Raw genomic sequence first — 57,671 nt, forward strand, 5'->3', positions numbered from 1 at the left:
GGGACGGAAAAGGCTGCAGCGAGAACGAGCGTAGAGATCCATGCGGCCTTGTCTCTTAGGATCAGTTTGAGAAGAAGTCGACAGTACATTTGGAAGCACCTACGTTCCTCAAAGAATCGTTAGATTAAAAGTAACAGACCGGATGAAGATACGTGCGACGGGGGCGAGGCGAATGGCTGAGCGGTATCGATACGCTGGTTCAACGGTATTATATTGACCACATAGATTTTTAACTTGCATTTCTACCCGCCCTTTTCGTAGAGTCGCCGATACGTGCTTAGCGCACCCTCGGCGCGTCCGGCAGGCTTTGCGAAATGGGATCCAGGAGACTTCGGCGCAGCATCATCTTGCGGAATGCTTCTAATGAGCCTCCCATCCTTCAAAAACAGAATCTCATCGCACAGCCTATCGACCGAATCCAAGATGTGGGATGACATGATGATGCACGTACCAGAATCGGCCAGCTTCCTGAGAATCTCGGAATGCAAGTCCACCCTGCTGGGGTCGAGCGCGTTCATGGGCTCATCTAATAGAAGGTACCGCGCGCCCGTCGCATACGCAATCGCCAGGGTAAGCTGCTGCTTCATGCCCTGGCTCAGAGTGCGGATCCTCATCTTCGCGAACTCGCCTATCTGCGTTTGTTCCACTATCTCTTCGATATCGCGAGCATGCGGCCACATATCGCAAACCATCTTGAGGTGATCTTCCGCACGCAATCCGGGATACAGCAGCGTCCCCTCACCAGGTGCATAGAAGATCATAGAACGGACCTCTCTCGCACCCGTACCCTGCACCTCATCCAGAACGATGCTCCCGTCCACGCGAGGACCCGGCAAACCTGCCATCGCACGCAGCAACGTCGTCTTTCCATGCCCGTTCGGAGCGACGAGACCGTAGACCGTACCCGGGGCAAACTCAGCGTTCACCGAATCTACGAGCACCTTCTTTCCATAAGAGATCGTCAGCGTTTGAAGGTCAATCATCGAGATCATCCCCTTTCGATCTTTGGAACACTCAGGCGCACCATCAACGGAGATACGGCGCCCAAGACCACCAGCAGAGCGCCCGATGCGCCGACGACCTCTCCAAAAGGCATCGCGTTCGTCCCTCGCCCAAGGAACCCAATCGTCCCCACCTGGGAAGCGGGATCAAACGAGGCGAATGGAGCCAGCAGCGCGACGCCCATGCCCACGCTTTCAACATGAGCGCTCAACGAACCCAACACCAAGAGAACCGCGCAAACCATTCCGGTGACAACGGGGTTGCGGCTAATCGCTGCTGTCAACGCAGCGACGACGGAAATCACGCCGTATGCCATGACCAGCAACGGAATACTGCACAACACCGCCTCCCCCACCGTGGACGTTGTCGAAGCTCCCGCCCGAATGAGAGCGACGGGATACTCCGATCCACCCGCACCGTTCTTAATCACGGACACAACGACAGCGGGAACCATCGACACCAAAAGCAGCACCAAGCCAAGCAGGAGAGCCAGCGCAACAGCCGTCAGAAAACGCACATGCGCTGTTGCGGGGATCTGGAGAACCAGAAGGGAACGACACTGCAGGTGGGTGCACGCGAGCGATGTGACAACCACGGGCAACAGCAAAAATAAGGAGGGAAGCGCTGCCTGGAGATACGAAAGGAGGATTAATGGGGGCATCTTCGTACTTAACTCGTAAACCTTGGGGTCCGGCAAGCTCGCGATCGACTCAAGCAGAAGGGCGCGCGCCTCCGCACGAGAAGGAGTCTCCGGCTCGATTCCGATCGATTGCAGGAGAGTCGCATCTGCCGCGCCCAGCTCACCTCGAGCGCGCTCGTACGTCGCAAGGCTTCGAAACCCCTCCGCAGGCATAGGCGCGTACACGAAACCCGAAAGAGCATCCCGCATGTCTTCCAGGGCCGCTTTGCCCTCGACGTCCATATTCGCAGCGTTCTGCTCTAGATACCGATCTATTGAACGGAGCTCTCCATCCCTATACCGAACAGCGGAAACGTTATCAGCGTCAGGAAACATCTCGACCAGAGCCGGGGCCAGCATCGTCGTCGACATTGCAATCGCGCATACGGCGAGGGTAGGAGAACGCAGGAGCAGTTTCCCCATCGTTCTTACGTATGCAACGGCGAAGGCACAAGCGCTCGAACGAGTTGCCGTTCTCGATGCAGTGAAGGAACCTCTCTCAAGACAAATCGGGGATATCGGGCACGCGCAGCCGCTCTTTCCAGCAACGCAAAGCAGGCTAATTGCCAGCACCTCGATCCCGATTGCGCATACGAGGGCAATCGCGCCACGCTCGAAGCAAAGTCCAGGCAGATTCACTATCTGCGTTGTCGGGTACGGGCTATAGGCGCCGACGGTCAACTCAGTGTTCGCATACGTAAGGGGATTCAACAGGGCGAACTCACGTAAAGCGATGGATCTTCCGTAATACCCGGGAACCATCGTCACCCCCATCAGGGCACATACGAACACGATTCCAAGCGTAGGGTTATTGGCAATCTTCACGGCAAGGTGAACGACAAGCGAGATGAACGCTGCCACCAAGAATTGCAAGATGGCCGTCTGCGCGAACACCAGCCAAGCCGGTTTGATAACCGGAGTCGCATATTGAATGTAGCCTATCGGATAGAACGGCGAGCCCGGGCCATTCTTCACAAGCGCGGCGATTATCCCTGGAAGATTGATGGCGAGGACGGCAAGCATTGCAAAAACACTCGCCCATACGCTCGATGCAACAAGTCTACCCAGCTCGCCCATCGGTGCCTGGATGATGAGCTTTTCACGTTTGTTAAGACGCGCGGCAAGGAACGAGACGGCAACGGCCGTTGCGACCCATAGCAAGTACTCCTTCGATCCGTCATAATAGGTGTACTCTCCATCCGATATCTGCAGAAACGGAAGTAGGGGAGAGAGCGGTGCCAAGATAAGACGTCCCGCGGCAAGAGGGTACAGAAGCGCGGGCATGCTTGATGAAGAGGTACAGACACCGTCCTCCCCCGCATTCACAAGCGCATCCGCATAGGATGCTGACAATTCCTGCTCAACACGGGTTATTCCCGACTCGAGGTATTCGACCCGTCCGTCGATGCCAGCCGCGCTCCTGAAGACGGGCAGAGCACAAAGAACCATCAACGCAACAACGACAACACAGAGCGACCTGGAGGAGAGAAGCGACCTAAAGATCGCCTTCGAGATTTTGAGCATATTCATCGCCAACCTTAACCTCATCCAGTCGGAACAGAAGGGCCGAACAAAATGCTCGGCCCTTATTACTTGCCGGCAAAGTCAATTTAACATAAACTGTTAAAAAGTAACCTGAGTTTTTTAAATTCTTCGGAGGTTATTATGAGTTCCGACAATCGCACTCCCCGGCTTCATTCCTTCCGCATCGCATGTGCGATAGCCTCTGCGACCCTTTGCGCCACCGCCATCGCACAAGTGGCGTTCTCCTTAAAGCCAGCAATCGAAGTGCTCGACAACCCTGTAATTGCAGACTCCCCCGCGTATCCAGCCCTTGCGATCTCGACATTGATCCCTGCCGTCATCGGTATCGCTACGACCATCCTCAGCGCCGTTCTCGTGTGGACGATCAAGAGCGGAGACCCCTTCAAGAAAGGGTCTGCGACATGCTTGAAGGTGCTCGGCATTCTCTTCGTTGTTCAAGCTGCCACCAGCCTCTACGCCGGCTCACTCAAAACCTCCGTTTCGATGTTTGGCGGCGAGGGGGCCGTCGGCGCCCAAGAGATCGCTTCATCATTCGATTGGACCTCTCTGGTTCTCGGCATCGTCCTGTTCATGCTTTCCCAGCTCTTCTTGTACGCCCGAGAGCTGTACCTCGACTCCGACGAGATTGCGTAAGGAAACGCCATGCCCGTAATTGTTCGCCTCGACAAGATCATGGCCGAGCGAAAGATTTCCTCGAACGAACTTGCCGAAAGGATTGGAACCACGCCCGTGAACCTGTCCCGTATTAAAAAAGGGCATATTCGCGGCATTCGCTTCAACACACTCGAGCAGCTATGCCTCGCCCTTCGTTGCCAACCCGGAGACCTTCTCGAAGTCATGAGCGAAGAGGATGCCCGAAAGGAGTTCGGACTCGATTGGTCCGCCGAGGATTAGAGGGCGGTCGTACTCGCCCTGCACACGGGGATGCGAATCGGCGAGGTCTGCGGCCTTCGGTGGTGCGATGTGGATTTCGAGACGGGCCTGATCTCGATCAGACACTCGGTGGCGTACGCGAAGGGAATGGGTTCGTTCATCAAGGACACCAAGACCCATGACGCCAGGGGTATCCCCATCGACCCGGTCGGCCTACTCCCCTTCCTGAAGGAGACCCACGAGATCGACTGCGGAAAGCTGCGCTTGCGCGGCCTTACCGGGGCGGTCGAGATCGGGGACTGCTACATCCTGTCGGAGCCGGGCGCGACCTTCGCGACGACAAGCTATATCCGCAGGGCGTTCAAGACGTTCTCGGAGACCAACGGCCTCATGGGCACCAACGATGAGCTGATCACGTTCCACGGCCTTCGCCACACGTTCGCAACGCAGTGGATCCGCCAAGGCGGCGATATCAAGGCGCTCCAATCGATCCTCGGCCACAAGGACGCCATGGCGACGCTCAACGTCTACGCCGACATCGAGCCCATCTCCAAAATCCATAACATGCTGCGCGCCACGCCGTGCCTTTGGCGCGGGCACCTCGGGCCGAGGGTCGATCCGGGTCCAATGTTCCAACAGAGGATCCAGGAGTCCATCGAGACGCTCCAGGCGTTCGGCTACGGCATCACCGAGCCGGACGACCGAAATATCGCCATACGCGACGTGAAGACGAACAGTTGGCTCTAGCTCACCGAGTACGCGGCAGTGCTGGGCCCATCCCAACTGAGGTCACGGTGGTCCGATAGGGGCGCCGCCCGCGGCATGCGCCGCGGAGCGGTATCCCCTACCGAAGGGCGGGGATGCCCTCCGCTTCCAGTTCGGAATCAGCCGTCGGAGGCGTTCGGCTGACTGCGGGAACGGCCTGTCCGCTCAATGTGTTCGGCTGAGATCGGAAATCAACCCAACACGAGCCGGACACGCGCCAGACGGCTCTTCCCCGTGCGGCCTTCCCCCTTACGCTCATGTTGCAGGCATGTAACGCCGCAGCGAGCGCGCCTTTTTTGCGCCAGACAGGTACAATGATGAACACTGTACCGTAGCGGAGCGCCCCGCGCGCGCCGCAATCACGCGAAAGGGTTTCCCATGGCCGAGATCTCGTCCTCCCGTATCGTCATCACCGTCCTTGGCAAGAACCGCCCCGGCATCGTCGCCGGCGTCACCCGCGTTCTGGGCGAGGCCAACGTCGACATCCGCGACATCACGCAGTCCATTATCGAGGACATCTTCACCATGACCATGCTGGCCGACACCGCCGAGTCCAAGCTCGACTTTGCCGAGCTGCAGAAGGCCCTGGCCGAGGCCGGCGAGCTTTCGGGCGTCAACGTGTCCATCCAGCGCGAGGACGTCTTTAACTTTATGTACCGCCTGTAGCGAACAGGCTGCGTGGAGACGGCCCAACGTGCGCCCAGGCGCAACGTCACCACATGGCCCGGAGAGGAGCGCACATGGCCTACGACGCCAAGAAAATCTACTACCGCTTCGACGACCACCTGAGCCGTCTGGTCTTGGATTACGAAGCAAGCCGCCAGATTTCGTCTGAGAGCGAAAACCTCTACCACGGCCTGCCGACCGACCCTTATGACGAGGGCCTGTTTGTTGAGCACAATGTCAAGCGCGGCCTGCGCAATGCCGACGGCTCGGGCGTGGTCGCGGGCCTCACTCGCATCTCGGATGTGCACGGCTACAACAAGGTCGACGGAAAGGTCGTGCCCGATCAGGGCAAGCTCACGCTTCGCGGCTACAGCATCGAGGATCTGGTCAACAATGCCCAGGCCGAGAATCGCTACGGCTACGAGGAAGTCGCCTATCTGCTTATCACGGGTTCGCTACCCAACAAGGAAGAGCTCGACGGCTTTTGCGAGCGCCTGGGCGCCTTTAGACATCTGAGCGACGAGTACGTCAAAGAGTTCCCTATGACCACGGTGTCGTCGAGCATCATGAACGTGCTCCAGCGCGCCGTGCTGCTGCTCTACGCCTTCGATGCCGAACCAGACGTGATCACGCCCGAGCACGAAATCGACGTCGCCATTTCCATGCTCGCACGTCTCCCGCGCATCGCCGCCTTCGCACACATGGCCTCGATCGCCAAGCTTCGCGGCTCCGAGGTTCACGTGCCGCACCCCACGCCCGGTCTCTCCACCGCCGAGACCATCCTACAGGTCCTGCGCGGCGGCATGGCATTCACCCGCGATGAGGCGATGCTGCTCGACGTTATGCTCATGCTGCATGCCGAGCACGGCGGCGGCAACAACTCCACCTTCGCCTGCCGCGTGCTGTCCTCTTCGGCAACCGACCCGTATTCCGCTTACGCCGCGGCTATCGGCTCGCTCAAGGGCCCGCGCCACGGCGGTGCCAATGCCAAGGTCGTGTCTATGCACGAGGACATCCGCGCGCATGTCTCCAACTGGGAGGACGAGGACGAGGTTGCAGCCTACCTGGGCAAGATTCTCGACAAGCAGGCCTTCGACGGCACGGGTCTCATCTACGGTATGGGCCACGCCGTCTACACGCTGAGCGACCCGCGTGCCGAGGTGTGCCGCCGTTACGCGCGCTCACTGGCAGCCAAGAAGGACTTGGGCGAAGAGTTCGCACTCATCGAGCGCATCGAGCGCCTGGCACCGCAGGTGATGCGCGACCACGGCATGACCAAGCCCATCTGCGCCAACATCGACCTGTACACAGGCTTTATCTACAAGATGCTCGGCGTGCCCGAAACGCTCTTTACGCCGCTATTCGCCGTCGCCCGCATGGCCGGCTGGTCGGCACACCGCATGGAAGAGCTCTTCTGCGCGCACCGTATCATCCGCCCCGCCTATCGTCCGGTGATCGAGCCGCTGGAGTACAAGCCGCTCGCCGACCGCTAGGACGCGGACCGTTATAGAACTCGAGCGTGGCCAGGGACCCAAGCCCTCGGCCACGCTTTTTATGCCAGTAGAAAGGACCGCATCAAATGATTGTGTTTTCCGATATGGATGGGACGCTGCTGACGAGCGATAAGCAAATGAGCGATGCCACCTGGGCGATGCTCGACGAGCTCGCACATCGTGGCATCGAGTTTGTTCCCTGCACGGGACGTCCACTGTCGGGCATCTTTGAGCCCATTCTCGCCCATCCCGCCGTGCACTACGCGGTCTGTGCCAACGGCGCCAGCGTCTGGCAGCTCGACGAGGATACGCCCACCGACGCCTCGCGCGCCACGTGCATCTTGAGCCGTCCGCTCGACCGTGGCATTGCCCACCGCATCCATCGCATTGCCGCCGGCCACGATGTGACCTTCGATATCTTCGCGGACGGGCAGTGCTTCCTCCCCCGCTCGCTCTACACGCGCCTGGACGAATTCTGCGGCGGCGACCCCCACATCGCGGCTTCGCTCAAGCGCACACGAACACCGATCGACATGAATATCGACAGCAAGATCGACGAGGTCGAGACGCTCGAACGCATCGCCATGTACTGGCACGACCCGGCCGATCGCGACGCCATCGCGGCGGAGCTCGACACGCTCGGAGGCATTGAGGTCACACGTTCGTACGCCATGAATATCGAGGTCATGGGCGAGGGCGCCACCAAGGGAACGGCCCTCACGTGGCTATGCGAGCACTTGGGCGAGCGTCTCGCCGACGCCTGGGCGTTCGGCGACAACATCAACGACATTCCCATGCTGCAGGCAGCAGGCCACGGCACGGCTATGATCAACGCCGAACCCGAGGACCGCGAGGCGGCCGACGCCATCACCGAATACGACAACGACCACGACGGCGTCGCCCGCACCATCATGGCCGCCCTCGCCTAGTCATTGGGGACGTTCTTAAATGGCTAGTCGCTGGTGGCACTCATTTAAGTCTGTCCCCAATGAGTGGTTTCACTTACTTAAGTCTGTCCCCAACTACCGGTCTAGCAGAGGCTCTCCAGCACGCGACGGAGCTCCTGCTGGACGGCGTGGTCGCGATTACAACCCACCACGCGATCGGCCACCGCCTTGAGCGCGGGGCGCGCGTTTCCCATCGCACAGCCCGTACCGACAAAGCGAATGATCTCGTAGTCGTTCATCGAGTCGCCAAACGCCATGACCTCGTCGCGTTCGACGCCATAGTGCTCCATGAGCTGTGCGATGCCCGAGGCCTTCGACACACCGGGCTGCATGGCATCGATCCACGCGTTGCCCGAAGGCGCAAAAGTAAAGAGCTGACCGAGTTCACGCTGCAGTACGTAAGCGCTGTCCATAACGGCACCGTCATCGCAAAAGATACTCGCCTTGATGATATTTACGCTGGGATCGGGCAGCTCCCAAATACGCTCGGCATTGGGAAGGTCCTTATCGACCTCACGCACGAACTTGCACTCGTCATCGAGCAAGAAGGACTTGGTTCGGTCAAAAAGCGCAAGATGCAGATTGGGAAACGTCGCGACGGCTTGGGCGAGCCTTCGAATCGCCAGGTGCGAATACACCTCACGGTCTACCATCTTGCCGTCGGCGAAGACCTGGGCACCGTTAGCGGCGACAAAGTCCATCTTGTCGCGAACGGGCGCAAAGAACTCGCACAGGCGATCGTAGCGACGACCTGACGATGCGGCGAAATGCACGCCATGCTCGCGTAGCGCCAGAATCAGTTCGTAGGTCTCGGGAGGCACCTGGCCGTTTTCGTCAAGCAACGTGCCGTCCATATCGGATGCAATCAGTTTAAACATAGAAAAGCTCCCTTCGGGCTTGTTGGAATCGAACGTGTATCCGATTCCAACGTACCCAAAGGGAGCTCAAATAAGACTCCGCGGGCGTAAACGTTACAAGGACCTGGCAAATAGCTCACACATGCCAGAGGTCTCACGGTCGCGGCGTCAGGCGACACGCCAAAGAGTGTCCCCAACGACTAGTCGTTTAAGAACGTCCCCGATGACTAGTCGGCGTAGGTGAAGGTTGTAACGTCGAACATGCCCTCGGGGCGGATGCGGAGCGTCGGGATCACCGGCAGGGGCAGGAAAATGATGCCCATGATGGGGTCGAGCGGCGGCTCAATACCCATGGCGCGCGCCTTGACCATAAAGTCGTCGTGCTGCGCGGCAACGTCCTCGGCCGTACCCTCGCTCATAAGGCCACCGAGCGCCAGCGGAATGCGCGCCACGACCTCGCCGTTGCGCACCAGCACGTGGCCGCCCTGGCCCACGGCCTCAACGGCAGCCATCATATCCGCCGCATTGTCGCCCACCACGCACACGTTATGCGAATCGTGGCCGATCGTGGAGGCAATGGCACCACCGGTGATGGTGAAACCGCGCACCCAACCGCGACCGATATGCTTGCCGACCAAGCCCAGACCGGCGGGGCCGTCGCCGTCGACACCCTCGACCTGCAACGACACGCCACGGCCATGGCGCTCAATCAGCATAATGCGGCGCAAGTCCTCGTCAGTCTCGGGGCGAATCATGCCCGTGATAGCCATGCCCGGGATCACATCGATAACGGCCTCGCCCGGCTTAAAGGCATAGTCGAACACATCGAGCGAAAGCTTCGGCAGCTTAACGGAGGCACGCAGCTCATCGGCAAGGGCCGCAACCTCGGCCATCTCGGGTGCAATCTCGCCCACAAAGGTGCCGTCCTGCGCCACCAGGGCACCGGCGGCATATACGCGATGCGGAGCCGTGGCAAACGTCAGATCATTGAGCACCAGCAGGTCGGCACGCTTGCCCGGGGCAATCGCACCGCGTAGCTCGTACGGGTCGCGGCAGCCGTGATCCAGGCCAAACGCCTCGGCCGTGGAGAGGGACGCCATAGAGATGGCAACCACGGGGTCAATGCCGGCCTCGATAGCCACACGGCAGGCGTTGTCGATCATACCGGTCGAAAGCGCGTCGGAGGGAGCACGGTCGTCGGTCGCAAAGCAGCAGCGGCGGGCACGGGCGGGGTTTTCCAGCAGCATCGGCGACAAGTTGGCCAGGTCATGGCTGCACGTACCCTCGCGCAGCATCACATACATGCCGCGGGACAGCTTGTCGAGTGCCTCCTCGGGAATCGTCGACTCGTGGTCGGCGATAATGCCCGCCGCGGCATAGGCGTTGAGGTCCTTTCCGGCAACGAGCGGCGCGTGGCCGTCAACCTGCTTGGACGGCGTCTGGTTGGCAGCATCGATGCGAGCACAGGTCTCGGGGTCGCCCATAAAGACGCCCGGCAGGTTCATCATCTCACCCAGACCGAAGACATCGCCCGGATACTCGGCAAAAAACGCCTGCATATCGGCGGCGGTAATGACGGCACCGGCCTGCTCATCGGGCAGCGCGGGCACGCACGAGGGCATCATGTACTTGATGGAAATGGGCGCGCGACGGCCGTCCTCGATCATAAAGCGCAGGCCGTCCAGGCCGGAAACGTTGGCAATCTCGTGGCTGTCGGCAATGGCAGTGGTGGTGCCGCGCGTCGCCGCCATGCGCGCATACTCAGCAGGGCGGATGTTCGAAGATTCGATATGCAAGTGCCCGTCGATAAAACCGGGGGCAAGATAGCGGCCCTGGCAGTCGATGACTTCAGCCGCCTCGTAGGTGCCAGCAGCGTCATCGCGACCGTCGTAGAGCACGCCGACGATTACGCCATCCTTGACGGCAACGCTACCGGGCGCCACGCGCTGGCCATATACGTCGACAATCTGCGCATTGGTAAACAGCGTGTCGACGGGCACGCGACCCTCGGCAGCGTCGATCACAGACCTCATGACCTCAACGGACATACATACTCCTTTAACCGTAGAAAAAAGCTGCGGGGCGGACAGACCTTCACCGCAGCAAACCAATAGCCATTGTATGCCCAAACGATGGGTCAACAATACGCCTCTCCGCTTAACGGCACACGCCGCTTGGCGCAATGGAGACAGGTTGCTTTGCACCAATGACAAGGAGTGTCCCAAAGTGCCAACAACGGCAGCGCCGATATTTTGGCAACGCCAGCGAGCGGGCCGCATTTGAGGCAAGGTGACGCGAAACGAAAGGGCGCTGACCTTCTGGTCGCGCCCTTGAAGTTGAACGTCAGATTGTCCAAATGCGGCCCGCGCAGCGTCGGCCGGTCCGCCGTTCGTTAGAACGGCGGAACTAAATCAACTTGAAGCCCTTGCGCTTGCCCACGGAGAGGGTGTCGCCCAGCTTGAGCGCGCTGGGGTCGATGTTGTAGCTCTTGGGAGCCACGGCCTCGCCATTAATCTTGACGCCGCCGCCGTCGATATCGCGACGGGCCTGGCCGGCGCTGGCCGAAAGTCCCAGATCCTTGAGCAGGCCGGCGAGGTAGATCTGACCCTCGTCGTTGACGGTCAGCTCGACATGCTTCTCGGGGAAGTCGGCGAGCTGGCCTTCCTTGAACACGCGGTCGAACTCGGCCTGAGCCTCGTCGCCGGCACCGGCGCCGTGGTAGGTGTCGCACAGGTCGCGGCCCAGGGCACGCTTGAGCTCATAGGGGTCGGCAGAGCCATCGGCCAAAGCGGCGTCGATCTTGTCGACCTCGGCCGGGGTGAGCGAGCTGGCCAGACGATAGTACTTGCCGATCATCTCGTCGGGGATGGACATGGTCTTGCCGAACATATCCTTGGGGGCGTCGGTCAGGCCGATGTAGTTGCCATAGGACTTGGACATCTTACGAACGCCATCGGTGCCCTCGAGCAGCGGCATGGTGAGCGCGATCTGGGGCTCCATGCCCATCTTCTCCATGAGCTCGCGGCCGGCGAGCAGGTTGAAGAGCTGATCGGTGCCACCCATCTCCACGTCGGCCTTGATCTGCACAGAGTCGAAGGCCTGCATCACGGGATACAGGAACTCATGCAGGGCGATCGGCGTCTGAGACTGGTAGCGCTTGGTAAAGTCGTCGCGCTCAAGGATGCGGGCAACGGTGAACTTGGAGCACACCTGCAGCAGACCGGCCAGATCCATCGACAGAATCCAGTCACCGTTGTGCACGATGGTGGTCTTCTCGGGGTCCAGGATCTTCATGGCCTGGCTCACGTAGGTCTCGGCATTGGCCTCGATCTGCTCCTGCGAAAGCTGCGGGCGGGTGGAGTTCTTGCCCGAGGGGTCGCCGATCAGCGCGGTGCCGTTGCCGATGATAAGGGTGACGTTGTGGCCCAGGTCCTGGAACTGGCGCATCTTGCGCAGCGGCACGGCATGGCCCAGGTGCAGGTCGGGGCTGGTGGGGTCGACGCCGAGCTTGATGTTGAGGGGCTCGCCCTTCTCAAGCTTCTTACGAAGGTCGGCCTCGGGGACGATCTTCGCAGCGCCCGAGGTGATGATACGCATTTGCTCGTCAACAGACAGCATTGGGTATCCTCCTTTTGCTATAGCACCCTCACCGGATACGGCGGTGCTGGAAGTCCATAAACTCTCATATGATAACAAACTGACGCGACGCGGCACCTACGACAGGAAAATCCTCGTCCTGCCGCACGCGTCAACGGCGACCGGCAGACGTGTACCGTCACGCTCGACCAGATAGCGTACCTGCCGACGACGCAAGCAGTCGCGGCAACGGACCTGTCCCGTCGCATCGGTAGCGCAGACGCCCTCGGCGGTCAGCAGGCAGTGCTCGCACACCATAAGCTCGGGACGATCGGCGTCGACCGGACCCCAGACGCCGGGTTCAGCAGCCAGTTCGGCAATACGCTCCGCATCATTGCCGAGCAACTCGGCCGGCAAGTACACCCGCCCCGCACCGAGTTCGCGCAGCCAGGCAAGCGTGGCCCGATTCGCGCAGAACACCGGCGCCGCCACGTCAAACGTCACGCCCAGCTCGCGGGCCATCGCCACTTGTCCCAGATTGCGGCAGACGACGCGCCCGGCACGCTGCATAAGCGCCCGAGTCCGCTCGGCGTCGCCCGCGCGGCACACTTCGTCGAGCACCACCGTTGTATCGGACAGATCTCGCTCATCGCGCGGACCCACATCCATCAGCTCCCAGGCAAAGACCATACGAGCAAAATCCTCGCGCTTTGCCGGCCCCGCCGACCCCGCCAACTCCGTCGACGCACCGCCATCCACCGCAGCGCCCTCAAAGGGCAGCACCTCAACGGCACGCGCAACGGGCGCAATCGCATCCGCCTCGGCCCGCATGCGCTCCAACACCGCCGCCGTCTGATCCAACACGCCGGCGCTGCGAATCAGATAGACCTCGCAGCCCGCGTCCACCTTACGTTTGCAATGCACGACGATGCGCTCCCCCGCAGCGGCATCCACGGGGCAAGGCACCTGTGGCCAGCGCTTGGGCACATCGGGACGCGCGTCGGCACCCGGGTAAAATCGTATTTCGAGCGTATCGCCCGCCGCCACGGCGGCATCAAGCTCAACCGTCACCTCTTCGTGACCCACCGCCACCAAGTGGCCCACGCGCACGCCCTGGTTGATCGCGCGCTCAAAGCTCATGAGCTCGGCACCCGAACGACCCCGCAGGTAAGCATCGGTAAACCCACGGTTAAACGACCTTCCCAGCTCGCGTTCAAGCTCTTCCACGGCACCGGAGTCCCACGCGCCGTCGCACAGCATATCGAGTGCCCGACGCCACACCCTCACCACGTTGAATACGTAATCGGGATTCTTCATGCGTCCCTCGATCTTGAGCGATGCCACGCCGGTGGCAACAAGCTCGGGCAGGTGCGCGATACCCAGATAGTCACGCGGACAAAGCAGGCGGTCTCCCTCGACGGCAACAACACTCTGCCCCGCCTCGTCCACTAGGTCGTACGCCAGACGGCACGGCTGCGTGCAGTCGCCGCGCATCGCCGAGCGCCCACGCCGCAAGGCCGAGAACTCGCACGCCCCCGAATAGCCGATGCAAATCGCACCGTGGCAGAATACCTCGATGGGCACGCCCGTGGCACATAGCGCCGCAATCTCGTCGACCGTCAGCTCGCGTGCCGTCGTCACGCGCTCGACCCCCAGCTCATCGGCGGCAAGCCGCACGGCACCCTCGCTATGAGCGCCCGCCTGCGTGGACAGGTGAATCTCGACCCCGGGAATCGCCGCGCGCAGCGCGCAGGCCAACCCGGCATCGGCGACAATCAGAGCATCGGCGCCCAGCTCCAGTGCATGAGCTCCCAACGCCACCGCGTCGGACAACTCATCGTCAAACACGAACACGTTGAGCGTTACGTACACACGCACGCCATGGGCATGCGCCACGGCGCAGCCGCGCGCAAACTCGTTATCCGTAAAGCCATGGGCGCTCACACGGGCGTTAAAGCCGCCCAACCCCGCATAGATGGCATCGGCACCCGCGGCGATGGCCGCAAGCATCTGGTCGAGTCCGCCCGCCGGCGCCAGCAGCTCGGGCAGCGCCGCACCGGCAGCATCCAATCCAGTCTCGTATTGTCCGCTCGGCCCCATCGTCCGAATCGCCATCGACAAACTCCTTACCAAGGTATGCATTCACTCTGAAAAATGCCGTCTTCCAGCATACACGAGGCCTCGCGCGCCCCGTTTGGTTTATCGTGTAATAACTTATGTCCATCCTGCCCCGACGGCACATCCACCGTCCGGCACGACATACCTGGAGGTCAATATATGGGTCCTCGCCAACGACAGGGACGCAGCCGTTCAAAGACGCATGCTCTGCCCATAATCCTGCTCTCGTTTTTGGGCTTTCTGCTGATTGCGGGCGTGGCATTTGGCATCGGCATGGTCGGCAACGTCAACCGCTGGCTGTCCGATCTGCCCGACTACACCGACGCCAACGCGTATCTGGTGAGCGAGCCCACCGAGATCGTCGACTGCAACGGCAACAAGATCGCGAGCTTCTACACGCAAAACCGCAAGTCTATCACCAAGGACGAGGTCTCCCCCTACGTGCTGCAGGGCACCGTTGACGTCGAGGACGAGCGCTTCTACGAGCACGGCGGTATCGACCTGTGGGGTATCGCGCGTGCTGCGGTGGCAACCCTCGGTGGCGGGCACGAAGGCGCCTCGACTATCACCCAGCAGCTTGTGCGCAACACCATCCTGCAGGAGGAGCAGTTCGACTCGACCATTGAGCGTAAGGTGCGCGAGGCCTACATCGCCATCAAGATGGAGGACATGTACTCCAAAGACGAGATCCTCATGATGTACCTCAACACCATCTATTACGGCCACGGCGCCTACGGCATCGAGGCCGCAGCCGAGACCTATCTGTCCAAGAGCGCCGCCGACCTCACCCTCAGCGAGGCCGCGCTGCTCATCGGCCTTCCCAACTCGCCTTCGCAGTACGACCCCACGGTCAACCCCGATCTGGCACTGTCTCGCCGCAACAAGGTTCTCGACAACATGCTGCGCCTGGGCCACATCACCCAGGAGGAGCACGATGCCGCACAGGCCGAGCCCATCACCCTCAACGTGACCGAAATCTCGGGCAGCGGCGTCGACGTATACTCGCAGCCCTACTTTGTCTCCTACGTCAAGCAGCTACTGGAGCAGGAGTTCTCGACCGACGTGCTCTTTAAGGGCGGCCTGACCGTCAAGACCACCATCGACCCCACGATGCAGCAGGTGGCAGAGAATGCCGTCCGCGAGCAGCTCGACACGCTCTCGCTTGACGGCCTGGACATGGGCATGGTCGTCGTCGACCCCAAGACCGGCTACATCAAGTGCATGGTGGGCGGCTACGACTACAACGCCGACGAGAACCACGTAAACCATGCCACGGCCAAGCGTCCCGTCGGCTCCACCTTTAAGGCCTTTACGCTGGCAACTGCCATCCAAAACGGCATGAACCCCAACGTCACCCTCAACTGCAACTCGCCGCTCAAGGCCAAGGGCACCACAACCGAGGTACAAAACTACGCCAACCAGAGCTATGGCAACATCACGCTCAAGCAGGCGACGGCATACTCCTCCAACACCGGCTACATCCAGGTGGCGGAAGCCGTCGGCAACAGCAAGATCATCTCGCTCGTCAAAAAGCTCGGCATCGACCCCGCCAAGGACAACATCGAGGACGTTCCCGTCATGACCCTCGGCACCGGCTCGATCTCGCCGCTCGAGATGGCCGCCGCCTACGCGACGTTTGCCAACGGCGGCTACTATCGCCAGCCGATCGCCATCACCGAGATTGACTCTCGTACCGGTTCGGTGCTGTACCAGCACACCGACAATCCCTCACAGGTGCTTACCGAGGGCGAGGCCGCCGCGGTCACCGATGTTCTGTCCGGCGTCATGAAGGGCAGCGGTACGGGTGCTGCCGGCGCCCTGAGTGTCAACCAGCCCTATGCCGGCAAGACGGGCACCACCGACAACACCACCAACCTGTGGTTCTGCGGCTATACCCCGCAGCTGGCATGCGCCCTGTGGACCGGCTATTCCGCGGGCGAGATCCCCATCCAAAAGTACGGCACGGACCTGCTGGGAGACAGCACCAACCTGCCTGTCTTTAAGCGGTTTATGAACACCGTTCTGACCGGTACCGAGCGCGAGGAGTTTGCGACCGGAACGGCGCCCACCTACAAGAACAACAGCGTCTGGAAGTTCTACGGCACCAACAACACCAAGAAGTCGGAGAACGACGACAAGGACAAGGACGAAGAGGAAGAGGAAGAGGAAACCACCACAACGACTACCACGACGACCACGACCACCGAGACCACGGGCGGCGACACCACCGGCGGCACCGGTACGACCGGTGGCTCGACGGGCGGCTCCACTGGTGGTTCGACCGGCGGCGATGGCGGCACGCCTACGCCTACGCCCACTCCCGACCCCTCGCCCACGCCTGACGATACGGTCGGCTAAGAAGTACGCGACTAAAGCCAACAAGGCCCCGAGCAGCTTATTGAACTGCTCGGGGCCTTTTAGTTTGAAGCGACCTGGTGGGCGGTCTTTATACCGGCAAACAAAAAGAGGTACCGACCAACGTCGATACCCCTTACAAGCCACTATGTCAGCGCACACAATGCCGAGCGCACGACCCGCACACCTACTTGCGAGAATTGCTCAACTTATTGATCAGCGCCTCGAGACGCTCGCCGTCCTCGGCCGTCTGGGCAATAACCAAAATCGTATCGTTGCCGGCAAGCGAGCCAAGCACATCGGGCAACTCTGCCGCATCAACGGCGGCGGCGATGCCGGAAGCCGTGCCAGGCTGAGCCTTGATCATAACCAGATTATCGGTACGCAGAACGCCCGTTACGAGCTCGGAAACCATACGCTGCAGGTGCAAGTCCTCTGCCAGAACATAGATGCCCTCAGGGAGCTTACGCAGCCCCATGTCGGCAATATCGCGAGAGACAGTCGCCTGCGTGCAATCAAAGCCCATAGCACGGAGCTCATCGACCAGCACGCGCTGCGTGCGGACATCCTTATTGCGCACAATATCTCTAATGGCATCTTGGCGCCCATTGCGTTTTTTAGCCATACAAACCCTCTCTCCAAAAGATGGCGGAGACAATCAATCAGTGATTGAATAGTTTAACGCTATTTGAAGGCTTTTGTGTATAAGAACGCATTTCGAAACAATTCTATGCAAGTTTGTTTCGTAATGAGCCGTTTAGGCGGTTTTTGCGCCCGTCCGGTTAAGAAAAGCTGCCAGATGCGTACACATCACGCAGCGCGCGGGCTTAGCGCTGGCGATCGGCCCAAACAACAGACCGAGCCCCCGATGGTTATCCTTGAGCGCGGCGACCATCTGACGGGTTCGAGGCGCCTCGAGCATATCACGCATGCGGGCGGAACGCTCGATTGACGACACTCCATGCGGGCTCAGACACAAATTCTCGATGCAGGCGACCAGTCCGGCAAAGTAGAACTTTTGGCTTGCCAGCTTGACCCGACCACCGCTATCTGCTTCCGAGAGTGAGTCCGCAAGCTCGTCGAGCGCCCGGGTGTCATCGGATACCTTGGCATACATGGTGGGATCAAAGGCATCTGTAAGCTTAGGCGCCGCCGCGTGGAAACAAGCGTCGCCGCAGCCGGAGACGCGCTGTGCCTGCGAGAGCGCATATGCCATAAACTCAACCGTACGGTGCGCCTTGCCGTGCGACAGGCATGCCTCAAACAGCGGACGGCTATACATCACGCCAGAGGTCTGAACGACTAGGCCGCCTAAAATCAACTGGGGCAGCCCGGCCACCATCGAAGACTTGTCTTCAATAGCAATAGAAGCAGCATCCAAGACGCGCGAATGGCGCTCTCGATGTGCATCATAGCGGTCGAGCGACACCGTAGGGAACACTATGTCTGCCGCAGTATCGCACGCGATATCGACCATCTTGGAAAGGGATTGCGGAGCAAACCACTCATCGGCGTTCATAGCGATGATTTGAGAGCCGCGCGAGGCAGCAAAACCGGCACGAAGACAAGCACCGCGCTTCGCGTCCTCGACGTCAATCAAATCAATATGGATGTCCCTGTCGGCAGCAACTTGAAGCGAATGGCGCACACCGGACGCAGCATCGCGGCAGACAACGACAATCTGCAAATCGTAGAGGTCTTGGTTCTGGATACTCTCGAGCGCACGCATCGCATAGCTGGGCGAACCTTCTACCACAAGGATCACCGAAAGTCGCGGATGCGAGCCACGTCGAACCAAATTATCCGTCCTCTCGACAGCAATGAATCAAACCGTGGTTCATGGTACACCCCGGCAATAAAAGCAATGAGACACCGGTTGCATTGCACGCCAAGAACAGATGTTGCACACGCGCAGCCCACAGATGACAGGTGTCGACGCACGACACGTCGAGCCCTCCCCTAGTCGAGCACGACAAGCTCGGCGGGATCGTAATCCACTGCCATAAACGTAAGGCCGCAGGCAGGAGCCGTGGGGCCCGCAGCGGTACGGTCGCAAGCATCGATAACCTCGCGCATCCACTCGGGTTCACGGCGATGCATGCCAATCTCGACAAGCGTGCCCACGATCGTACGGACCATCGAATGCAGAAACGCATTGCCCTCGATGGTGAACGTCAGGATGTCCTCGCCAAACGCAACCTCATGGCCAAATTCGGCACGCATCACGCAGCGATGCGTGGGCTTGCCAACGGCCGAAGCGACCTTGCAAAAGCTTTTAAAGTCCTGCTCGCCCAGCAGTGCGGGGCAGGCAGCAGACATAGCCTCAACATCCAAGGGATAGCGATGCCACCACACGGCACCGCGGGACAGCACAGGGCGCGCATCTCGATCGGCAATGCGGTATGTATACGTACGGGAACGCGCGTCAAAACGCGCAGAAAAGCCTTTACGGGCCTTGTAGACCTCGTTAATGGCGATATCTTTGGGCAGCAGGGCATCCATAGCCCGCAGCCACCTACGGCGCGTACAAGCGAGCTCAGCGTCCGTTACGGGCACGCTGATGTACTGAGCCACGGCATGCACGCCGGCATCGGTACGCCCCGCGCACGTCAGATCGATCGGGCGGCGAAGCAGCGTCTCGATGGCTCGACGTAGCTCACCCGCAACCGTCGTCTGTCCCGGCTGCTCGGCAAATCCGCTATACGACGAGCCATCATAGGCCACGCGAAATACGAGCGTGGCGTCAAGCTCGGAAATCGAATTGGAATCAGACGGCGCAGTCATGGGCGCTCCCAACAAACAAGCAACGGTATCGCGACAAAAAAAGAGGGGTACGCGAACGTACCCCTCGAATATAGCCTATGCAGACGGAATGTCTACTCAGCGGTCTCCTCAGCAGGAGCCTCCTCGGCAGCGGTCTCCTCGACAGCCTCGACCTTCTTGGGAGCAGCGGCCTTCTTGGGGGCCGGAGCAGCCTTCTTGGCCTTAGGCGTGCAAGGCTCGGTGACGAGCTCCATGATAACGATGGGAGCGTTGTCGCCCTTACGGTTACCGAGCTTCATGATGCGGGTGTAACCGCCGTTGCGGTCCTGCCACATGCCCTGAGCAGCCTTGTCGAAAATCTCGGCAACGAGCTGCTTATCGCCGAGCTTGGCGATAGCCAGACGACGAGAGTGCAGGTCGCCCTTCTTGGCCCAAGTGATGATCGGGTCGACGACCGAACGCAGCGCCTTAGCACGGGTCTCGGTGGTCTTGATGCGGTCGTTCTCGAAGAGGGCCTTAGCAAGGCTCTTCTTCATGGCCTTGGTGTGGCTCGCATCGGTGCCGAGCTTCAGGCCCTTCTTAACGTTGTGACGCATGGTCTAGTTTCTCCTCAAATATGCGAAGCATTAAGCCTTCAGGCTCAGGCCCATGGACTCAAGCTTGTCCTTCACTTCCTCGATCGACTTAACACCGAAGTTACGGATGTTGAGCAGATCGTTCTCCGAGAACTCAACGAGTTGACGGACCGAGTGAATGCTGGCGCGCTTAAGGCAGTTGTAAGAACGGACGGAAAGGTCCAGATCCTCGATCTGCTTGTCCAGCTCGGCGTTGTCGTTGGTGACCTCGGGAGCGAAGATCGAAGCCTCCTCCTCAACCTCGGGGGTCTCGGCAAGGTTCATAAAGGCGGCCATATGCTGATTGATGATATTGGCAGCCTGGACCACGGCGTCGCGCGGGGCGATGGAGCCGTTGGTCTCGATCTCGAGGACAAGGCGGTCGTAGTCGGTGTGCTGACCGACACGGCAAGCCTCAACGAGCTTGGCGCAACGGGAAACCGGCGAGTACAGCGAGTCGACGTGGATCACACCGATGGGATCGTTGTCGCGCTTGTTGGCCTCGCCAGAGACATAGCCGCGGCCATAGCCGATGCGCATGCTCATGGTGAGATGGCCACCCTCGGTGAGCGTAGCGATGTGCTGCTCGGGGTTGACCAGCTCAAACTCGGACGGAATAAAGAAGTCCGCACCGGTGACCTCGCAGGGGCCGTCAACCGAGATGGTGGCGGTCGCCTCGTCGGTCGTGCCGAGAGCCCTGAAGACAAGACCCTTGACATTCAGGACGATGTCGGTGACATCCTCGACCATGTTAGGGATGGTCATGAACTCGTGCTGCGCACCATCGATCTGAATAGCCTCGACGGCGGCACCCTCGAGCGAGGACAGAAGAACGCGACGAAGGGAGTTACCCAGCGTATCGCCGTAACCACGCTCGAGCGGCTCGACGGAGACACGAGCAGACGTCTCGTTGATCTCTTCGACCTGAACCTGAGGCCTAATGAATTCTGACATGTATTACCTCCAGCCTCAGCAGCCCGGATGGACTACTTAGAGTAGAGCTCGACGATGAGCTGCTCGTTGATATCACCGCTGATCTGCTCACGCGTCGGCAGAGCGAGCACGTTACCAGACAGCTTCTCGATATCGACCTCGAGCCAGCCAGGGACCTCAAAGCGCTCGGAGGAAATCAGGGCCTCCTTGATGGGGAGGAGGTCACGGAACTTCTCGCCGACAGCGACGACGTCGCCGGCCTTGACGCGGTAGGACGGGATGTCCACGCGCTTGCCGTTCACGGTGAAGTGACCGTGACGGACGGACTGACGAGCCTCTTTGCGGGTACGGGCGAAGCCAAGACGGAAGACGACGTTGTCGAGGCGAGACTCAAGGATGATCATGAGGTTCTCACCGGTGACGCCGTTCATCTTGCGGGCCTTGTTGAAGTAGCCGTGGAACTGCTTCTCCAGAACGCCATAGATGAACTTGACCTTCTGCTTCTCGCGCAGCTGCATGCCGTACTCAGATTCCTTGCGACGGCGCTTGGGCTGACGGATAGATTCCTTCTTGCTGCTGTAACCGAGCTCAGCGGGATCGATCCCGAGCTGACGGCAGCGCTTAAGAACAGGAGTCCTGTCGATTGCCATATTGATACGATCCTTTCAGTTACACGCGGCGACGCTTCTTGGGGCGGCAGCCGTTGTGCGGAATGGGGGTCTTGTCCTGGATGCTCGAGACCTCGAGGCCAGCAGCCTGGAGGGAGCGGATGGCGGTCTCACGACCGGAGCCGGGGCCCTTGACGAAGACGGAAACCTTCTTCATGCCGTGCTCCATGGCCTGCTTGGCAGCAGCCTCGGCAGCCATCTGGGCAGCGAACGGCGTGGACTTACGGGAGCCCTTGAAGCCCACCTGGCCAGCCGACTTCCAGGAAATGACGTTGCCCTGGGGATCGGTGATCGAAACGATCGTGTTGTTGAACGTAGAACGAATGTGAGCCTGGCCCACGGAAATGTTCTTACGGTCCGCGCGCTTCAGACGGGCAGCGCGAACGTTCTTCTTAGCAGTAGCCATCTATCTAGCGCTCCTTATTTCTTCTTCTTAGCACCGATCTGACGCTTCGGGCCCTTGCGGGTACGAGCGTTAGTGTGGGTGCGCTGGCCGCGGACCGGGAGGCCCTTGCGGTGACGAAGGCCGCGGTTGCAGCCGATGTCCATAAGGCGCTTGACGTTCTGGTTGCGCTCACGGCGGAGGTCGCCCTCAACCATGATCTGGTTCTTATCGATATAATCGCGGATGGCGTTAACCTCATCCTCGGTGAGGTCCTTAACGCGCGTATCCACGTTAACGTTGCACTCGACGCAGATCTTCGTCGCAGTGGTGCGGCCGATGCCGTAAATGTAGGTCAGACCGATCTCAACGCGCTTCTCACGCGGGAGGTCGACACCATTAATACGGGCCAACGTAGTCTCCTCTCTTAACCCTGACGCTGCTTATGACGGGGGTTCTCGCAAATAACGAGGACCTTGCCATGGCGCCTAATGATTTTGCACTTATCGCACATCTTCTTGACCGAAGGACGTACCTTCATCGTTCTTCCTTTCGGTAGCGCTCAAACTACTTCCCTACTATCTACTCGCCCAGCCGCAGGCGTTTAAAACTATGGCTGGTCTTCACACACAATCCGACCGTAGGTTGAGCTAAGCCTGCAGTCGGAAATGGAGTGCGTGTATGCGTGCCGCTATTTGTAGCGATAGGTGATGCGGCCGCGGGTCAGGTCGTACGGGGAAAGCTCCACGACAACCCTGTCACCGGGGAGAATACGGATGTAATTCATTCGGATCTTGCCAGAAATGTTGCACAGAACCGAATGACCGTTCTCGAGCTCGACCTTAAACATGGCGTTGGGCAGCGGTTCCTTTACCGTACCCTCGAGCTCAATTGCGTCTTCCTTCTTCACAAGCAATCATCTTTCTCTAGAAAACGACAGCGATTGAGTATTCTACAACACGTATGCACGCATCGTAATAACTTCGTAATGGCTCCACAACTAAATGAAACTTGTTACATTTCTCCGCCTTGGAGCGAACACCAAGCACCTTGCGCGTCGGTGGTGAGAATCACCGGACCGTCATTGGTAATGGCGACGGTGTTCTCGTAGTGCGCGGCGGGCAGGTGGTCGTTGGTCGTAACAATCCAACCGTCGGAGCCCGTGCTCACATGGTTGGAACCCATCGTAACCATCGGCTCGATGGCAATGACCATGCCAGCCTGGAGGCGAACGCCCCTCCCCTTCTTTCCATAGTTAGGAACGTTGGGGTCCTCGTGCATCACGCGGCCAATGCCATGGCCCACATAGTCGCGAAGCACGCCGTAACCGTGAGACTCAGCGAGGGACTGAACGGCATAACCGACGTCCCCGATATGGTTACCGGGAACAGCCTGCTCGATGGCAGCCTTAAGGCAATCGCGCGTAACCTCGCACAGGGCCTTGGCCTCGGGCGTGGGTGTGCCGACAAAAAACGTCCAAGCGTTATCGCCGACCCAACCGTCGACAACGGCTCCCGTATCGATGGAAATGATATCGCCATCGCGCAGGATCATGTCGGGGTTGGGAATGCCGTGGACCACGGCATCGTTAATCGATGCGCAAATGGTACCGGGAAACCCGCCGTAACCCTTAAAGGCCGGGGTGCCGCCATGCATACGGATAATCTGCTCCGCGAGCTGATCGAGCTCAAAGGTCGAAACACCAGGGCGCACCATGGCTCCAACGTGGCGGAGCGCCATCTTAGATAGCGCTCCTGCCTTCTTCATCTGCTCGATTTGCGTTGCAGACTTAATCTTGATCATAGACCGAGAGCCTCTTTGACATCCCCGTACACGGTCTCGCGAGCCTGGTCACCGTTGACCGACTTGAGCAGACCCTGGCCACGATAGTAGTCGACGAGCGGGCTCGTGGACTTCTCGTAGACGTCGAGACGGTTCTTGATGGTCTCGGGCTTGTCGTCGTCGCGCTGATACATCTCGCCACCGCACTTGGGACAGGTAGCATCGGCAGCAGTGCCGGTGTAACCGCAGGCGCGGCAGGTGCGACGCGAAGACAGACGATCGATAATGACCTCGGGGGCCACATCGACCAGAAGGGCGCAATCGATCTCGCGACCCATGGCGGAGAGCTCGGAATCGAGCGTCACAGCCTGGGCGGTGTTGCGCGGGAAGCCGTCGAGAATGAAGCCCTGCTGGGCGTCATCGGCGGCAAGGCGCTCCTTGACAAGGTCGATCACGAGCTGGTCGGGAACGAGCTCGCCAGCGTCCATGTACTTCTTAGCCTGAATACCAAGCTCGGTGCCGCCCTTGACGGCAGCACGCAGCAGGTCGCCCGTGGAAATGTGGGCGACGCCAAACTCGGCGACGAGCTCCTGTGCGACGGTGCCCTTACCGGCACCCGGAGCTCCGAGCAATACGAGGTTCATGAGCAATCCTCCTCTAGCCTATTTAAAGAATCCATCGTAATCATACATCTTGATCTGGCCTTCGAGCTTATCGACCGTGTCGAGCACGACGCCGACCATGATGAGGATGGACGTGCCGCCAAATGCCTGGATCAGATGGTTACCCGTGAAGGAGAAGATGATCGAAGGCACGATGGCGATGAGCGCCAAAAAGACAGCGCTGGGAAGCGTAATCTTGTTGAGCGCGTTCTTGATGTAGGCCGCGGTAGCCCTACCCGGACGCACGCCCGGAATAAAGCCGCCCTGCTTCTTAAGGTTATCGGCCGTGTCATCGGGGTTGAACACCATGGAGGTGTAGAAGTACGCGAAGAACACGATGAGGACAACGTTAAGCACCCAGTTGAGCCAACCGGTCGAAAGCGCAGAGGCAACTGCCTGAATCCAGCCGATGCCGGGGAAGAACACGGCAATCTGAGCCGGGAAGTACAGCAGCGCCGAAGCGAAGATGATCGGCACGACGCCCGCGGTGTTGACCTTGATGGGCAGGTAGGTGGTCTGTCCACCCATCATGCGACGGCCCACGACGCGCTTGGCGTAGGAGACCGGAATGCGGCGCTGGCCGCGCTCAAGGAAAACGATCAGCGGGATAACCAGCAGGATGATGGCGCAGATGATCACCATGGTGATGATGCCACCGGCATTGCCCTCGGTGCTGGAGAAGATAGCCTGCGGCAGACCGGCCATGATGTTCGCAAAGATGATCAGCGACATGCCATTGCCGATACCGCGCTGGGTGATGAGCTCACCAATCCACATGATCAGCATGGCGCCCGCAGTGAGCGTGCCGACGACCATGAGGTCGAAGATGATCTCGGGAGCGCCGGCGCCATTAAAGCTGATGCCGAAGCTCTTAAAGAGGAAGAGGTAACCCACGGAGTTGAGGATTGCCAGAGCCAAGGTGAGGTAACGCGAATACTGCGTAATCTTGGTCTGACCGACCTCGCCCTCGCGGGCAAGCTCATGCAGGGAAGGCACGACGGCCTGGAGCATCTGGAGGATGATCGAGCTGGTGATGTAAGGCATGATGCCCAGCGAAAACACCGACACATAGCTCAACGCGCCGCCAGAGAAAAGATTCAGGAGGGCCATAGCACCTGCGGCGACCGAATTGTTATCGGTCGAGAAAAGGCCCAGCATCCCCTGGAAGGGAATGCCGGGCACAGGAACGTGCGCACCAATGCGGTACACGACGAGCATAGCTATGGTAAAAAGAATCTTTTCGCGCAATTCTTTGATGCGGAAAGCATTCTTAAGACCATTTAGCACGGCAGCTCGACCTTTCCGCCGGCGGCCTCGATCTTGGCCTGCGCAGAAGCGCTGACCTTGTCGACCTTGACCGTGAACTTCTTGGTGAGCTCACCATTGCCGAGCACCTTGACGGGCTCGAACTCGCTCTTGGTGATGCGAGCGGCCTTAAGAGCGGCACCGTCGATCACAGCGCCATCCTCGAACTTACGCTCGAGACGCTCAACGTTAACAGCGGTGTACTCGATACGACGGGGGTTGCGGAAGCCCGGAAGCTTGGGCAGGCGCATAGCCAGCGGAGTCTGGCCACCCTCGAAGCCGGCACCCTTGGTGCCGCCAGAGCGGGAACCCTGGCCCTTCTGGCCGCGGCCAGAAGTGGTGCCGTGACCCGAAGAATTGCCACGGCCGACGCGCTTACGGTTCTTGGTGGAACCGGGCGCGGGAGTAAGATCGTGAAGCTGCATTTGCTACTCCTCTACAATCTCGACAAGGTGCTTGACCTTGAAGATCATGCCGCGGACGGACTCGTTGTCAGCAATCTCGCGAACCTCGCGGATCCTGTGGAGACCGAGGGCACGGACAGTACGGACCTGGTCCTGCTTGCAACCGTTGGTGCTGCGGACCTGCTTGATCTTGATGGTGTCAGCCATGCTTAGTTCTCCTTACCGACGAACATCTCGGAGACCGTCAGGCCACGGCGAGCCGCGACGTCCTCAGGGCTGGAGAGCTCCTTGAGGCCCTCGACGGCAGCCTTGATGATGTTGAGGCCGTTGTCGGTACCGAGGGACTTGGACAGGACGTTCTTGATGCCAGCAAGCTCGAAGAGGGGACGCACAGCGCCGCCGGCGATAACGCCGGTACCCTCGACAGCGGGCTTGATGATGATGCGGCCGGCACCAAAGTGGCCGAGAACCTCGTGCGGGATGGTGCCCTGCTCGGTCACCGGCACGTGGAACATGTTCTTCTTGGCATCGAGAGACGCCTTGGAGATGGCCAGGGGCACCTCAGCGGACTTGCCCATGCCAACGCCGACGTTGCCCTTGCCGTCGCCAACGACGACGAGAGCGACGAGGCTCATGCGACGACCACCCTTGACGGTCTTCGACACGCGGTTGATGTAAACGACGCGCTCCTCGAACTCGGAGGCCTCGCGCTGCTGCTTCTGATTACGAGCCATGTGCTACATACCTCCTAGAACTCGAGACCGGCGGCACGAGCACCGTCGGCGAGGGCCTTGACGCGGCCATGGTAGATACGGCCACCACGATCGAAGGCGACCTTGGTGATGCCGGCCTCGATGGCGCGCTTGCCAACGAGCTGACCGACCTTCTCCGCAGCCTCCTTGTTCGAGGTGTGGGTGCCCTTGAACTCGGCCTCGAGGGTCGAGGCAGAGACGAGCGTCAGGCTGGAGCCCTTGCTGTCGTCGATGATCTGGGCATAGATGTTGGCGTTAGTACGGGTCACGCGAAGACGCGGACGCTCGGAGGTACCCGAGACCTTGCCGCGAACACGACGCTGACGACGCTTGAGGCCTTCCAGCTTCGCCTTATGCTTGTTCATACGTAAACTCCTAAAAAGGTTGATCTTGCCAGCACCTGACGGGGTGCTGGTCTTATGCGAGTGAGTCGGTTACGACTACTTGGCGGCCTTACCCAGCTTGCGGCGGATGTGCTCGCCAACGTAGTGGATACCCTTGCCCTTGTAAGGCTCGGGAGGACGATGGCCGCGGATCTCAGCGGCGATCTGACCGACCTGCTGCTTGTTGATACCCTTGACGTTCACGTGGGTGTTGTCGGGAACCTCGAAGGTGATGCCCTCGGGAGCCTCGACGATCACGGGGTGCGAGAAGCCCAGGGAGAACTCGAGGTTCTTGCCCTTCTGCTGCACGCGGTAACCGACGCCGGCGAGCTCGAGCTTCTTCTCGAAGCCCTCGGAAACGCCAACAACCATGTTGTGGATGAGGGCGCGGGTGAGGCCGTGACGGGCACGGGTCTCACGCTCGTCGTCGGGACGGGAAACGGTGAGGACGTTGTCCTCGACGTTGATAGCGAGCTTCTCAAAGACATCGAGCTCGAGCTGGCCCTTGGGGCCCTTGACGACAACGTTGTTGCCGTTGACTGCCACTTCGACTCCGGCGGGAATCTGGACAGGCTTATTACCGATACGAGACACGGTGATCTCCTTTCCTTCTACCTACCGAGCGAATTACCAGACGTAAGCGATGATCTCGCCGCCGACGTTGTGCTTGCGAGCATCGCGGTCGGTCATGACGCCATGGCTGGTGGAAATAATGGCGGTACCAAGGCCACCGCGGACGCGGGGCATGTCGGCAACGCCGGTGTACTTACGCAGGCCCGGCTTGGAAATGCGGCGGATGCCGTTGATGACCTTAGCCTTCTTGGGACCATACTTAAGCGTGATGTGCAGAGTCTTCTGGGGAACGGTGTCCTCGACATCGTAGCCCTCGATGTAGCCCTCCTCGTGCAGAACACGAGCGATCTCGACGAGCTTCTTGCTGCTCGGCATGGAGACCGTGGCCTTGTTCACAGAGTTAGCGTTACGGATGCGCGTAAGCATATCTGCGATCGGGTCTGTAAGGTTCATACAGATTCTCCTTCGTTCTTGATGAACACGTGCTCTTGGTTCTTCGCCGCCCTTAACGGCAAAGCCTTTTTAGCGCGTTTTCCCTGTTCCAAACTGATGCTTGAAACGCTGGTAGTGACTTACCAGCTGGCCTTCTTAACGCCGGGAAGCTCGCCCTTGAGTGCAAGCTCGCGGAAGCAGACACGGCACAGGCCGAACTTGCGGTACACAGAGTGCGGACGGCCGCAGCGCTGGCAGCGCGTGTACTCACGAGTAGAGAACTTCTGCTTGCGATTGCACTTGACGATCATCGATGTCTTAGCCACTTATATCCTCCTCACATAGAGTATTGTTCGCCCCAAGCGCCGCCCCCTTGTGGGAACGGCGCTCATAGGGCAGGTGAACCTATTTCTTGAACGGGAAACCGAAGGCGTCCAGAAGGGCCTTGGCCTCCTCATCGGTGTTGGCGGTGGTCACGAAAGTGATGTCCATACCACGCTGGTGATCGACGGAGTCGAAGTCGATCTCGGGGAAGATGAGCTGCTCGGTGACGCCCATGGAGAAGTTACCACGGCCGTCGAAGCTCTTGGCCGAGATGCCGCGGAAGTCGCGGATACGGGGGATCGCGACGGAGGTCAGACGATCGAAGAACTCCCACATACGGTCGCCACGCAGGGTAACCTTGCAGCCGATCGGCATACCAGCGCGCAGGCGGAAGGTAGCGATGGACTTGCGGGCACGGGTGATCATCGGCTGCTGGCCGGTGATGGCGCGCAGGTCGCGCACGGCACCGTCGATGGCCTTGGAATCGGTAGCGGCCTCGCCGACACCCATGTTCACGACGATCTTCTCAAACTTGGGGATCATCATGACGTTCTCGTACTGGAACTTGTCCTGAAGCTGCTGTTTGACCTCGTTGTTGTACTTGGTCTTCAGACGCGGCACATACTTCTCTTCTGCCATTGTTCACTCCTTTTTGGGGTTTTAAGCACGGGGCGTGGCCACGATGGGTTGTCCTCGTGCCTCCTGGCTGCATCCGCGCCGCTCATGGCATTTCGCGGTTTGGACTCGACGCAGCAGGAGCCGACAAAACAATCGGTACTATACGCGCATCGGGAGCGTATTTCCAGAAAAACCTCGTCTGCCTGCACAACTCCACAACTCCCCCGCACATATTGATCCCTAGGGGACGGAGGAAAATGGCAGTTGCGGTGAAATAGGGACCGTTTGACGGCTTAACAGGCTTTAACAGTCCGTATTTCACCGCAACTCATATATGGGGATGCGATTAGCGCTTGCGGGGGACGAGCTTGGTGCGGCGCAGGTGGATCATCTCGGCAGCGATGGAGATGGCGATCTCCTCGGGGTCCTCGGCCTCGATGGCGACACCGATCGGCAGGTGCAGCTCGTCGATCTGGTCCTGCGTAAAGCCCTCCTGCTCCAGGCGGGCGCGCACAAAGGCCGTCTTGCGGCGCGAACCCAGACAGCCCAGATAGGCGGGCTTGGCGTGCATGGCCTGAATCACCACGTCGATATCGGACTTGTGACCCGCCGTGGCGACGACCACTAGGTCACGCGGGCCGATGGGGCACTGCTTGCTCAGGTTCTTGTAGTCGACCAGACGACGGTCGTAGACACCGGGCACCCATTCGGGGGTCAGTGTGCCGGGGCGGTCGTCGCAAGCCACGACGGCAAAGCCCGCCGCCGTGAGCACCCGCGCCGTCGCAGCACCCACGTGGCCGCAGCCAAAGATATAGGTCAGGCCCTCGGGGCAGAGCGTCTCGATGTGCGCCGCGGGAATCTCGGAGGCCGCGTTGGTGTAGGTGACCTTACTCCCCTCCTCCACCAGCGAAAGCTCGGGGCAGCCCATTATGGTGCGGCGCGACTCCTCGCCATGGTATTCGGCAACATCGCCTTCGAGCGCACTTGCGATAAACGGTTCAAAGTCGATGGCGAAGTCGCCGATGCGCCGATAGGCCAAGACGTCGGCAACCGACTGGAACAACGGTGCCTGGGTCGCATCCAGATGCAGGTAGCACAGGCAGATGGCTCCGCCGCAAATCATGCCGGTATCGGAGTTCTCGCCGCCCATGGTGTAGCGGACCAGACGCGATTTACCCCCGGCCAGCAGCTCGCGCGCCTCGTCCAGCGCAAAGAGCTCAATCTTGCCGCCGCCGATAGTGCCCGCTTGGCTGCCATCGGCAAAGACAGTCATCCATGCGCCCACACCGCGCGGGGACGACCCCGCCGTACCGGCCACTACCACCAGCTCGCACGTCTCGCCAGCACGCAGGGCGGCAAGCGCCGCATTCACAACATCGAGCTTTTCCATTGCCGCCTTCTATCCTCTAAAGACATCGGTGAGCATAGCGAGTGCCTCGAGCACGCCGCCGCCGACCGACGTCGCTTTGTCCGAAATGTAGTTGATATAGCTGGCATCGCCGCGTGGATCGACATCGGCGCATTTAAAGCCCTCAGTCACCTGCACGCCGTTCGCCAAAAGCCCGCGCAGACAGCCATCGATCTGCGTGCACATGGGCGTATCGCCCGCGTAGCCAATCACGTCTCCGGCGCTCACGATGTCGCCGATTGCGCGGTCGGACCGAAACACGCCGGCGGCGGGGCTGTGGATAACACGTTCCTTGCCATAGCCGGCGATAATGCCCGGCACGCCCGTGTTGGGCTGGGGCGAACCTTGGGTAATGACACGGCCCAGGAAATGCCCACGCATGGTCTCGACCACGGCGTCGCAGTCAACCGGCGCGGTAAAGCCCGGCCCCACGGCGATGACGGCAGGCGCCATGTCGCGCGTGGTGCCCAAGTTGCGCTTAGCCAAAATCGCGTCGACCACAGCCACGGGTTTCAACTCGCCGAGCATCTTGGCCTGGGGGTCCACTACAACGGCGACGTCTCCAGCCTCGGTAATCGCAAGCGCCTCAGCCGGCGTCTGTGCCAAGCGAGCGCGAATGCCTTCGACCTCGACCTCGCCCAGGCGAATGGCCTCGCAAAAACAGATTGTGCGACGGATGCACGTGGGAACCGCGATATCGGCCATAACGACCGACACGCCGGAGCGCACCAAGCGAGCGGCGACGCCCGTGGCGATATCGCCGGCGCCGCGAACATAAACGAGCATTCCCGGGGCACCTCCCTGTGCTACGGTTTGAGCAGAGCAAAAGCGGTTCGACCGCTACTCTGATGATTATTTATTATCACAGTATTATACGGCGGTGAACAGATGGAAACGGTTAGCGGCAATCTTGTCTCGGCGCTCAGGATCGAGCCAGGCATTACCGCGATTATCGGCAGCGGCGGCAAGTCGACGTTGCTGAAGACGCTGGGTCTTGAGCTCATGCGCGCTGGCGGCCGCGTGCTCCTCTGCACCACCACGCATATGTTTCCCGTCGCCGGCGTGCCATGGGACGGGTCGAATCGTCGCCTGGACGCCGCGCCTTGGAAGCCGGGCGCCGCGCATGTCCCCGGTTGCACCTGCGAGGCCTGCACGGGCCTTGTGCACGGAAGCATCTGCCAGGCAGGCGTCTTGGACCCGGAGACAGGCAAGCTCTCCGCCCCCGCCGAGCCGCTCGGCGAGCTGGCACGGCGCTTTAACTATGTGTTGGCCGAGGCAGATGGCAGCAAGCGACTCCCGCTCAAGGCGCATGCCGCCTGGGAGCCGGTAATTCCCGCCGCCACGGCAAACGTTGTCTGGGTCGTCGGCGCCTCGGGGCTGGGCAAGCCCGTCGCCGAGGTTGTCCACCGCCCCGAGCTCTTCTGCGAGCGCTGCGGCTGCGAGCCTACCGACATCGCCACGCCCGAGCGCGTCGCCCAGGTGCTCAATGCCGAGATGCAGGCGCTGGGACTCAGCACCGCACGCGTCATGCTCAACCAAGCCGACACGCTTGCCGACCCAACAATGGCAGATCGCTTCGAGGCAGCCCTCAACCGCCCCCTCATCGCCACCAGCCTCCAGGGGTAGCAAATTTGGGACGGGGCTCTTTTTGCTACCCCGTCCCAAAAAATCATCTCCCAAATTAGCTACCCCGGCGGTCTTCCCGTTAGCGGGGCACGTAGCGGCCGGGTTGGGCTCCGGTGGGCTCGCCGTCGCGTGCCGCCAGCACGCCGTTCACAAACACGGCCTTGGCGCGGCCATGCGCCTCAAAGCCCTCGAGCGGCGTGTAGTCCACGGCCTGATGCTGCGTCGCGGCGCTGATCGTCCAACGCGCGCACGGATCCCACACGCACACGTCGGCATCGGCGCCCTCGGCAAGACAGCCCTTGCGCGGATACATGCCAAAAACGCGCGCCGGATTCTCGCTCATCAAGCGGCACAGATCCTCGGGACCCAGCTGTCCCTCAAAGCTCGTGGCAATCGCAACGGGACGATGCTCCACGCCGGGCCCGCCGTTGGGAATCGCGCGGAAATCATCGCGTCCTCGGTCCTTTTGCCCGTGCAGGTTAAAGCTGCAATGATCGGTCGCAATAGTATCGATCTCGCCAGCCACAAGCGCCTCGCGCAGCGCGGCACGGTCACCGGCATGGCGCAGCGGCGGGCTCATCACATACTTGGCGCCCGCAAAGCCGTCCTCTCCCTGTTCAAGGTAGCAGGTGTCGTCGAGCATCAGATACTGAGGGCAGGTCTCGACATAGATGTTCTTCTGCCCGTGCGCTTTGGCAGCGCGAATGGCCTCGAGCCCCAGCTTGGTCGAAAGGTGCACCACGTTGACCGGAGCGTCCCCGGCCAAGTGCGCCAGATACAGCAGGCGGCTCACGGCCTCGGCCTCACACACGTCCGGACGGCTGAGCGCATGGCCCTCGGGCCCGTGGATACCCTGCTCAAACACGCGCTTCTGCAGCGCGTTGACCAACGTGCCGTTCTCGCAATGCACGCACAGGATACCGCCCACGCGCTTGAGCTCCTCCAGCACCTCGAGCGTCTCGGCATCGTCCAGGCGCAGATGGTCGTAGGCAAAGTAGGTCTTAAACGACGACACGCCCGCCTCGCGCATGGCCGAAAGATCGGCGCGGTTGCGCTCATTCCACTCGGCAAGCGCCATATGGAAGGCATAGTTGGCGGTGCAGGTGCCGTCGGCGCGATGATGCCACTCGACCAAGGCATCGGGCATGGTCACGCCGCGATCGGCCGTCGCGTAGTCCACAATGGTCGTCGTGCCGCCGCAGGCAGCCGCGCGCGTGCCGGTCTCAAAGCTATCGGCTGTCCAATCCATGCCGGTCCAGCACTGCATGTGCGTGTGCCCATCGATAAAGCCCGGGAACACCCAGCAGCCCGCGGCATCCTCGACGGTATCGCCCTCGGCCGGCTCAATCGCCGCGGCGATCCGCACGATCTTATCGCCATCCATGGCAAGATCGGCGCGACGAAGCCCCTGGGGCGTCACGAGCGCGCCGTTTTTGATGATGATCATAATTGCTCCTTATTGATTGATGCAGTTGGCCACGCGATCAAAATACGAGCAGGCGGCGATATGCTCCGTTATGCGTCGCTGTCCCTTGACGGTATCGACGTCCCACAGTTCGTAAGCACGCGCATCAACCAGCACCACGTCGATACGGTCCTTGAGGATCGAGCCGCCACCGTCCTTGCCCTCAAGACACATAAGTGCATCGAACAGTTCCGCCGGAAAGAGCACCGGGCTCGAAGGCTCACCGTTGCACGCAAGACGCACCGGATACTTGCGGCCACGCTCATCAAACGCGCGAACCATGGCCTCAAAAGAATCCGAACTCACGAGCGGCTGGTCGCCCGGCAAAAAGAGGCAACCCTTCCAGCCGCGGCTCGCCCCCCACGAAAGGCCCGCACGGACGCTTTCGCTCCTGAGCTTGCCATCGTGCAGCACGCACGGGCAATGCTTGTCCTCGCAAATCTGGGCGACCTCGGGCCAACGCGTCGAAACCACGACGTCAAAGCCCCGGGGAACCGAATCGATAGTCCGGGCAATCAGCGGCTTGCCATAGATATCGGCAAGCATCTTGTTAGAGCCAAACCGCTTGCCCTCGCCCGAAGCCATAATGACGCAACCGAGTTTCATGGCGATACCTCCCCTGAAACCATCGTACCCATAACTCGCGTCGCGGGGCATCTACATCGAAAGCGCTTATCCCGCACGCCCACGATGCAAAAAGGGGCACCCCGCCGGTTGGCAGAGCGCCCCCTTTACATGGCTTACCTCAGCGCGGCTTTAGGCCTGGAACCAACGGGCGGTGTTGCGCTCGTCGAGGGCCTTGAGGGTAGCGGCGGGATCGGCAACCTTCTGCAGGAACATCATAGCTGCGATGGCGTACGGCTTGTAGCTGGCCTCCTTGTACATGCCCACGCGGTGCATGTCAAAGACGTCGGCGTTGACCTCGCCGTGCTCGCAAGAGACACCGGAGATGTCGGCGGGCAGCGGGTGCATAAAGATGGTGTCCTGGCCGTTGGCGGTCTTCTCCATGAGCTCGGTCGTGGAGCACCAGTCCTGATGGGTGGCGTTCTGAGCGAGCAGCTCCTTCTCGAGCGCTGCGATGCCGGCGTCGTCGCCCTCGGCGTACAGGTTGGTACGCTTCTCCATGGCGGCAAACGGAGCCCAGCTCTTGGGGATCACGATGTCGGCGCCCTCGAAGGCCTCGGCCATGGTGTTGACCTGCTTAAAGGTGGTGCCGGACTCGGCGGCATAGCCCTTGGCGCGCTCGACGACCTCGGGCATGAGGTCGTAGCCCTCGGGGTGGGCCAGGGTGACGTCCATGCCAAAACGGGGCAGCAGGCTGATCAGCGACTGCGGGCAGGACAGCGGCTTGCCGTAAGAGGGTGAATAGGCCCAGGTAACGGCAACCTTCTTGCCCTTGAGGTTCTCAAGACCGCCAAACTCGTTGATGAGGTAGAGCATGTCGGCAGAGGACTGCGTGGGGTGATCGGAGTCGGACTGCAGGGAGATGAGCGTGGGACGGTGATCCAGAACGCCATCCTCGTAGGCCTGCTGGACAGACTCGGAGACCTCGGCCATGTAGGCGTCGCCCTTGCCGATGTACATGTCGTCGCGGATGCCGATGACGTCGGCCATGAAGGAGATCATGGTAGCGGTCTCGCGGACGGTCTCGCCGTGAGCGATCTGGGACTTCTTCTCGTCCAGGTCCTGCAGCTCGAGGCCGAGCAGGTTGGCGGCCTTAGAGAAGGAGAAGCGCGTACGGGTGGAGTTGTCGCGGAACAGGGAGACGGCCAGGCCCGAGTCGAAGATCTTGGACGAAACGTTGTTCTCACGCAGCTCGCGCAGGGCGTCGGCAACGATGTAGAGAGCCTTGAGCTCATCGGTGGTCTTATCCCAGGTGTGCAGGAAGTCGCTGCCGTACATGCCCTTAAAATCGAGGCCGTTCAGCTGCTCGACGAGCTCGGTAAACTTGGCGTCCATGTAAATATCCTTTCCATAGATGAAACGATCGCAATGAGTAGATGTGCTCCGGCATGCGCGTGTGGCTAGAACATGCAGAGCGCTATGACGAGGACCCGCTACCGTTGAGGAAGCATGGGAGATAACGACCACGGGCCCCAAGTCAACAGGGGGTGCCGGGGACACAGGCTGTCCCCGGCTCAACAAGATCAAGGAATGGGACTAGTCGATCTTGTTGTTGGTCAGACCAGCGCGGAACACGGTAGCGTCGCCATCGGCCTGGCTCGGATCGTAGAGGTTCAAAGCAGCAACATACATGGCGGCAGCGGTGACCAGGTCGTCCTTGTAGGTGACCTCGTTGGGAGCGTGAGCCTGAGACTCGGCACCCGGGCCAAAGCCAACGCAGGGGATGCCATAGCGGCCCTGGATGGAAACGCAGTTCGTGGAGAAGGTCCACTTGTCGCACAGCGGACGACCGGTGCGCTTGTCCATGCTGGGCTCGCAGCCGATGCGCTCGTCACCGAACATGGCCTTGTGGGCGTCGACGAGGGCCTTGACGTGCGGAGCGGTCTCCTTGTTGATCCACGTGGGGAAGTAAGCCTCGGTCTCGTAAACCTCGCCGGTCCAGGACGGACGGTCGTACATGTACATGGAGACCTTCACGTCGTCGCCGTACTTCTTGGCGGCCGGCAGGTTGCGGATCTCGTCCAGGCAGGACTCCCAGGTCTCGCCGGCGGTCATGCGACGGTCGATGGAGATGGCGCAGGAGTCAGCGACAGCGCAGCGGCTGGGGCTGGTGTAGAAGATCTGGCTGACGGTGCAGGTGCCGCGGCCCAGGAAGCGGGCGTCCTCGAAGTGCTCGGGGTTGTACTTGGGGTCGAGCATCTTGACGAGGCCCTTGATGTCGGTCGACTCGTCGCAGCCGTTGTTGTTGAGGGCGCGGACGTCGGCGATGATGTCGGCCATTTTGTAAATGGCGTTGTCGCCGCGGTCGGGAGCGGAGCCGTGGCAGGAGGTGCCGTGAACGTCGACGCGGATCTCCATGCGGCCGCGGTGACCGCGATAAATGCCGCCGTCGGTGGGCTCGGTGGAAATGACGAACTCGGGCTTAATGCCGTCCTTGTTGTAGATGTACTGCCAGCACATGCCGTCGCAGTCCTCTTCCTGGACGGTGCCGACGACCATGATCTTGTAGCCCTCGGGGATGAGGCCCATGTCCTTCATCATCTTGGCAGCGTAGGTAGCAGAAGCCATGCCGCCCTCCTGGTCGGAGCCGCCGCGGCCGTAGATGATCTCGTCGGTCTCGTAGCCCTCATAGGGATCGGCATCCCAGTTCTCGATGTTGCCGATGCCGACGGTGTCGATGTGAGAGTCGATGGCGATGATCTTGTCGCCCTCGCCCATAAAGCCCATGACGTTGCCCAGGCCGTCGACCTTGACCTCGTCATAGCCAAGGCTCTCCATCTCGGCCTTGATGCAGGCAACAACCTCACCCTCCTCGCAGGACTCAGAGGGATGGGAGATCATAGCGCGCAGGAAGCGGGTCATGTCGGCGCGGTGAGACTCAGCAGCAGCCTTGATAGCGTCGAAATCGAGTTCTTTAGTCATAACAGTCAACCTTTCATTCGAAGGAGTCTACCTAGGAGTTGGCGGAGGAATACCTATTTACTCCGCTGCTCGAACAGTCCTGCGCAAGACGGAAAGCACATTAAGTGCTTTCCTTTGCGTGCGGAACTCGCGACGGAGCAAATAGGTATTCCTCCGCCTCCCGGGTTCATGCATCTGCAGGACATAGAGGGTCTAATAGAAATTTGGCGCGGCGCGTTGCGCCGCCCAACGATTAGCAAGTGGGGTATTCGCCTTCCCAGACGATGCGGCGATACTGGTCGGGGTCCGTGTCACCTTCCGTGGAGAAGCAGAGCACGGAGCTCGTCTTGTCCAGGCCGATGAGCTCCTTGAGCTCGGCGTACTCGGGGTCGAGCATGAGGGTCTCGACCAGACCGGTGGTCACTGCGCCGGACTCGCCGGAGATGACGCGCGGGTCGCCCTTCTCGGGAGCGCCCAGGGTGCGCATGCCGCGAGCGGTGACCCAGTCGGGGCAGGACACGAAGGCGGTGGTGTGGTTGCGCAGGATATCCCAGCCCAAGATGTTGGGCTCGCCGCAGCACAGGCCGGCCATGATGGAGGGCATGTCACCGTCCACGATGCGCGGATCTCCGTCGCCGGCGGCAGCGCCCTTGTACAGGCAGGCGGCAGGAGCGCACTCGACCACGACAAAGGTGGGCGGGTTATCGGGATACAGGTTGGTGAAGTAGCCCACCACGGCGCCAGCGAGCGAACCCACGCCAGCCTGGACAAACACGTGCGTCGGGCGGTTGATGGCCATCTCACGCAGCTGCTCGGCAGCCTCGGAGGCCATGGTGCCGTAACCCTCCATGATCCAGGACGGGATCTTCTCGTAGCCCTCCCAGGCGGTGTCCTGAACGATGACGCCGCGCTCGCAGGCGTCGGCCTCGGCGGCGGCCATGCGCACGCACTCGTCGTAGTTGACCTCTTCGATGGTCACCGTGGCGCCCTCGGCGGCGATGTTATCGAAGCGGGGCTTGGTGGAACCCTTGGGCATGTGCACGACGGCCTTCTGGCCCAGCTTGTTGGCAGCCCATGCCACGCCGCGGCCATGGTTGCCGTCGGTGGCGGTAAAGAAGGTAGCCTGGCCAAAGTCCTTGGCAAGCTGATCGGAGGTCAGGTAATCGAAGGTGCAGTCGGCAACGTCCTTGCCGGTCTCGTCGGCAATATAGTTGGCCATGGCAAACGAGCCGCCCAGGACCTTAAAGGCGTTGAGGCCAAAGCGATAGCTCTCGTCCTTAACGCACAGGTTGGACAGGCCCAGGCGCGCAGCCTGACCGTCCAGACGGGCAAGCGGAGTGACGGTATATTGAGGGAACGACTGGTGGAAGGCACGGGCCTTCTTCACGTGGTCGAGGCTCATGATTCCCAAGTGCTTGTCATCGCTCTTGGGCATCGTGTTGCCCGCCCACTGGATCTTATCGGCCATACGGTGAACTCCTTAAGTCCTCTCTTGCCGGCCCCCGCATACGCGTTTCAGCCCATTCCCATTCATGCGACTGAACTTTTATGTGGATGCCAAACAAAAAGTTTGTTAACACTGTTCTATCACACTTTTTGATTGGTAAACCTAACAAATTGTTTGTTGCCGTAATCGGTACCCTTTCGCCGCCGAACGGTCACATAACGCAGCGACGCTTTCGTTATTTGCGAACAAGTGTGGTTTATGGCAAAGTGTGCCCAAACTAATTTTTAGGAAGGCACCCATGACCCCCGCACAGATTGAGTTTTATAAGCGCCTTGCACACGGCCTGGCGCTCCAATTTGGCCCCAACTGCGAAGTCGTCGTCCACGATCTGGAGACCGAGGACGTGGACCACTCCATCGTGGTGATCGAAAACGGCCACGTCAGCGGGCGCAAACTGGGTGACGGCCCCAGCCATATTGTGTTTGAGTCCATGCACGAGGGCACCACCGACGTGCACGACCGCGAGCCGTACCTCACCAAAACCACCGACGGCAAGCTGCTCAAGTCCTCGACCATCTTTATCCGCAACGACGAGGGCAAGCCCGTCGGCATTTTGGGCATCAACTTTGACATTACGCTTATGAAGGCTTTTGAGCGTTCGCTCGACGCCTTTACCGGCACCGGCGGCACGGGCTATACCGAGCCCGAGCCCATTACCAAGAACATCGGTGACCTGCTCGAGGACCTGCTGCACGAGTGCGAGCAGTTTGTGGGCAAGCCCGCGGCACTTATGACCAAAGATGAGCGCATTCGCGCCATCGGCTACCTCGACCGTCGCGGCGCCTTCCTCATTTCCAAGTCGAGCGAGCGCGCCTGCGAGTTCTTTGGCATCTCTAAGTACAGCTTCTATAGCTACCTCAATGAGGCCAAGGCGGCGGCCGGCGACAAGTAGGCACTCGCCTGGATTGCCCCTCCCCTTTTGGGCGCGAGTTCTGGAAAGCATGAATCCAAGACCGAGCCGCTTGGAAAGTTCCATATAATCGATGTCATTAGTATTTCGAAAGGGTGGAACAGAATGGCGTTGAGCAAGGCATCATGCACCGGTCGCGGATTGATTCCGGCAATTGGTGGACATGTGCACCGCATGTTCGATGAGGGTGAAGACGACCTGTTTTCGCTGAGCCTTGACGACGTGATGGATGATCGCCCGTGGACCGCCGACGAACTCATGGGCGGTGGGGCTCGCCCGTCAAGCCCCAATCCCGCACTTGCGCCTAAGCCCGCATCTGCGCCGACTCCTGCGCAGCCGCCTGTTTCGACGCCCGCGTCTACGCCCGCTCCCCGCCCCGCAAGCGACCCATCCGAGACGGCGGCATTTCTCGCTGCGGCGACGCGGAGCAAATCGGCCGACAGCACCGTTATGTACAGCGCCCAGCAGTTGCCCGTTCCTGCGGCACGCAAGTCTCCGGTCACAAGGCTCGATGAGCCCGTTGCCCATCAGGTTGCCTACGCTTCCTGGGCTGCAGCCGATCTGGATGAGACCTCTACCGGCATGCCGGCGCTCGACGTTCCAGTTAACCCGCTTTTTGCCGCCAACACGAGCGCCGCGGACTATGAGGGCGGTGCGGCATATTCCGATTATTCCGATAGCTATACTGGCACCGGTCGCATCGAGACCGAGGATTATGGCACTGCATCGAGCGATTATCTCAACGATCCGTACGCCGCCACGCCTGCACCGGAATATGACCCGGAGGCCGCGTCCGCACCGGCGTATACCAAAAGCACGGGCGAAGAGCGCTTCGCCGATTATTACGCCGAGGAAAAGGCGCTGCGTTTTTCGGAATTTCCGCAGGCAGTCAAGGTTGCCTTTATCGCCATTGTCATTGCCCTGCTCGGTGTCATTGCGTTTGAGGGATTCCGGCTGTTCTCCGGCCCCACCCAAGCGGAGTCGGAGACCCAGCAAAAAGAGGACGATAACGAGTATCTGGACATCAACACCCTCAAGGGCGACCCCAACGACGGGGACGATGAGTAGCGAGGGCTGAAGGCGGCCGCAGGATCCCGCATCCAACACCGGCTTCTAAGTGCTGTTTTGTCATCCAGCTACACTTTTCCGAAGTTTTAAGGTGCCTATTTCGACACTTTTCCGTACTTTTACACGGCTGATTTCGACACTTTTCTGGATGAAAGCCGAATAATCACTTGGGAAACCAACGCCGTTCACGCGTCATTTCGCAGGCGGCGCTTGATTTCTGTCCGTACACGTTGATAGACTTCCTCTTGCCCGCAAGGAGCGGGCGCGTTTTATCCAGAGTCGGGGTAGAGAGTTGGCTCCACGATCCCGACGCCAACCGGCCAAGAGGCACGGTGGCCCTGCCAACATCGATGAAAGGAGTCCGTATGGACAATTTCTCCGTGCGCAGCGAGCGCAATTTCCACAACCTGATCGTCAAGCCAAAACGAATGCATCTTCTAGACGAGCCGAGCGGCTACACCTCGGCTTTGGTGAAGAGCGGCCTCTCCCACCAGATGCGCTTTACCATACAGAAGCTCGAGGAGGAACTCTGTGCTGCTGGCAATCCGCACGTACTGCAGATTCAGCTGCTCGGAGACGACTCGCGCGAGCCGTCTAGCTGGAAGCTCTTTGCCGACGGCGCGTGTGTCGCAAGCGGGTCCGGAGCCTTTGCCCGCGAGCGCTTCTGCGAGGGCGCTGAGGTGTTTCTGGACCTGTGTCGCGACGCCGTACGCACAGCCGAGCTGCGTCAGTGGAGCCAAAGGGAGTACGAGCTGCTGAGTGCAGCGGGCGGGATTGCGGAAGTGCAGGTAGGCGGACCGAGCCACTCGTCATACTGATTGACGCTTCGATTCAAACAGCAGGGCGGAGTCGCGCTTACAGCGCTGCCATGCCAAACCGAATGGCGTTCTCAAAAGGCCTACCCCCTCCGCCTTCAGCTTCAGCAGCAGGTCGCTCGACCCGGGGCACTTGTCGGAAAGGCGCATCCGGGCTCGCTCGCCCATCCCCCACCGCTGGCGGACTTCCTGGGCGCGCGGGCTCACGCGGTAGTCCCCGTCCATCATCTGCTTGAGCAGCTTGGCGGTCACGCGCGCATCGGCCAGAGCGCTGTGGGCGTGCCCCGTCGACTCGTCAAACTCGATGCCAGACCACGTCGCCGCGTCGCCCAACGAGACGCGCCCATGGCTGCCCACGTCCATAATCGAGGTGTAAAACGCCTGCAGGTCGGCCCAGTCCGAAGGAAATGCGGCAAGGTCGATGTGCTTTGCCTGGCACTCGGTCAAAAGCTGTCGACGATCCGTCCCGCTCCAGCAAACTATCTGAGCGGAGTAGCGACCGATCCAATCGCTGAGCCTTTTGATCACCGTGTAGAGCGGATCGGCCATCGCGGTGTCCACGGTCGATATCCCTGTAAGCTCGCGGACGGGAAACGCAACGCCTTCGGTAAATTCCGTCTGTACAAACTGCGAGAACTCGCCCATAACGTTGCCGTGGTAATCGAGCTTGACGGCGCCGGCCTCGATAATCTCATTGCACAGTCCACGGCGCTGACGCTGCTTTGGCACCGGCGCAAACTCAAAGTCCAGCACGATCTGGCGCGCAAAGTTCGTCGTATCGATAGCCGAGACACCCGGCATCTTTTCAGCTGACACGGTTAGGGCCTCTCTCCGTTGCTTGCCGCTCGTTTCTCGAACGGTCATATCACAGCAAGTGTAGCTGCCCGTGCGGACACAAAATTGCGCGGCGGCGCCGTTGCGGGTCCTGGAACGCATGTTCCATTTGAGGCTCTGCAGCGCATCCCATTCTGAGCGCCAATTCCGGGATGCGCCCTCCGCTCCAAACAAAAGGCCCCGGCTCGCGATGGAGCTGGGGCCAAAGACGCAGCATATGTAGTTGATGTTGAGCGCGAACAGCCCGTCAGTAATGGCCGTCCGCGCTCTACTCTACCCGCGGTGACGAGCGCGGCTGTACGGCGTATCCACCATGGGCAGATTTGGACGCAGCTTGCCGTCAAACGCGCGGTAGGCATTCTGCACGGCGGGCGCCGTGGGGATCGTTGCGATCTCGCCGATGCCCTTGCCGCCGTATGCCACGGGCAGCAGTTCGTCCTTCTCCACGTAGATGGCGTGGATATCCGGAATCTCGGGCGCACGGAACAGCCCGAGCGTGCCGTACCTTGCCTGGGGTACGCAGTCCTTAAGCGGCCAGTCCTCGGTGAGCGCATAGCCCATACCCATGAGCACGCCGCCTTCAATCTGACCTTGGATCGAGATGGGGTTGACCACCTTGCCGGAATCGTGCGCGGCATAGACCTCGCTCACGCGGCCGTCATCGTCCAGAATGACCACGTGCGTGGCAAAGCCGTAGCAGATGTGGCTCTTGGGATTGGGGACGTCGGCGCCCAGTTTGTCGGTCGGCTCCAGATACACGTAGCCAAACTCGCATCCCTCGAGCGCCTTGATGGCGGCCGCGGGATCCTGAGGATGCATGCCCTGGCCGGCGACGAGCTCCTGTGTGCGTAGCTGATAGGCGCGACCGTCGTCGTACTCGATCTTGACGCCGTCACCATGGGCGCTCACCGGGGCGGTAGGCGCAGGCTTGCCGGCCTCGATGCCAACCATGGCATCGCGCAGCAGGAAGGCGGCACCGCGCACGGCCTCGCCGGTCACGACCGTCTGACGCGAGCCAGACGTGGTGCCGGAGTCGGGAGCGTTCTCGGTGGAGCACTCGCCGTTGGCAATGCAGCTCAGCGGCAGGCCGCATGCCTCGGCAACGTCCTGCAAAAAGACGGTGTTACAGCCCTGGCCGATGTCGGACGTGGCGGCATAGACCACGGCCACGCCGTTCTCGACGCGAATCTTGCAGCGGCCGGCATCGGGCAGGCCCACGCCCACGCCGGCGTTCTTCATGGCGCAGGCGATACCGGCGTGTCCGGGATGCGCATAGTAGGCATCTTTGACCTCGAGCAGCGTCTCCTTAAGCGCCGTGGAGCAGTCGGCAATCTGGCCGTTGGGCAAAACCTCGTCCGGCTCGATGGCGTTTCTATAACGAATCTCCCACGGGTCCAGACCGACCTTCTCGGCCAGCAGGTCGATCAGGCTCTCGAGCGCAAACTCGGACTGGCACACGCCAAAGCCGCGGTACGCGCCGGCGGGCGGGTTGTTGGTGTAGTAGCCAAAGCCGCGGATGTCGGTGTTCTGGTACTTGTAGGGGCCGACGGCATGCGTGCAGGCGCGCTCGAGCACCGGGCCGCACAGCGACGCGTAGGCGCCGGTGTCAAAGTTGATCTCGCAGTCCAGACCGGTAAAGTTGCCTTCGGCGTCGCAACCCAGCGTAAAGGTGCCGTCCATGGCATGGCGCTTGGGATGGAACGCGAGCGACTCGGCACGCGTGAGCTTGCACTTCACAGGACGCTGGAGCTTATAGGCAGCAAGCGCGGCCAGGTGCTGGATCGAAACGTCCTCCTTACCGCCAAAGCCGCCGCCCACGAGCATGGTCTCGACGACCACGCGCTCGGGCTCGTTGTCCCAGCCAAACATGTGGGCACACTCTTTGCGCGTGTCGTAGGCACCCTGGTCGGTCGACTGCACCTTGACGCCGTTCTTGTACGGGAAGGCAACGGCGCACTCGGGCTCCAAGAAGGCATGCTCGGTAAAGGGCGTGGTAAAGCGCTGCGTCACGGTGAACGCGCTTTCGGCCAGCGCCTTGGCGGCGTCGCCGCGCGTCACGTGGCGGCTCTGACACACGTTGTCCTTGAGCTCCACCGTGTTGCCAAAGGCAAAGAAGCTGTCGTGCAGGCGTGGGGCGTCGGCGGCCCTGGCCTCGACAATGTTACGCACGGGCTCCAGCGGCTCGTAATCAATCTTTACGAGCTTCTTGGCCTTCTCGAGCGTCGCCTCGTCCTCGGCAACCACCAGCACAATGGCATCGCCCACGCAGCGGGTGATATCGCCCTGGGCGATCATGACGTCCCAGTCCTGGATAAGGTGGCCGACTTGGTTGACCGGCACGTCCTCGGCGCGCAGGATGCCCACCACGCCGGGCAGGGCCTCGGCCTTGGAAGTGTCGATGGAGAGCACGCGGGCGCGCGGATACTTGGAGCGCACGGCGCTGGCGTAGGTCAGACCTGGCTGATCGAGCTCGTCGATGTCGTCGGGGTACTTGCCCTCGCCGAGTACCTTCTTGCGCACGTCGATACGGAAGGCACGCTTGCCCACACCGTAGTCGTCGCCGCGCTCCAAGTCCTCGTCGATCTGCTTTTCGCCGCGGAGCACCGCAGCTGCCAGCGAAATACCCTCGATGATCTTCTTGTAGCCGGTGCAGCGGCAGACGTTGCCACGGATGGCGTACTTGATCTGCTCCTCGGTGGGCTCGGGATCCTCGGCGATGAGCGCAGCGCCCGCCATGACCATACCGGGGATGCAAAAACCGCACTGCACGGCGCCCACGGCGCCAAAGGCGTACACAAAGGCCTCGCGCACGTCCTGGGGCAGGCCCTCAACAGTCACGATGTTGCGGCCGGCGGCAAGAGCGGTGGTTAGCACGCACGCCTTGACGGCCGCGCCGTCTACATGGATGGTGCAGGTACCGCAGGCGCCCTCGGAGCAGCCGTCCTTAGCGGAATGGATGTGCAGGTCGTCGCGCAAGTAGCGGAGCAGCGGCTTGTTCTGAGTCGTCGTGCGCTCGACGCCGTTAACGGTAAAAGTGAATTCCTGTGCCATGGTGATTCCCTTCTACACGCCGGCGGCGATGCCGGTGCGGTCGTGGATGGCGCCATGCGGGCAGACGACAGCGCACATGCCACACGACAGGCAGTCCGCGCCGTCGATATGGGCGCAGTTGTCCTCGATGCGGATAGCGCTGGCAGGGCACTTTTTGGCGCACATGCCGCAACCGATGCAGCTCGTGTCGCAGATCTTGCGCGCAATGGCGCCCTTGTCGGTGTTGTTGCAGCGCACCAGAATGTTCTGGTAGCCGGGAACGAAGGCAATCACGCGCTGCGGGCACGCCATGCCGCACAGGCCACAGCCCGTGCACTTTGAGCGATCCACGCGGGCGATGCCATCGACCAGCGCAATGGCACCGTGGGGGCAGGCCGTGACGCAGGCGCCACAGCCAATGCAGCCTTCGCTGCAGCGGGCGTCGCCGCCTGCGGAGGCGCAACCGCTTCCGCAGGCAACGTAGGCCACGTTATGTTGAATGGATTTGGCCATAAGAGACTCGCCTATTTCTTAAGGAGGTACGGATAGTTGTCGCGCACAGCCCTGATGGTCAGGCGGACGGCCTCGGGAAGGCCGGTGTTGACGGCATCGACCGAGACGGTGCGGACCGTGCCGGCGACGCGGACCTTAAAGTGGTCCTCGTCCACGGCCAGGAAGCCCTCGTTCTCGGAGTTCTCCATGTCCTGCTCGCTCCAGAACAGGGTGAGCTTGTCCTTGTAGGGACGGCCCTCCTGGTAGGGGCAGAACACAGCGCAGTTGCCGCACTCGTTGCACATGCCGTCGACGTGGACGACCTGATGCTTGGCCAGGCCCGGCACCTTAATGGCAACGTTGGCGCGGTTGGGGCACACATCGCAGCAGACCTCGCACACCGAGCCGCAGCCCAGGCAGCGAGTCTTGGTGCAGTTGCGCTTGTCACGGCATAGCGACCCCTTGCGCTCGTAGCAGGTGTCCTCGCGGCCGGCCTGCTCGTTGCAGTCGACGTACTTGTTAAAGTCCACGCCGGCGATGGCGCGGGCAACTTCGGCGGCGTCGGCAATAGCCTCGACCACGGTGGCAGGACCGCGACGGCAGTCACCGGCAGCCCAAACGCCCTCGACGCCGGTGGAGGTGGCGGCAAGGCGGCCGCGACGGTCGTGCTCGACGCCCGCGGCGTCGTACAGGCTGGCATCGATGCCCTCGCCCACGGCGCAAATCACCGTGGTGGCGGGAAGCTCGACGGTCTCGCCCGTGGCGATGGGGCTGCGACGGCCGCTTGCATCCGGCTCGCCAAGTTCCATGACGTCGCAGGTCAGCACGGCGCCGTTGAGCGCCTTGGGCGCCAGCAGCTCGCAGAACTCAACGCCGTCGGCAAGAGCAAGATCGAGCTCTTCCTCGTCGGCGGGCATCTGCTTCTTGGTGCGGCGATACACTAGGCGCACGTTCTTCACGCCAGCAAGGCGCTTGGCCACGCGGGCCGCGTCCATGGCGGTGTTGCCGGCGCCAATGACCACGACGTCCTCGCCCAGCTCGAGCTTCTCGCCCTTCTTGGCGGCCTCGAGGAACTCCAGCACGTCGAGCTCGGCACCCTCGCCCAAGCCCGCAGAGCCGGGCATCCAGGCACCAGTGGCCACGACTACGTCGGTAAAGCCCTGGGCCTTGAGCTCGCCAATGGACTCCACGCGGGCGTTGAGCTGCACCTTGGCGCCAAAGGCCAGACAGAGCTCGGCATCGTGGGAGATATCGTCGCTCGCGATACGGAACTCGGGGATCACGTGACGGACCACGCCGCCGAGAGAGTCGCGGGTCTCGAAGATAGTGACGGGCACGCCGGCGCGCGTCAGGAAGAACGCCGTCGCCAGGCCGGCCGGGCCGCCGCCGATAACGGCAACGTTGCGCTCGCCGTCGTTGGCGATGGCCTGGGCGCGCAGCTTGGGCAGCACGGCGGTCATGGCCTCGCGGGCGGCCTTGAGCTTGCTGGCGCGGATCTGGGCGCCCTCGGGCTCGTAGAATGCACGCTCGCAGGCACGGCCGCAGGGATGCGGGCAGATGGTGCCGGTAATGAACGGCAGGGCGTTGCGCTCGATGATGATGTTGAGTGCGTCCTCGTAACGGCCCTCGTCAACAGCCGCCAGATAGGCGGGGATATCCTGCTGGATGGGGCAGCTCGTGCGGCACGGCGTGGTAAAGCAGTCGGAAAGCGGGCTCTTGCCGGCGACCTTGCGATCGGGCAGCGGGCGCAGCGGCTTCTTGTAGAGCGGGTTGGTGAGCGAGTCGGTCTGAATCGCCGTCACGGCCTCGAGAGAGACGCCCGCGAACGGCTTGCCATCCAGGTCGGTAAACTCGCCGGCCATCTGACTAAAGCGCTCGTAGCCACCGGGCTTGAGCACGTCGGTCGCCAGGGTGACGGGCCAAATGCCGGCATCGTACAGGGCGCGGATGTTGTAGACCGTGGCGCCGCCGGAGTAGCTGATGCGCAGCTTGCCATCGAACTGCTCGGTAATGCGACGGGCGGCCTCGATGGTCAGTGAGAACAGCGAACGGCCCGACATGTACATCTCGGTGGAGGGCAGCTCGTTTCTCGTCACGTCGACGGGGAACGTGTTGGTCAGCTTGACGCCAAACTCCAGGCCGCGCTCGGCGCACAGGGCAATCAGGCGCTCGAACATGGGCACGGCGTCAGCCCACTGCAGGTCCTCGCGGAAGTGCGTATCGTCGAAGACGATGTAGTCAAAGCCCAGCTCGTTCAGACGCTGGCGGGCAAACTCATAGCCCAGCAGCGTGGGGTTGCACTTGATGTAGGTATTGAGGCCCTTCTCGGTGATGAGGTAGGTCGCAATGCGCTCGATCTCGGCGGGCGGGCAGCCGTGCAGGGTAGACTCGGTGATGGAGTTGGAGACGCGCGCCGGGATGGACTCGACAAATGCGGCGTCGACATGCTCAAACTTGTCTAGGTTGGCAAGCGCCCAGGCACGGCACTCGTTCCAGACGTCGGAGCCGCTGGCATCCTTCATGCCCTCGATGTAGGCGTCGACCTTGGGGCTCTTGATGCCCTCCAGGTCATAGCCCACGGACATATTGAAGACAAAGCCGTCCGGGCTACCCAGGCCGTACTCGCGAGCGATCAGGTGGCAGGCGAACCATGCCTTCACGTACTCGGCAAAGGCCTGCGGAACCTCGAGCTCGGTCGACCACTCGCAGTTGTAGCACTCGTCCTGCGCCACAATGCAGGGCTTGTTGACGCAACGGGAAAGCTCCTCGCCGTCCATAACCTGGACGGTCTTGAGCTCAAAGAAGCGAGAACCGGCCACATAAGAGGCCACGATGTTCTGGGCAAGCTGTGTATTGGGGCCGGCGGCCGGGCCAAACGGAGTCTCGATGCGCTCGTCAAAAATGGGAAGCGCGCCCTCCTGGTTGGTCGTGGCCATCTTGCGCACGCCAAAGACGGCGCCCTGAGTCTTGTGCTCCTCGATGATCCAGTTCATCAGCTGCGAAAACGGGATCGGCCTCATGATGTCGCTCATAGTGAGCTCCTCTCTGTAACGCCCGGCGAGACCGCGCGGCGGGCGCAAATACGGTGTAGCGCTAGCACAGCGCCGGCGACCCCGCGGAGGTCACCTATACGCGCGTCGGATGCGGCGAAACATCTGACGCGCGCAAATCTACTTGTAATTAGTAGGCGCGATCGTTGAGCGTGCTCCAGAGCTTCTTGGACTCGGCCATGGTCCACGCGTTGATCTTGTCCTCATCAATGCCAACGAACTCGCGATCCTTGTACAGGACGCGGCCGTTGATGATGGTGGTGCGGCAGTTTTTGCCCATCATGCCAAAGAGCATGTGGCCGTCGATGTTCTCCTCGCTCAGCGGCGTAAAGGGCTTGTAGTCCATAACGATGACGTCGGCAGCGGCGCCGGCCTCGAGCACACCGAGCTTGCGATCGAAGTACTTGCTGGCCATCTTGGCGTTGTTCTCGAACAGCATGGTCATGGCCTCGCACCAGCCCACGTTGGGCATGGCGGCGTTGTGGCGCTGAATGATCAGGAAGACCTTGAGGCTCTCGAGCATGTCGTGGGTGTAGGCGTCGGTGCCCATGCACACGGGGATGCCGCGGCGGAAGAACTCGAGCACGGGGGCGCAGCCCACGGCGTTGCCCATATTGGATTCGGGGTTGTTGACGAGCCAGGTACCGGACTCCTTGACGATATCCATCTCGGCAGGCGTCACGTGGATGCAGTGGCCGAGCATGGTGTCGGGACCCAGCAGATTGTGCTGCAGCAGGCGCTCGACGGGGCTGATGCCGCCGCGGTTGAGGCGGGAGTCCCACACATCGTTCATGCCCTCGCACACATGGATGTGGAAGCCGGTCAGGCCGTTGTTGGCCTCGGCCATCTTGTCCATGGTCTCGTCCGACAGCGTAAAGGTGGCATGTCCGCCAAACATGGCGGCGATCATGTGGTTGTCGTTATCGCGACGCTCCTTGGCGGCCCACTGGGCAAACTCGGCGTTCTCGGCAATGGCCTGGTCGCATTTTTCCTGGCCGCGGCGATCGGAGACCTCGTAGCACAGGCACGAACGCATGCCCAGATCCTGAGCGGCATCCTTAATGGTAAAGAGGCTTCCCGGAATCTCGCAGAAGCTCGCATGGTGATCGAAGATCGTGGTGACGCCATCGCGGATGGAGTCAAGAATCGTGGCATAGGCGCTGGCCTTGGTGCCGTCGAGCGTCAGGTTGTCGTCGATCTTCCACCACTGCTGCTCAAGATTCTCCAGGAAGTTGGTAGGGTTACAGCCCTTAATGGCAAGGCCGCGGGCCAAACCCGAGTAGATGTGGGTGTGGCAGTTGATGAGTCCGGGCATGATGAGGTTGCCCCGGGCGTCGACGTACTCGGCATCCGGGTACTTGGCCTTGAGCTCGCACTCGGGGCCCACTTCGACGATCGTATCTCCGTCAATGGCGACCGCACCGTTTGGAATGAACGGGGTCTGAGCATTGCGGGTAAAGACAGAACCGTTAGCGACCAGAAGCATGGATGCTCCCTTCAACATCAGGGGCGGGGTTTGACACCTCTGACATGGCGGAGTGCGAAGCGCCGGCCTACACCGGAAACGGGCCCTCTCCCGTCAACGCTTCACCAAAGGGACAAACCCTTTGAAGTGCGGCTTGGCGCCGCATGACGTCGGCGGACGAGGCGATGCGCCCGCCGACGAATAGCACCGAATTGGCTACTTCTTGCTCTCGGGCAAGACCAGATCCACGGCAGCGTCCTTGGCAGCATCGATGTGCTGAGCCACGACCGGCGTCTGCGGAAGAATCAGGTTAAGGACGATGGCCATGATGGCGGTGGGGGTTACGGCATTGGAGCCGATGACGGTGGACACCCAGGCGGGCATACCCTCACCGGCAAGGCAACCGCTGGCCATCCAGATACCCAGGCCAAAGACGACGGAGGTACCGACGATGGTGGTAGTGCGCTGCGTGAGGCCCTCGCGGGTGAACATGCGCACGCCGTTCATGGTGATGGTGCCAAACACGCCCACGGTAGCACCGCCGATGACGGGCTGCGGGATAGCGGAAAGGACGGCAGAGAGCTGCGGGAACAGACCGGCGATGGCAAAGACGGCCGCAATGATCACAAAGACCCACTTGTTGACGACCTTGTTGGAGCAGATGATGCCCACGTTCTGGCCAAGGGCGCTGGTGGGAAGACCGCCCAGCAGGCCGCCGACCATAGAGGTGAGGCCCTGGGACACGATAGCGCCGGAGAGCTCGCGCTCGGTGGGCATACGGTCGATGGAGCCCAGGCAGGCGGCGGAGACGTCGCCGATAACCTGGATGGCAACCATGGGGAACACGACGGCGAGGGTGATGCAGACCTCGGGGTCAAACTCGAGCGCGTAGGGCATGAGCTTGGGAAGGGCGAAGACCTGAGCGGTGGCGACGCTGGAGAAGTCGATCATGCCAAAGGGGATCGAAACGATCATGCCAACGATCATGCCAAAGAACACGGATCCCAGCTTGAGCGTGCCCTTGCCAAAGTTGGCGAGCGCAAAGACCACGGCGAAGGTGATAAGAGCGACGCACCAGGCCTGCGGAGTGCCCCACAGCGGCGTACCCATACCGCCGGCCATGTACTTGACGGCCGTGGGATAGAGAGAGACGCCAATGGAGAAGATGACCGTACCGGTCACGACGGGCGGGAACAGCCACTTAATCTTGCTGTAGGCCAGACCAAAGAGGACCGCGACGGCACCGCCGACAATCTCGCCGCCCAGCAGCGCACCAAAGCTAAAGCCCGAGGCACCCATGGCCTGCAGGGCCGGCAGGAACGCGAACGAGACGCCCATGACGATGGGCAGGCCGCCGCCGATGCGGCGGAAGGGAGCGAAGGCCTGAAGGGCCGTGTCGATCGCCGAAAGAATGAGCGCGACCTGGATGATGTCGGTGCTCTGCTGGCTATTAAAGCCGTAGACGCCGGCCATGATGACCGCCGGGGTAATGATGCCGGCAAACGATGCCAGTACGTGCTGAAGGGCACACGGGATCATTTCCTTAACGGGCGGCATGCCTTCGCGAGTGAACAGGGCTTCAGTGCCGTTCGTAACCGTCTCCTGGGCCATTTGACCACCAATCCTCGAAGTAGTTGTTTTCGCATCTAACGCTCTATTGTGACGCAGTGCGGGGGTGAGGTTGTGCCTTCGTTGCATATCGTATTAAAGATTTTTCTCATTCTCAATAATAATTTTTTGTTATCAGACTGTTCTTGAGCTGGGATTATGCATTTCCGCAGGTCAGGAAAGTGTCTTGTCAAAATAACATCTAACTTTTCTTTTGGTCGACCGTTTACCGCCAAATTCCTACCGCTCGTCCGTATTACGCAATGTACCTGCGAATATGCGAGTCAATAGACACCGTGTTACCATGAGAAAAAATTGTTATGAACATTTCCGATTTCATCCCAAGGAGTTGCCCGTGAACGAGACCGTACGTCGCTTTTTGCCGATGGTCGATTTCCTTGAGCAGATACTCGGCAAAAACAGCGAAATCGTGCTGCACGATTTCTCGGATCCCGACCATGCCATCGTCGATATTCGCAACGGCATCGTAAGCGGCCGTAAGGTCGGCGGTCCCGCCACCGATCTGGCGCTCAAGATCATGCACGACCCCAAGTATCGCGACCTGCCGTTTATTACGGGCTACGAGGGGCGCGGTGCCGGTGGCAAGACACTGGAGTCCGCGACGTACTTTATCCGCGAGGATAACGAGATCGTCGGTATGCTCTGCGTCAACACCGACCTCTCGACCGTGCGCTCCATCAACGCCATGGCGCAGCAGCTCATGGCATGCTTCGACGCTGTGCCAAGGCAGGCGGAGCCCGCGTCTATCGAGGTTGAAAGTCTTTCGGAGTCTACACAGGAGCTCATCGACCGCAGTATTTCCGAGCTGCTCGAAAGCCGCGGGCAGGATGTCGCCTCGCTCGGGCAGGCCGATCGTGTGGACGTTATTCGCCACCTTAACGGCAACGGCGTTTTTATGCTCAAGGGCGCTGTTGCCTGCGCCGCGACCGCACTCGGCATCTCGGAGCCCAGCGTCTACCGCTACCTACAAAAAGTTCGCAAGGAAGGCTAACAAGCAAAATGGAGCGCGGCTCCATAAGCGATCCGTCACTTGACAAAAGACCCTGCAGCTCGCACGCGCTGCAGGGTCTTTTTGCATGTCATGTTTAGTTGTGGCCAACGCCTTAGAGAGCGGCGACGACCTCGATCTCGACCAGACCGCCAGCCGGAAGGGCGGCAACCTGGAAGGCGCTGCGCGCGGGGAACGGGGCCTCGAACTTAGAGGCGTAGATCTCGTTCACGGCGGCGAAGTCGGCGATGTCGGCCAGGTAGACCGTGGTCTTGACGACATCGGCAAAGGTGGCGCCGGCAGCGGTCAGCAGGGCCTCGACGTTGGCGAGGGACTGCTTGGCCTGGGCCTCGACGCCCTCGGGCAGCTTGCCGGTTGCGGGGTCGATGCCCAGCTGGCCGGACAGGAACACCATGTTGTCGGTCTGGATGCCGGGGGAATACGGTCCGATGGCTGCGGGTGCGTTATCGGAAGACACGACGGTCTTGCTCATGTTTTTCTCCTTACGATCAGTTGAGAGAGCGTGAGCGCGGTGTTCACACCGGGAGGCACAGTTCGGTCTGAACACCGCGCTTGATTGGGATAGTAACCAAGGATTTCGCGCTGTGCAAGAATTTTATTATTGTGCGAGAAAGATTTATCGCCCAACGGTTTCTCCGAACCGCCGAACGGTTCTGTTCTGTGGCAGCCACCCCAAGCTGCTGAAGACTTTATCCCGCTTGGACCACGGGCATCGCCTGTCGCGCCAGCGCCACTATACTTTTGAGTATCTGAGCATTTTGAAAGGCAGGATATGACCGCAACCGCCAGTCGAACCACCAACCGCAGACCCGAGCTCTTGGCCCCCGCCGGAGGCCCGGAACCCTTTGCCGCCGCACTCGCTGCCGGGGCAGACGCCATCTACTGTGGCATGGGCAGCTTCAACGCCCGCCGCAAGGCAACGAACTTTACCGACGAGGCCTTTGAGCAGGCCTGCCGTGCTGCACACCTGGCCGGCTCGCGCGTCTATGTCACGGTCAACATCGTCATCAAGCAGTCCGAGCTGGGCGACGCACTGCAACTCATCCACCGCTGCTCCACGCTGGGCGCCGACGCCTTTATCATCCAGGACTGGGGCCTGTTCTTTGAGGTCAAGCACACCATGCCCGGCATCGAGACACACATCTCGACCCAGGCGAACATCCATGATGACCGTGGAACCATCTGGTGCCGCGAGCAGGGCGCTGACCGCGTGACCCTCTCGCGCGAGCTTTCCATCGACGAGATCGCCGCCATTCACCATGCCGCGCCCGATGTGGACCTTGAGGTCTTTAGCCATGGCGCCATCTGCTTTTGCTACTCGGGCCTGTGCCTGCTATCGAGCTTTGCCATGGCGGGCCGCTCGGCCAACCGCGGCATGTGCGCTCAGCCCTGTCGCCTGCCTTACGAGCTGATCGACGAGAACGGCCGCGCGCTCTCCCCTGCCGGACGCGAGCGCGCTCTATGCCCGCGCGACACCAACACTTCGCAGCTCGTTCGCCGTCTGTATGACGCCGGCGCCGCATCGCTCAAGCTCGAGGGCCGCATGAAGGCGCCCGATTACGTGTACTCCATCGTCGATGTGTATCGTCATCAAATCGATGACATGCTGGCCGGGGTCGCCGTAGATAAGCACGAGAACGCCGCTCGCCAGCGCCAACTCAAGCGCTGCTTTAACCGCGACTTTACGCACGCCTATCAGGACGGCACCTCGGGCGACGAGATGATGAGTTACGAGCGCTCCAACAACCGCGGCCAGATTGTGGGCACGGTACTGGGCAGCCGCCTGGCCAACCGCGACGTGCGCGGGCTCAAACCCGACGATCGTCGTCGCCGCGCCGCCATCGCCCGCATTGAGCTGTTTGAGCCCGTGGGCAAGGGCGACTTGTTGGAACTTCGCCACGACGACGAGTTCGATCAGTTCCTAACCACTATCGCTACCGATGATGCCGCCGCCGGTGACATCATCGAATGTCGCGTGCCCCGCAGCATGCCCGAGGGCTGCCGCGTGCGCATCATCCGCAGCCAGCGCGCCATCGACGCCGCCGGCGCCGCGCTCAAGCGCGACGTGCTGCGCCGCCGCGCCGTTGATGTAACCGTTGTGGCGCGTTTGGGCGAACCGTTTGTCGTCACGCTCACCTGCTGCGACGCCCCATCGCTTACGGCCACGGCCACGGGCTTTACCGTCGAGGCTGCCAAGACCCGCGCCGTCGAGGCATCCGATCTGGTTGAGCATGTGGGCCGCATGGGCTCCTCTCCCTTTGAGGCCGCGAGCTTTGATGTGGCGCTCGATGAAGGCTGCGGCATGGGCTTCTCCGCTGTGCACAAGGTACGCACCGCCGCTTGCAAGGCGCTGGAAAAGGCCATTCTGGCGCCGTACGAGGAGCGTGCCCGCACGCTCGAGCTGCCGGCGATTGTCACCAGTGATTCCCGCCCCGCGCCCGAGCACTACCGCGATGAGCCGCAGATCTGCGCCACCGTCACCTCGCTCGAGGCCGCCGAGGCCGCTCGCGCCGAGGGTGCAACGCGCATCTACATGACCACCGACGCGCTCGATGCGGCCGAGCTCTCCCCCGCCGATGCGCTTGAGCAGGGCATCGTACCCGTACTCGACGAGGTCTGCCGCGCCGTTGACCACGTACGCGTCGACCCGTGGGTTGTTGCCGGCGCCACGGTCGCTATTGGCAACATCTCTGAGCTTGCCCTGGCCGCCCAGGTTGGCGCCACGGCGGAGATCCGCTCTTGCCTGCCCGTGCACAACACCCCTTGCATGGAGGCACTTGCCGAGCGCGGAGCCGGCGCGTTTTGGCTCTCGCCCGAGATCACGCTCGACGAGATCGTCTCGCTTGGCACCTCCGCGCCCGCAGCCCTGGGCATCACCGTGTTCGGCCGCCCGCGCGTTATGACGAGCGAGCACTGCATCCTGCAGGTGGCCAATGGCTGCATCCACGATTGCGCCAACTGCCGTCTGCGCGCCCGCAAGCTGTCGCTCAAGAATATCGACGGCAAGGTCATGCCCGTGCGCACCGACATCCATGGCCGCTCTCGCTTGTACGACGCCTACCCCATCGACCTCACGCCGCAGGTGCCACAGCTGCTCGACGCCGGCGTCCGTCGTCTTATGGTGGACGGCACGCTGCTCGAGACGGATGAGTTGGGCCGCGCCGTCGCACGCGTCCGTCGCGCCGTCGAGGCCGCGCAGGCCGGCCGTAAGCCCGCCGCCCGCCTGCGCGGGGCCACCTCGGGCTGCATGTTTGTGGGAATTAGCTAACCGAAAGGCTTACACGTGAACGAAGAACCTCAAGTCCTCTACTGCGACGCCTGGCTCATGGCCATCGACAAGCCCGCCGGCATGATCGTCCACGGTGACGGCACCGGCGAGCGCACACTTACCGACTACGCCAGCGACCTGCTGCTGGCGATGGGCGACGGCTTTGCCGCGACCGACATGCAGCCGCTCAATCGCCTGGACCGCAACACCACCGGCGTGGTGCTGTTCTCGCTCGACAAGCAGACGCAGCCCGCCTTTGACCAGATGGTCATCGACCACGCATTCGAAAAGCACTATCTGGCGCTCGCCGAGGGCAAAATCGACTGGAACGAGAAGCTCATCGACAAGCCTATCGCCCGCGACCGCCACGATAGCCGCAAGATGCGCGTTGGCGCCAGCGGCAAGCCATCTCAGACGCGCGTCAAGGTACTCAAGCGCCTTAAGAGCCGCCGCGGCCTGCCCACGCGCTCGTATATTGATGTCGAGCTGCTCACCGGCCGCAAGCATCAGATTCGCGTGCACCTGGCAAGCGAGCATCATCCCCTGGTTGGCGACGACCTGTACGGAACGCCGCGCCCCTGCGGCCTCATGCTCCATGCCCACAGCGTGTCCTTTACGCATCCCGTAACCGGCGAGCACATCCACATCGAAGCCCCTTGCCCCTGGGAGCCCTAAACCACCACAATGGGAACAGGCACCTTTATGATGGTTTTGCCGCGATGGCTCAGCCGCGGTCCCAAAACGTCTCGATCTGTAACAGTTAGAACCCATTTTCCGGTCTATCTGTTACAGATCGAGACATTCGAATCCCCTCAAGGGAATAATCTCAATCTGTAACAGTAACTCGGCAAAATCAGTCCCAGATGTTACAGATTGAGACAAAGGGACGGCGCGGTTCGTAAGTATCTCGATCTGTAACATCTAGCCTGCTTTTAACGGTCTGGTTGTTACAGATTTAGATAAACCGGTAGACAACAAAAGTGGCAGCGCCCGGGATGGTCGTTGCCGCTTTTCCATTGACCCACCACAAAGGTGCCTGTCCCCTTTGTGGTGGTTTTGGCCTTGCCCCGCCGCTAGACCGTGATGACGTTGTCCATCG

Annotated in this window: 56 protein-coding genes and 1 riboswitch (1 of these 57 cut by a window edge); of the genes, 14 read left to right on the plus strand and 42 right to left on the minus strand. The window is 61.0% G+C overall.

Features of this window, described 5'->3' with window-relative positions; translation table 11 throughout:
• Positions 1 to 242 precede the first annotated feature (242 nt).
• Positions 243 to 983: an ATP-binding cassette domain-containing protein gene (locus DW754_RS02255; protein ID WP_117769450.1), complete on the minus strand. Its 741-nt coding sequence runs from the start codon at positions 981 to 983 to the stop codon at positions 243 to 245.
• Between the two features lie 5 nt (positions 984 to 988).
• Complete coding sequence (locus DW754_RS02260; protein ID WP_117833472.1) at positions 989 to 3,211, minus strand: hypothetical protein; 2,223 nt, start codon at positions 3,209 to 3,211, stop codon at positions 989 to 991.
• 135 nt (positions 3,212 to 3,346) lie between these two features.
• On the opposite strand from DW754_RS02260, the gene DW754_RS02265 reads away from it, so the two are divergent.
• From DW754_RS02265 to DW754_RS02290, 6 genes are all read left to right on the plus strand, one after another.
• On the plus strand, positions 3,347 to 3,859 hold the full coding sequence (locus DW754_RS02265; protein ID WP_117758840.1) for a DUF2975 domain-containing protein: 513 nt from the start codon (positions 3,347 to 3,349) through the stop codon (positions 3,857 to 3,859).
• Between the two features lie 9 nt (positions 3,860 to 3,868).
• Positions 3,869 to 4,120, plus strand: coding sequence for a helix-turn-helix transcriptional regulator (locus DW754_RS02270; RefSeq protein ID WP_006235292.1), 252 nt, complete (start codon positions 3,869 to 3,871; stop codon positions 4,118 to 4,120).
• 18 nt (positions 4,121 to 4,138) lie between these two features.
• Positions 4,139 to 4,846, plus strand: a complete 708-nt coding sequence (locus DW754_RS02275; protein ID WP_255360342.1) for a site-specific integrase — start codon at positions 4,139 to 4,141, stop codon at positions 4,844 to 4,846.
• Positions 4,847 to 5,242: 396 nt separating this feature from the next.
• Positions 5,243 to 5,530: an ACT domain-containing protein gene (locus tag DW754_RS02280; protein WP_006235289.1), complete on the plus strand. Its 288-nt coding sequence runs from the start codon at positions 5,243 to 5,245 to the stop codon at positions 5,528 to 5,530.
• A 74-nt stretch (positions 5,531 to 5,604) separates the two neighbouring features.
• Positions 5,605 to 7,023 carry a citrate synthase gene (locus tag DW754_RS02285; RefSeq protein WP_117630075.1) on the plus strand — a complete coding sequence of 473 codons (1,419 nt, stop codon included), beginning with the start codon at positions 5,605 to 5,607 and terminating at the stop codon, positions 7,021 to 7,023.
• A gap of 86 nt (positions 7,024 to 7,109) precedes the next feature.
• Positions 7,110 to 7,952, plus strand: coding sequence for a Cof-type HAD-IIB family hydrolase (locus DW754_RS02290; protein ID WP_117758839.1), 843 nt, complete (start codon positions 7,110 to 7,112; stop codon positions 7,950 to 7,952).
• Positions 7,953 to 8,053: 101 nt separating this feature from the next.
• Here the strand turns inward: DW754_RS02290 and DW754_RS02295 are convergent, their stop codons facing one another.
• The 4 genes from DW754_RS02295 to DW754_RS02310 all read right to left on the minus strand — a co-directional run bounded on the left by DW754_RS02295 (position 8,054) and on the right by DW754_RS02310 (position 14,518).
• Positions 8,054 to 8,848: a Cof-type HAD-IIB family hydrolase gene (locus tag DW754_RS02295; RefSeq protein ID WP_117758838.1), complete on the minus strand. Its 795-nt coding sequence runs from the start codon at positions 8,846 to 8,848 to the stop codon at positions 8,054 to 8,056.
• 206 nt (positions 8,849 to 9,054) lie between these two features.
• Positions 9,055 to 10,875: an adenine deaminase gene (locus DW754_RS02300; protein WP_117630078.1), complete on the minus strand. Its 1,821-nt coding sequence runs from the start codon at positions 10,873 to 10,875 to the stop codon at positions 9,055 to 9,057.
• Between the two features lie 358 nt (positions 10,876 to 11,233).
• Positions 11,234 to 12,445 (minus strand): tyrosine--tRNA ligase, encoded by a 1,212-nt coding sequence (tyrS, locus tag DW754_RS02305; RefSeq protein ID WP_117758837.1) that lies wholly within the window; start codon positions 12,443 to 12,445, stop codon positions 11,234 to 11,236.
• A 96-nt stretch (positions 12,446 to 12,541) separates the two neighbouring features.
• Complete coding sequence (locus tag DW754_RS02310) at positions 12,542 to 14,518, minus strand: U32 family peptidase (protein ID WP_158561625.1); 1,977 nt, start codon at positions 14,516 to 14,518, stop codon at positions 12,542 to 12,544.
• Positions 14,519 to 14,680: 162 nt separating this feature from the next.
• Between DW754_RS02310 and DW754_RS02315 the strand changes: the two genes are divergently transcribed.
• Positions 14,681 to 16,879 carry a transglycosylase domain-containing protein gene (locus DW754_RS02315; protein WP_117583036.1) on the plus strand — a complete coding sequence of 733 codons (2,199 nt, stop codon included), beginning with the start codon at positions 14,681 to 14,683 and terminating at the stop codon, positions 16,877 to 16,879.
• 184 nt (positions 16,880 to 17,063) lie between these two features.
• Here DW754_RS02315 and DW754_RS02320 read toward each other — a convergent pair whose 3' ends face one another.
• The 23 genes from DW754_RS02320 to yqeB form a co-directional block, all read right to left on the minus strand.
• Complete coding sequence (locus tag DW754_RS02320; protein WP_006235280.1) at positions 17,064 to 17,501, minus strand: arginine repressor; 438 nt, start codon at positions 17,499 to 17,501, stop codon at positions 17,064 to 17,066.
• 132 nt (positions 17,502 to 17,633) lie between these two features.
• Positions 17,634 to 18,632, minus strand: a complete 999-nt coding sequence (locus DW754_RS02325) for a glycosyltransferase (RefSeq protein WP_147336376.1) — start codon at positions 18,630 to 18,632, stop codon at positions 17,634 to 17,636.
• 203 nt (positions 18,633 to 18,835) lie between these two features.
• Positions 18,836 to 19,660, minus strand: coding sequence for a tRNA pseudouridine(38-40) synthase TruA (gene truA / locus DW754_RS02330; protein ID WP_117758834.1), 825 nt, complete (start codon positions 19,658 to 19,660; stop codon positions 18,836 to 18,838).
• Between the two features lie 92 nt (positions 19,661 to 19,752).
• On the minus strand, positions 19,753 to 20,235 hold the full coding sequence (rplQ, locus tag DW754_RS02335) for a 50S ribosomal protein L17 (protein WP_089573564.1): 483 nt from the start codon (positions 20,233 to 20,235) through the stop codon (positions 19,753 to 19,755).
• 30 nt (positions 20,236 to 20,265) lie between these two features.
• Complete coding sequence (locus DW754_RS02340) at positions 20,266 to 21,207, minus strand: DNA-directed RNA polymerase subunit alpha (RefSeq protein WP_006235276.1); 942 nt, start codon at positions 21,205 to 21,207, stop codon at positions 20,266 to 20,268.
• Positions 21,208 to 21,239: 32 nt separating this feature from the next.
• Entirely contained in the window at positions 21,240 to 21,836 is a 597-nt protein-coding gene (gene rpsD / locus DW754_RS02345; protein WP_006235275.1) for a 30S ribosomal protein S4, read from the minus strand.
• A 19-nt stretch (positions 21,837 to 21,855) separates the two neighbouring features.
• On the minus strand, positions 21,856 to 22,260 hold the full coding sequence (rpsK, locus tag DW754_RS02350; protein WP_006235274.1) for a 30S ribosomal protein S11: 405 nt from the start codon (positions 22,258 to 22,260) through the stop codon (positions 21,856 to 21,858).
• Positions 22,261 to 22,274: 14 nt separating this feature from the next.
• Positions 22,275 to 22,649 carry a 30S ribosomal protein S13 gene (gene rpsM / locus DW754_RS02355; RefSeq protein ID WP_022094275.1) on the minus strand — a complete coding sequence of 125 codons (375 nt, stop codon included), beginning with the start codon at positions 22,647 to 22,649 and terminating at the stop codon, positions 22,275 to 22,277.
• A 14-nt stretch (positions 22,650 to 22,663) separates the two neighbouring features.
• Complete coding sequence (rpmJ, locus tag DW754_RS02360; protein ID WP_006363204.1) at positions 22,664 to 22,777, minus strand: 50S ribosomal protein L36; 114 nt, start codon at positions 22,775 to 22,777, stop codon at positions 22,664 to 22,666.
• Positions 22,778 to 22,927: 150 nt separating this feature from the next.
• Positions 22,928 to 23,146 (minus strand): translation initiation factor IF-1, encoded by a 219-nt coding sequence (gene infA, locus DW754_RS02365; RefSeq protein ID WP_035137443.1) that lies wholly within the window; start codon positions 23,144 to 23,146, stop codon positions 22,928 to 22,930.
• Positions 23,147 to 23,250: 104 nt separating this feature from the next.
• Complete coding sequence (gene map / locus DW754_RS02370; protein ID WP_006235270.1) at positions 23,251 to 24,039, minus strand: type I methionyl aminopeptidase; 789 nt, start codon at positions 24,037 to 24,039, stop codon at positions 23,251 to 23,253.
• Positions 24,036 to 24,662, minus strand: a complete 627-nt coding sequence (locus DW754_RS02375) for an adenylate kinase (protein WP_006235269.1) — start codon at positions 24,660 to 24,662, stop codon at positions 24,036 to 24,038. Before DW754_RS02375 ends, map begins: the two co-directional genes overlap by 4 nt.
• 18 nt (positions 24,663 to 24,680) lie before the next feature.
• Positions 24,681 to 25,967, minus strand: a complete 1,287-nt coding sequence (gene secY, locus DW754_RS02380) for a preprotein translocase subunit SecY (protein ID WP_089573561.1) — start codon at positions 25,965 to 25,967, stop codon at positions 24,681 to 24,683.
• On the minus strand, positions 25,961 to 26,410 hold the full coding sequence (gene rplO, locus DW754_RS02385) for a 50S ribosomal protein L15 (protein WP_006235267.1): 450 nt from the start codon (positions 26,408 to 26,410) through the stop codon (positions 25,961 to 25,963). The genes secY and rplO overlap by 7 nt, the downstream gene beginning before the upstream one ends.
• A 3-nt stretch (positions 26,411 to 26,413) precedes the next feature.
• On the minus strand, positions 26,414 to 26,596 hold the full coding sequence (rpmD, locus tag DW754_RS02390) for a 50S ribosomal protein L30 (protein WP_006235266.1): 183 nt from the start codon (positions 26,594 to 26,596) through the stop codon (positions 26,414 to 26,416).
• 2 nt (positions 26,597 to 26,598) lie between these two features.
• The gene (rpsE, locus tag DW754_RS02395; RefSeq protein WP_055252236.1) at positions 26,599 to 27,123 is read right to left on the minus strand and encodes a 30S ribosomal protein S5; all 525 of its coding nucleotides are present in this window, start codon (positions 27,121 to 27,123) and stop codon (positions 26,599 to 26,601) included.
• Positions 27,124 to 27,137: 14 nt separating this feature from the next.
• Positions 27,138 to 27,506, minus strand: a complete 369-nt coding sequence (gene rplR / locus DW754_RS02400; protein ID WP_006235264.1) for a 50S ribosomal protein L18 — start codon at positions 27,504 to 27,506, stop codon at positions 27,138 to 27,140.
• A 75-nt stretch (positions 27,507 to 27,581) separates the two neighbouring features.
• The gene (rplF, locus tag DW754_RS02405; protein WP_006235263.1) at positions 27,582 to 28,118 is read right to left on the minus strand and encodes a 50S ribosomal protein L6; all 537 of its coding nucleotides are present in this window, start codon (positions 28,116 to 28,118) and stop codon (positions 27,582 to 27,584) included.
• Positions 28,119 to 28,151: 33 nt separating this feature from the next.
• The gene (gene rpsH / locus DW754_RS02410) at positions 28,152 to 28,550 is read right to left on the minus strand and encodes a 30S ribosomal protein S8 (protein WP_006235262.1); all 399 of its coding nucleotides are present in this window, start codon (positions 28,548 to 28,550) and stop codon (positions 28,152 to 28,154) included.
• 119 nt (positions 28,551 to 28,669) lie between these two features.
• Complete coding sequence (locus DW754_RS02415; protein ID WP_022094280.1) at positions 28,670 to 28,855, minus strand: type Z 30S ribosomal protein S14; 186 nt, start codon at positions 28,853 to 28,855, stop codon at positions 28,670 to 28,672.
• Between the two features lie 79 nt (positions 28,856 to 28,934).
• Positions 28,935 to 29,492 carry a 50S ribosomal protein L5 gene (rplE, locus tag DW754_RS02420; RefSeq protein WP_006235260.1) on the minus strand — a complete coding sequence of 186 codons (558 nt, stop codon included), beginning with the start codon at positions 29,490 to 29,492 and terminating at the stop codon, positions 28,935 to 28,937.
• Positions 29,493 to 29,817: 325 nt separating this feature from the next.
• Entirely contained in the window at positions 29,818 to 30,861 is a 1,044-nt protein-coding gene (locus tag DW754_RS02425) for an XdhC family protein (RefSeq protein ID WP_117758833.1), read from the minus strand.
• 9 nt (positions 30,862 to 30,870) lie between these two features.
• Positions 30,871 to 31,665 carry a selenium-dependent molybdenum cofactor biosynthesis protein YqeB gene (yqeB, locus tag DW754_RS02430; protein WP_117758832.1) on the minus strand — a complete coding sequence of 265 codons (795 nt, stop codon included), beginning with the start codon at positions 31,663 to 31,665 and terminating at the stop codon, positions 30,871 to 30,873.
• A 102-nt stretch (positions 31,666 to 31,767) separates the two neighbouring features.
• Here yqeB and yqeC point away from each other — a divergent pair, with 102 nt between their 5' ends.
• The gene (yqeC, locus tag DW754_RS02435) at positions 31,768 to 32,505 is read left to right on the plus strand and encodes a selenium cofactor biosynthesis protein YqeC (RefSeq protein WP_117758831.1); all 738 of its coding nucleotides are present in this window, start codon (positions 31,768 to 31,770) and stop codon (positions 32,503 to 32,505) included.
• A gap of 79 nt (positions 32,506 to 32,584) precedes the next feature.
• On the opposite strand, the gene hydA is transcribed toward yqeC, so the two are convergent.
• The 5 genes from hydA to dpaL form a co-directional block, all read right to left on the minus strand.
• The gene (gene hydA / locus DW754_RS02440; RefSeq protein WP_117758830.1) at positions 32,585 to 33,952 is read right to left on the minus strand and encodes a dihydropyrimidinase; all 1,368 of its coding nucleotides are present in this window, start codon (positions 33,950 to 33,952) and stop codon (positions 32,585 to 32,587) included.
• A 9-nt stretch (positions 33,953 to 33,961) separates the two neighbouring features.
• Positions 33,962 to 34,576 carry a nucleotidyltransferase family protein gene (locus DW754_RS02445; RefSeq protein WP_158561624.1) on the minus strand — a complete coding sequence of 205 codons (615 nt, stop codon included), beginning with the start codon at positions 34,574 to 34,576 and terminating at the stop codon, positions 33,962 to 33,964.
• A gap of 150 nt (positions 34,577 to 34,726) precedes the next feature.
• Entirely contained in the window at positions 34,727 to 35,929 is a 1,203-nt protein-coding gene (ygeW, locus tag DW754_RS02450) for a knotted carbamoyltransferase YgeW (protein WP_055252229.1), read from the minus strand.
• A 201-nt stretch (positions 35,930 to 36,130) separates the two neighbouring features.
• Positions 36,131 to 37,516 (minus strand): YgeY family selenium metabolism-linked hydrolase, encoded by a 1,386-nt coding sequence (locus DW754_RS02455; protein ID WP_099432046.1) that lies wholly within the window; start codon positions 37,514 to 37,516, stop codon positions 36,131 to 36,133.
• Between the two features lie 232 nt (positions 37,517 to 37,748).
• Positions 37,749 to 38,963, minus strand: coding sequence for a diaminopropionate ammonia-lyase (gene dpaL, locus DW754_RS02460; RefSeq protein ID WP_089573553.1), 1,215 nt, complete (start codon positions 38,961 to 38,963; stop codon positions 37,749 to 37,751).
• Positions 38,964 to 39,240: 277 nt separating this feature from the next.
• Between dpaL and DW754_RS02465 the strand changes: the two genes are divergently transcribed.
• From DW754_RS02465 to DW754_RS02475, 3 genes are all read left to right on the plus strand, one after another.
• On the plus strand, positions 39,241 to 39,894 hold the full coding sequence (locus DW754_RS02465) for a transcriptional regulator (protein ID WP_022094290.1): 654 nt from the start codon (positions 39,241 to 39,243) through the stop codon (positions 39,892 to 39,894).
• Positions 39,895 to 40,017: 123 nt separating this feature from the next.
• On the plus strand, positions 40,018 to 40,980 hold the full coding sequence (locus DW754_RS02470; RefSeq protein WP_117758828.1) for a hypothetical protein: 963 nt from the start codon (positions 40,018 to 40,020) through the stop codon (positions 40,978 to 40,980).
• Positions 40,981 to 41,246: 266 nt separating this feature from the next.
• A riboswitch (SAM riboswitch) is annotated at positions 41,247 to 41,337 on the plus strand.
• Between the two features lie 8 nt (positions 41,338 to 41,345).
• Positions 41,346 to 41,798 carry a hypothetical protein gene (locus DW754_RS02475; protein ID WP_117736006.1) on the plus strand — a complete coding sequence of 151 codons (453 nt, stop codon included), beginning with the start codon at positions 41,346 to 41,348 and terminating at the stop codon, positions 41,796 to 41,798.
• On the opposite strand, the gene DW754_RS02480 is transcribed toward DW754_RS02475, so the two are convergent.
• From DW754_RS02480 to DW754_RS02505, 6 genes are all read right to left on the minus strand, one after another.
• A complete protein-coding gene (locus DW754_RS02480; RefSeq protein WP_158561623.1) occupies positions 41,790 to 42,611 on the minus strand; it encodes a 3'-5' exonuclease in 822 nt (273 codons plus the stop codon). The genes DW754_RS02475 and DW754_RS02480 overlap by 9 nt on opposite strands.
• 291 nt (positions 42,612 to 42,902) lie before the next feature.
• Positions 42,903 to 45,680, minus strand: a complete 2,778-nt coding sequence (gene xdh, locus DW754_RS02485; RefSeq protein WP_117758826.1) for a selenium-dependent xanthine dehydrogenase — start codon at positions 45,678 to 45,680, stop codon at positions 42,903 to 42,905.
• 12 nt (positions 45,681 to 45,692) lie between these two features.
• A complete protein-coding gene (locus tag DW754_RS02490) occupies positions 45,693 to 46,172 on the minus strand; it encodes a 4Fe-4S binding protein (RefSeq protein ID WP_117758825.1) in 480 nt (159 codons plus the stop codon).
• An 11-nt stretch (positions 46,173 to 46,183) separates the two neighbouring features.
• Positions 46,184 to 49,183 (minus strand): putative selenate reductase subunit YgfK, encoded by a 3,000-nt coding sequence (gene ygfK, locus DW754_RS02495; RefSeq protein WP_117758824.1) that lies wholly within the window; start codon positions 49,181 to 49,183, stop codon positions 46,184 to 46,186.
• 148 nt (positions 49,184 to 49,331) lie between these two features.
• A complete protein-coding gene (ssnA, locus tag DW754_RS02500) occupies positions 49,332 to 50,687 on the minus strand; it encodes a putative aminohydrolase SsnA (RefSeq protein WP_117758823.1) in 1,356 nt (451 codons plus the stop codon).
• A 195-nt stretch (positions 50,688 to 50,882) separates the two neighbouring features.
• Complete coding sequence (locus tag DW754_RS02505) at positions 50,883 to 52,277, minus strand: uracil-xanthine permease family protein (protein ID WP_055252519.1); 1,395 nt, start codon at positions 52,275 to 52,277, stop codon at positions 50,883 to 50,885.
• A 352-nt stretch (positions 52,278 to 52,629) separates the two neighbouring features.
• Between DW754_RS02505 and DW754_RS02510 the strand changes: the two genes are divergently transcribed.
• Entirely contained in the window at positions 52,630 to 53,286 is a 657-nt protein-coding gene (locus DW754_RS02510; protein ID WP_231500731.1) for a transcriptional regulator, read from the plus strand.
• 112 nt (positions 53,287 to 53,398) lie between these two features.
• Here the strand turns inward: DW754_RS02510 and DW754_RS02515 are convergent, their stop codons facing one another.
• Entirely contained in the window at positions 53,399 to 53,776 is a 378-nt protein-coding gene (locus DW754_RS02515; RefSeq protein WP_117758822.1) for a RidA family protein, read from the minus strand.
• Positions 53,777 to 54,076: 300 nt separating this feature from the next.
• Between DW754_RS02515 and DW754_RS02520 the strand changes: the two genes are divergently transcribed.
• Positions 54,077 to 56,572 (plus strand): U32 family peptidase, encoded by a 2,496-nt coding sequence (locus DW754_RS02520; protein ID WP_117758821.1) that lies wholly within the window; start codon positions 54,077 to 54,079, stop codon positions 56,570 to 56,572.
• Between the two features lie 15 nt (positions 56,573 to 56,587).
• A complete protein-coding gene (locus DW754_RS02525; protein WP_233508892.1) occupies positions 56,588 to 57,247 on the plus strand; it encodes an RluA family pseudouridine synthase in 660 nt (219 codons plus the stop codon).
• Positions 57,248 to 57,645: 398 nt separating this feature from the next.
• Here the strand turns inward: DW754_RS02525 and DW754_RS02530 are convergent, their stop codons facing one another.
• Positions 57,646 to 57,671, minus strand: partial view of a DeoR/GlpR family DNA-binding transcription regulator gene (locus DW754_RS02530; RefSeq protein WP_117758820.1) — the end only. The gene runs 721 nt beyond the window's last position; 26 of the gene's 747 nt are visible here — the last part of the coding sequence; the start codon falls outside the window, past its right edge; it ends in the stop codon at positions 57,646 to 57,648.

The sequence above is a fragment of the Collinsella sp. AM29-10AC genome (assembly GCF_003469085.1).
Classification (GTDB): Bacteria; Actinomycetota; Coriobacteriia; order Coriobacteriales; family Coriobacteriaceae; genus Collinsella.

Bases quoted from the DNA above. Each gene is read 5' to 3' on its own strand.
- DW754_RS02255 (WP_117769450.1), bottom strand. From the start codon at position 983: ATGATTGACCTTCAAACGCTGACGATCTCTTATGGAAAGAAGGTGCTC.
- DW754_RS02260 (WP_117833472.1), bottom strand. From the start codon at position 3,211: ATGAATATGCTCAAAATCTCGAAGGCGATCTTTAGGTCGCTTCTCTCC.
- DW754_RS02265 (WP_117758840.1), top strand. From the start codon at position 3,347: ATGAGTTCCGACAATCGCACTCCCCGGCTTCATTCCTTCCGCATCGCA.
- DW754_RS02270 (WP_006235292.1), top strand. From the start codon at position 3,869: ATGCCCGTAATTGTTCGCCTCGACAAGATCATGGCCGAGCGAAAGATT.
- DW754_RS02280 (WP_006235289.1), top strand. From the start codon at position 5,243: ATGGCCGAGATCTCGTCCTCCCGTATCGTCATCACCGTCCTTGGCAAG.
- DW754_RS02285 (WP_117630075.1), top strand. From the start codon at position 5,605: ATGGCCTACGACGCCAAGAAAATCTACTACCGCTTCGACGACCACCTG.
- DW754_RS02290 (WP_117758839.1), top strand. From the start codon at position 7,110: ATGATTGTGTTTTCCGATATGGATGGGACGCTGCTGACGAGCGATAAG.
- DW754_RS02295 (WP_117758838.1), bottom strand. From the start codon at position 8,848: ATGTTTAAACTGATTGCATCCGATATGGACGGCACGTTGCTTGACGAA.
- DW754_RS02300 (WP_117630078.1), bottom strand. From the start codon at position 10,875: ATGTCCGTTGAGGTCATGAGGTCTGTGATCGACGCTGCCGAGGGTCGC.
- tyrS (WP_117758837.1), bottom strand. From the start codon at position 12,445: ATGCTGTCTGTTGACGAGCAAATGCGTATCATCACCTCGGGCGCTGCG.
- DW754_RS02310 (WP_158561625.1), bottom strand. From the start codon at position 14,518: ATGGCGATTCGGACGATGGGGCCGAGCGGACAATACGAGACTGGATTG.
- DW754_RS02315 (WP_117583036.1), top strand. From the start codon at position 14,681: ATGGGTCCTCGCCAACGACAGGGACGCAGCCGTTCAAAGACGCATGCT.
- DW754_RS02320 (WP_006235280.1), bottom strand. From the start codon at position 17,501: ATGGCTAAAAAACGCAATGGGCGCCAAGATGCCATTAGAGATATTGTG.
- truA (WP_117758834.1), bottom strand. From the start codon at position 19,660: ATGACTGCGCCGTCTGATTCCAATTCGATTTCCGAGCTTGACGCCACG.
- rplQ (WP_089573564.1), bottom strand. From the start codon at position 20,235: ATGCGTCACAACGTTAAGAAGGGCCTGAAGCTCGGCACCGATGCGAGC.
- DW754_RS02340 (WP_006235276.1), bottom strand. From the start codon at position 21,207: ATGTCAGAATTCATTAGGCCTCAGGTTCAGGTCGAAGAGATCAACGAG.
- rpsD (WP_006235275.1), bottom strand. From the start codon at position 21,836: ATGGCAATCGACAGGACTCCTGTTCTTAAGCGCTGCCGTCAGCTCGGG.
- rpsK (WP_006235274.1), bottom strand. From the start codon at position 22,260: ATGGCTACTGCTAAGAAGAACGTTCGCGCTGCCCGTCTGAAGCGCGCG.
- rpmJ (WP_006363204.1), bottom strand. From the start codon at position 22,777: ATGAAGGTACGTCCTTCGGTCAAGAAGATGTGCGATAAGTGCAAAATC.
- map (WP_006235270.1), bottom strand. From the start codon at position 24,039: ATGATCAAGATTAAGTCTGCAACGCAAATCGAGCAGATGAAGAAGGCA.
- DW754_RS02375 (WP_006235269.1), bottom strand. From the start codon at position 24,662: ATGAACCTCGTATTGCTCGGAGCTCCGGGTGCCGGTAAGGGCACCGTC.
- rplO (WP_006235267.1), bottom strand. From the start codon at position 26,410: ATGCAGCTTCACGATCTTACTCCCGCGCCCGGTTCCACCAAGAACCGT.
- rpmD (WP_006235266.1), bottom strand. From the start codon at position 26,596: ATGGCTGACACCATCAAGATCAAGCAGGTCCGCAGCACCAACGGTTGC.
- rpsE (WP_055252236.1), bottom strand. From the start codon at position 27,123: ATGGCTCGTAATCAGAAGCAGCAGCGCGAGGCCTCCGAGTTCGAGGAG.
- rplR (WP_006235264.1), bottom strand. From the start codon at position 27,506: ATGAACAAGCATAAGGCGAAGCTGGAAGGCCTCAAGCGTCGTCAGCGT.
- rpsH (WP_006235262.1), bottom strand. From the start codon at position 28,550: ATGAACCTTACAGACCCGATCGCAGATATGCTTACGCGCATCCGTAAC.
- rplE (WP_006235260.1), bottom strand. From the start codon at position 29,492: ATGGCAGAAGAGAAGTATGTGCCGCGTCTGAAGACCAAGTACAACAAC.
- DW754_RS02425 (WP_117758833.1), bottom strand. From the start codon at position 30,861: ATGGAAAAGCTCGATGTTGTGAATGCGGCGCTTGCCGCCCTGCGTGCT.
- yqeB (WP_117758832.1), bottom strand. From the start codon at position 31,665: ATGCTCGTTTATGTTCGCGGCGCCGGCGATATCGCCACGGGCGTCGCC.
- yqeC (WP_117758831.1), top strand. From the start codon at position 31,768: ATGGAAACGGTTAGCGGCAATCTTGTCTCGGCGCTCAGGATCGAGCCA.
- hydA (WP_117758830.1), bottom strand. From the start codon at position 33,952: ATGATCATCATCAAAAACGGCGCGCTCGTGACGCCCCAGGGGCTTCGT.
- DW754_RS02445 (WP_158561624.1), bottom strand. From the start codon at position 34,576: ATGAAACTCGGTTGCGTCATTATGGCTTCGGGCGAGGGCAAGCGGTTT.
- ygeW (WP_055252229.1), bottom strand. From the start codon at position 35,929: ATGGACGCCAAGTTTACCGAGCTCGTCGAGCAGCTGAACGGCCTCGAT.
- DW754_RS02455 (WP_099432046.1), bottom strand. From the start codon at position 37,516: ATGACTAAAGAACTCGATTTCGACGCTATCAAGGCTGCTGCTGAGTCT.
- dpaL (WP_089573553.1), bottom strand. From the start codon at position 38,963: ATGGCCGATAAGATCCAGTGGGCGGGCAACACGATGCCCAAGAGCGAT.
- DW754_RS02465 (WP_022094290.1), top strand. From the start codon at position 39,241: ATGACCCCCGCACAGATTGAGTTTTATAAGCGCCTTGCACACGGCCTG.
- DW754_RS02470 (WP_117758828.1), top strand. From the start codon at position 40,018: ATGGCGTTGAGCAAGGCATCATGCACCGGTCGCGGATTGATTCCGGCA.
- DW754_RS02475 (WP_117736006.1), top strand. From the start codon at position 41,346: ATGGACAATTTCTCCGTGCGCAGCGAGCGCAATTTCCACAACCTGATC.
- xdh (WP_117758826.1), bottom strand. From the start codon at position 45,680: ATGGCACAGGAATTCACTTTTACCGTTAACGGCGTCGAGCGCACGACG.
- DW754_RS02490 (WP_117758825.1), bottom strand. From the start codon at position 46,172: ATGGCCAAATCCATTCAACATAACGTGGCCTACGTTGCCTGCGGAAGC.
- ygfK (WP_117758824.1), bottom strand. From the start codon at position 49,183: ATGAGCGACATCATGAGGCCGATCCCGTTTTCGCAGCTGATGAACTGG.
- ssnA (WP_117758823.1), bottom strand. From the start codon at position 50,687: ATGCTTCTGGTCGCTAACGGTTCTGTCTTTACCCGCAATGCTCAGACC.
- DW754_RS02505 (WP_055252519.1), bottom strand. From the start codon at position 52,277: ATGGCCCAGGAGACGGTTACGAACGGCACTGAAGCCCTGTTCACTCGC.
- DW754_RS02515 (WP_117758822.1), bottom strand. From the start codon at position 53,776: ATGAGCAAGACCGTCGTGTCTTCCGATAACGCACCCGCAGCCATCGGA.
- DW754_RS02520 (WP_117758821.1), top strand. From the start codon at position 54,077: ATGACCGCAACCGCCAGTCGAACCACCAACCGCAGACCCGAGCTCTTG.